Genomic DNA, 57,671 nt, shown 5'->3' with positions numbered 1-57,671 from the left:
GCCTAAAACTTCCTAAAGAAGGAGGTTTTCTCTGGCGAAGTTTGAATATTATTAAAGACCTAGCGAAGGATCAGGTTCAGCTCTTTCATGGCTTAAGTCACGAAATTCCTTTTGCCATTCAGCACACCAAAATCAAATCCATTGTTACCATTCACGACTTAATTTTCCTTCGTTTTCCTCAATACTATCAATTTATCGATCGTAAACTGTACGAATGGAAAAGTAGGTCTGCTTGCAAAAGAGCTGATCAGATTATCGCCATAAGCGAGAAAACAAAGGCTGATATTGTAGAATTTTATAATATAAATCCCGATAAAATTAAAGTCATTTATCAGAGTTGTGATGATGGCTTTAAAACGGCAATGCCCGAATCAACTTTAAACAGGATTAAACTCACTTATAAACTTCCGGAAAAATATATCCTGAACGTTGGAACGATTGAAGCGCGTAAAAATCTTAGATTATTAATACAGGCACTTAAAACTGTAGATCACCAATATAAGCTGGTTGTTATCGGGAAAGAAACTGCTTACTTTAAAGAAATTGAAAGAGAACTTGAACATTTAGCTTTAAGAAATCGGGTAATTTTTTTAAAAAACATTCCTTTTGCAGACCTGCCCGGCATTTATCAAATGGCTGAACTGTTCGTTTACCCTTCCTTTTACGAAGGCTTTGGCATTCCTATAATCGAGGCTTTGTATTCGCAAGTGCCTGTTATCGCCGCCACAGGTTCTTGTCTGGAAGAAGCCGGCGGACCAAACAGTGTTTACGTCTCACCTACAGATGTGAATGGCTTAAGTGATCAAATCAACCGTATATTAGCCAATCTCCAACTCCAAAAAGAGATGAAAGAAAAAGGGCTGGAATTTGTTCAAAAATTCAACAGCCCTCAAGTAACAAAGCAATTAATGGATTGCTATAGCAATTTATTAGATTCAGCTACTACTTAGCAGCCAAGGCATTTGGTGGATATTGCGCCAAAATTTCTTTAACACCAGTATAAAGGCGTTCTTCTCTTTTCTTTAAATTATCCAAATTAAATCCACTACCTCTTCCATGCCAGAATAATTCTTTTTTAGCCGGATCTAAGAAATCAATGATAATGGTACCTTCAATGTATTGGTTAACGTAGTTACCGCCACCCCAGAAAGGAGAACCCCAACCACCACGCCAGCCCCAGCCGCCGCCCCAACCCCATCCACCGTAGTAGGCAGGACCGTAGACATCAGTTTTTTCTCTGGCAACAACCACTAAGTTTACCAACATGTCTGGTCTTTCAGACTTAGTAAAACCCTTGGCATTCATTTCAGCTTCAACAGCAGCCACTAAACGCCTTTTGTCCAGATTATTTAGTTTAACTCTTGCAATTCCTTTATCGTAAAAGTTGTAAGTTTTATAGCGGTTGAAATCCGCATTTTTATCAAAATCAGATGCGGTACGAAGACTCGAACATCCTGCTAATGCGATTACCAAGGCAAACAGCATTAATAAGTTTTTAATTGTTTTCATTGTGTGTAGTTTCATTTAAATAACCGATATTAAATATAATAAAATTTAATTTTAATTTCATAAAACAGGTATAATTTTACAATTAGATTGTTTGGATAGAACGTGTGATAAAACAGAAAGTTTTATGGCAAATGTTAAATAATTAGCCAATGATGAATATTTAACATTTCAACTAAAAAACTACCTTTGTATCATGTTAAGAGAGGAAATCAATAAAGCTTTGGAAGTGCTGAAAAACGGCGGCGTAATGCTATACCCTACCGATACAATCTGGGGTTTGGGCTGCGATGCAACTAATGCTGAAGCTGTAGATAAATTACTCAAAATCAAAAACCGTCCGGCAGATAAAAGCTTAATTGTATTACTAGACGTAGACAGCAAATTACAAAGCTATGTAACCGAAATTCCTGAAGTAGCCTACGATCTGATTGAGTATGCAGAAAATCCTTTAACGATTATCTTTTCTGGGGCAAAAAACCTTGCACCAAATGTAATTAACGCAGATGGCAGTGTAGGCATCCGCATAGTGAAACACGATTTCTGCACACCACTTCTCCAACGTTTTCGTAAGCCGATGGTTTCTACTTCCGCCAATTTAAGTGGACAGCCCTCACCAAAATATTTCGATGATATAGATCCTGAAATTTTGGAAGCAGTAGATTACGTAGTCGATTTCGAGCAGGAGAATAGAACGCATAAAAAGCCATCTACCATTATGAAACTTTCACCTGGAGGACAATTTGAATTTATTCGCAAGTAATTTTATTACTTTTGCATAAACTTTAAATCAATTCGTCACCCTGAATTTATTTCAGGGTCTTTAGCCAAAAAGATGCTGAAGTCAATTCAGCATGACGAAAATATTATTATGCATCAACACCTACAAAATCCGATTTTTAAAACCCTTTCCACAGTAGCTGATCAACAGAATATTGAAGCTTATGTTATTGGAGGTTTTGTCCGCGATATATTTTTAAACCGACCGTCTAAAGATATAGATGTGGTGGTAGTAGGTAGTGGAATTGAATATGCAGAGGCTGTTGCTAAAAAACTAAACACAAAAGTTGCTGTTTTTAAAAATTTTGGCACCGCAAATATTAAATTTAAAGATTTAGAGGTCGAATTTGTAGGCGCGAGAAAAGAATCTTACCGATCAGAATCACGGAAACCGATTGTGGAAGATGGCACTCTAGAGGATGATCAGCTACGACGCGATTTTACCATTAATGCACTTGCCATTAACCTGAATGCGGCTCATTTTGGTGAGTTGCTCGATCCCTTTGATGGTCTTACAGACTTAAGAAGCAAATTCATCCGTACGCCGCTTGATCCGGAAATCACTTTTTCCGATGATCCTTTGAGAATGATGCGGGCAATCCGTTTCGCTTCGCAGCTTAATTTTAAAATTGATCCGGCGGCAATCCACGCAATTCAGACTCAAAAAGAAAGAATTAGCATTGTATCTAAAGAGCGAATCACGGATGAACTGAATAAAATTATTTTGTCCTCCAAACCATCTATTGGATTTAAACACCTTTTTGATACCGGCCTTTTACATCTGATTTTCCCTCAAATGGCACAGCTATATGGCGTAGAAGTTATTAAAGGAAAAGGACATAAAGATAATTTTTACCATACGCTGGAAGTTCTGGATAACATTTGCGCACATACAGATGATTTATGGCTACGCTGGGCAGCTATACTGCATGATATTGCCAAACCAGCAACCAAGCGTTTCGAAGAAGGTCATGGCTGGACTTTTCATGGACACGAGGATAAGGGCGCAAGGATGGTTCCAAAAATCTTTACTCAATTGAAACTGCCATTGAATGACAAAATGAAATTTGTTCAAAAACTTGTTCAGTTACATTTAAGGCCAATCGTTCTTGCACAGGAAATCGTCACTGATTCAGCTGTGAGGAGACTTTTATTTGATGCAGGTGAAGAAATAGATAGCTTGATGCAACTCTGTAATGCAGATGTTACAACGAAGAATGAATACAAAAAAATTAAATACAGAAATAACTTTGAGTTAGTTAAACAAAAGCTTAAAGACGTTGAAGAGCGTGACAAAATCAGAAATTGGCAGCCTCCAATTACCGGAAACGATATCATGGTTACCTTTGGCCTGGATGCGGGTAAAGAAGTTGGCCTAATCAAGAATGCCATTCGGGAAGCGATCCTGGAAGGAGAGATTAAAAATGACTATCAGGAAGCATTTAATTTTATGCTAAATCAGGCCAAACAAATGGGATTAAATCCTGTTCTTAAGTAATTTAATTGACCAAACGTCTTCCAAAGGCAATATCTTGTTAGTGATGATGTTTGTGGTTAATATAAATTAACTTTATTTTTACGGTTCCAAAATACAATAATGGCTATTTATAAATTTAGAATTACTTTCGAAGATTATGATGATGTGATGAGAGAGATCGACATTAAATCAAACCAAACATTTGAAGACCTGCATAAGGCCATTCATAAATCAACTGGTTACAATCCCGAAAAATCTTCATCATTTTATGTGAGTACAGATAATTGGTTAAAAGGTGATGAAATCGCTTATTTACCAAATGAAAGAAAAAAGGATCGTGTGGTTTTGATGGAAAATTCTAAGTTAAGTGGCTTCATTGAAGATCCTCATCAAAAGTTCTATTATATTTATAATTTCGACCGTCCTTTCGATTTTCACGTTGAATTGGTTAAAATCGTTTTAGATCCAGATCCAAATATAGAATATCCATTCTTAGCCAAGAGTTCTGGGGAAGCACCGAAAATTTTTGAAAAGAATGCCGTGAGTGTAGATGATGCTGAAAATTCTGCTGTAGCTGTTGGTGAGTTCGATTTTTTAAATGAATTAAACTTTGTTCCTGAAGATACAGACGAACTCGAAGCCATGGGCGAGATGGGTATTAATGAAAAAGAACGTGATGATGAAGAGGAGTCTGAAGAAGATGAATTTGGAGATGATTTTTCAGATGGCGATAGCTTTGAAGATGATACTATCAAAGATGATTATTAATTAATACCAACATATACCCATTAATAAAAGCTGTCAAACATTAGTATTGGCAGCTTTTATTTTTAGATAACCCCTCATGTCTAACATAAAAACATTAATTTCCATTGTAGGGCCAACCGCAATTGGCAAAACAGCTTTAGCAATTGAACTGGCTAATCATTTACAAACAGAGATTATTTCTGCAGATTCTCGCCAGTTTTATAAAGAAATGGAAATTGGTACTGCCAAGCCTTCTCAAACGGAGTTGGCAGCTGCAAAACATCACTTCATAAATTCCCATTCTGTTGATCAGTTGTTTAGTACAGGAGATTTTGAAGTGCAAGGCTTAAAAGTACTCGAGGAAATTTTTAAAACTCACGATTCGGCCATTATGGTGGGTGGGTCAGGGTTATATGTAAATGCGCTGATTAATGGTCTGGATGAAATGCCTGAAATTGATCTTGCAGTCAGAACCCAACTCAATAATCTTTTTAAAACAGAGGGTATCTCCCCTATTCAAGAGCAACTGTCTAAACTTGATCCGGAATATTTTTCCAAAGTAGATCAACAAAATCCACAAAGAATGATCCGGGGCTTGGAAGTCTTTTTATCCACCGGACAAAAACTTTCTGCTATGCTATCCGCTACCAAGAAAGAACGGCCATTTAATACCATTAAAATAGGCTTAAATATGGAACGGTCAACCTTATACGACCGAATTAATAATAGGGTTGATCAGATGATCAGTAATGGCTTAGTGGATGAAGTAAAATCATTGACTGAATTCAGATCTTATAATGCATTAAATACAGTGGGCTACAGCGAAATATTTGATTACTTAGATCAAAAGTTGTCAATTGAAGAAGCAGTTTCAAACATTAAACAAAATACGCGCAGGTTTGCCAAAAGGCAACTCACTTGGTTTAGACGGGATCAAGAAATTAAATGGTTTGAGCCAAATCAATATCATGACATCACTGAATATATCGAAAGTGTAATGAAATAAAAAAGGGATTTGCCAATGGCAAATCCCTTTTTTATTTCATATTCAGATCATGTTATTTTGAATCTGGATATTTCACACCTCTGTATTTTGTAATATCGATTGTTGGAATGGTTGAACCATATTTAGCGTTAATTGCATCAACAAATACATTGGCTATGGCAGCATTTCCACGTGGGGTTAAGTGTATACCATCTAAAGAAAAGGCGCCACCGGTAATAAATGCAGCATTGATATTAATCCCTTGAACAGAAATACCTGCTTTTACTGTGTTGAAATAAGTATAAGTATCGGCAACGGCTAAGCCCTTGTTATTGGCCAGTGATTTAATTGTACTGTTATAGCTGTTTACATAATCTTTTACCTTTATCACTTCATCTTTATCTAAAACCCAGTTATTGGCTATCGGGTTTAATGGATGCAAACCATAAGGAATGCTTCCTGTACCTAACAAGCCAGCAGTTTGAAATGGCAATCTGATTAAATCTTCACTGGTAGCAACTCTTACCGCTCCAGTACCTGTTTGAATATAAATGGCTGCAGCTGCAGGGTTAATTGCTTTGGCAGCAGCCAATAAAGCCGCAGGCGTTACCGTATTAAAATAAGGAACAGCCGTAACATCAGGAATAGTAGCAACCACGCCTTTTTGTCCACCAGCGGTTAAAATATTTAACATATTGGTATATAAAAAAGAGAAAGTAGTCTTTTCCGTTAGTACAGTTGTTGCATCAGTAGTAACGCCGCCGTTAAGGGCATAACCTAAGGCATCATTATTACCCAGCCATAAAGAAAAGAAAGTGTGATTTCTTCCTTGAATATAGGCTGCATAATTCACTTTGCCAACCTGAGCATCAGTAAGCAAACGCTCAAAAAACATATTTGCAGCACTAAAGGTAAAGGTTGGATCGAAAGCTAAATCCAAACGCATCCCTGGAATGCCTAAATTTTGAATTTCTCCTGAGTATTTAAACAAACGAGTGTTTGTTGGTGTATCCCGCCAACCGTTTCCAAGTACGGGCGTTAAAGTGGGAGTACCATTTACTAAAGCCGAGAGTGAAATATAGCCAGAGCCATTCGCTTGTGCATCTGTAAAAAATGGAGAAGTAAAACTTCCACCACCAACTGTAGCCATTTGAGCAGCCAATAAGTTTGGATAAGCCACTTTCTGGCCTTCCAAATACAAACCACCATCAGCATAGCCTGAAGTTAATGAGTTACCTATGGCAATATATTTGCTAAAATTGGCTGTACCGGCTGTTCTAGCTGCAGGTGTTTCAATTTCAGGTTTACAAGAAGCTGCAAACAAGATGGTAGCAGCAACAAGACTATTGAATATAATTTTTTTCATGTTGATATCTCCTACCATTTATAAGTTAATGAAAGACCAGGTGCATAAACTAAAGTTTTAAATGTGCCGTCTAATCCTGTTTCTATGTTCTTTTGCTGACGTGATTTCACATCTTCAAAAAAGAAAGATGCATTAAGCTCAAAATGACTGGTAGGTGCGTATCCAACACCTGCACTTAAGATATAACGATCAGCATCTGGTGCTTCCGGAGTAACGTAGCCATCCTGAACTGGTGAGAATGCGTAACCAACTCCAGCTCTTAAAGCTAACTTTTCAGAAGCCTGGTGGTTAATTCCCATTTTAAATGATGAACCATCGCGATAATTACGAGCAGATCGGGTATCTGCAAGGGCTGAAGTATTCACAGCATAATCAAAGGCAAGCTCTTTATAAATATGCCATTGTACCCAGCTGGCATCAAATGCTAAAGTTGTACTTTTTGATAAAGGAACACCTATACCTAATGTAGTGGTAGAAGGCAATGGCAACTCTGCATTAAAAGTATTTCCTTCCGGGAAAGATGATCTTAAAGAACTTGGAACATCAAATGTAGCCGTTCCATCATTGAGTTTGGTAACTACTTTTGATTTATGAACAACTGCGAAGGTAATATTACTTAATGTTTTAATGTATAAACCTGCATTCCAGCCGTAACCACTACCTGTGCCTTCCAATGTCGCATGACCAGATCTTCCGTCGGGATAATTAACTGGTAATGCTCGTTGTAGGTTAACATCGCCGTGATTATAAACAAAGCCCGCACCTATGCCAATATGATCTGTAATTTTTACGCTTAGTGTCGGTTGGAAATAAATCGCTTTTAGATTTAAAGAAGTTAAGGCATACCTTCCAGACCACTCATTGCCCCAATCTACCAAACCGCCAAAAGGAGTATAGACGCCTATTCCTAGTTTCCATTTATTTGACTTAGGCCCCCAAACTGCATAAGCTTCAAAGGGCGGAGCTATTTTATTTTTAACATTCTCTGTAATATTCGATCCTGTTTGTTTAAATGCAGATTTAAACAATAATGGATTTACTCCAGCAGAAATAGAGTTTTTTTCCAGAAAAGAAACTGCTCCGGGATTATAAAATACCGAAGCTTCATCCAAAGCCAATGCAGATCCTGCACCAGCCATACCTATTTGCTTTTGCCCTTGTAAGTTAACCTGGAAACCCTGTCCAAACACCCACAGCGGGACAGAAAGTACTGCGCTCAATAAAAGTTTTTTCATTTTTATATATGGTTATACACAAATATATATTATGCAGGCATAGTAAGCAAATATTTGGAGTAAGAATTATTAAGCTTGTGCAGTTGGTCCACCAAAGCCCATCGGAAAAGGAGGTTCTTCCTGTGTTTTGATTCGGCCGTTTATAGCTTCAAATTTTTGAATATTATCATCCAGTGCAGATAATAATCGTTTAGCATGTTCGGGCGTTAAAATAATCCTGGATTTTACTTTAGCTTTAGGAATGCCGGGCATCACACGGATAAAATCCAATACAAATTCCGTATTAGAATGGGTAATGATGGCCAAATTAGAAAAAATACCTTCTGCAATTTCTTCCGATAGCTCTATATTTAATTGATTTTCGTTTTGTTGTTCTTCCATAATAGATCAAAAATAAAAAATTCCGCTACTCAATGGCGGAATTAAATGTAATATTAAAAATAAGTTCTTTAGTTATTTATTTAATCATAAATTTACAATACCTATAACCGAGCCTATAATAGCCAAAAATTGAATTAGACCGACAAAATAGATTGTCTTTTGCATATTTGCAATATCTTCTTTGGTAGCTAAAATTTCACGTTTATTATTAAATTCAGATTTAACTTCAGCCTTCACAAAAGAAACCAACTGCTCAGCTTCATGTTCTCCAAGTTTGGCTTTTAGAATCTGAAAAAGTTGTATTTCTGTAACGCTCATTATTTTATTTTTATATAAAACTACAAAATCTATTCCAAACAAAAAAGTCCTCCACTTTTGGTGGAGGACTTAATTTTAAAATATTTAAAACAATTAAGCTTCTACTTCTTCTTGTTTCGAAGCCAATAATTTATCGTATTCTTCTTGAGAACCAACGATGATTCTTTCGTAACCACGTACGCCAGTACCTGAAGGGATTAAGTGACCAACGATCACGTTTTCTTTCAAGCCTAACATATTATCACGTTTACCTGCAATTGCCGCCTCATTTAATACTTTCGTAGTTTCCTGGAACGAAGCCGCAGAAATGAACGATTTAGTACCTAATGATGCTCTTGTAATACCCTGTAAGATAGAACTTGCCGTTGCTGGTCTTGCATCTCTCACCGTGATTTGTTTTAAATCTTTACGTTTCAATTGAGAATTTTCGTCTCTTAATCTACGTAATGACACAATCTGACCTGGTTTGATTTCGTTTGAATCACCTGCATCTTCAACAACCTTCTTGTCATACATCGCATCGTTCTCGTCAGCGAAATCCCAACGGTCAACAGCATTGTTTTCTAAGAAAATAGTATCACCTGGATCTTCAATGTGAACTTTCTGCATCATCTGGTGAACAATTACCTCGAAGTGCTTATCGTTAATTTTTACACCTTGCAAACGGTAAACTTCTTGAATACCATTTACTAAGTATTCCTGAACCGCTGCCGGACCTTTAATTGATAAGATATCTGCAGGAGAAATTGAACCATCTGATAAAGGCATACCTGCTTTCACAAAGTCATTATCCTGTACAAGGATGTGTTTAGACAATGGAACAAGGTATTTTTTAACTTCACCATCTTTAGATTCGATTGTAATCTCACGATTACCACGTTTCACACCACCTAAAGTTACTACACCATCAATCTCAGTTACTACAGCTGGGTTTGAAGGATTACGCGCCTCAAATAACTCAGTTACACGAGGCAAACCACCTGTAATATCTCGGGTTTTACCAGTTGCACGAGGAATCTTAGCGATAATCTGACCAGTTTGGATGGCTTCACCTTCATCAACTGAAACGTGGGCACCTACTGGAATGTTATAACCTTTAATAAATTCGCCTTTCTTATCAACAATCTGAACAGAAGGGTTTTTAGTTTTATCACGTGTATCGATAATTACTTTTTCACGGTGACCAGTTTGCTCATCTGATTCTTCACGGAAGGTTACACCTTCAATAATCGCATCAAATTGTGCTTTACCGGCAAATTCTGAAAGAATAACCGCGTTGTACGGATCCCATGAACAGATTTTATCACCTTTAGCTAATTTATCACCTTCTTTAACGAATAAGAATGCACCGTAAGGAATGTTGTTGGTTACAATGATACGTCCTGTTCCTGGCTCAACAATTTTGAACTCACCTGAACGACCCAATACCACCTGAACAATACCATCTTCTGTTTTTGTATCAACAGTACGGATATTTTCGAATTCGATTACACCATCAAACTTAGCTACGATGTTTGATTCTGCAGCAATGTTTGATGCAGTACCACCCACGTGGAAAGTACGAAGTGTTAACTGTGTACCCGGCTCACCGATTGATTGTGCTGCAATTACACCAACTGCCTCACCTCTTTGAACACGTTTACCAGATGCTAAGTTACGTCCATAACATAATGAACAAACACCTCTTTTATTTTCGCAGGTTAATACCGAACGAATTTCAATACCTTCTAATGGAGATTCTTCGATTAGTTTTGCAACTTCTTCGTTGATGTCTTCACCAGCACCTACTAATAATGTATTATCTAAAGGATTGTAAACATCGTGCAATGAAGTACGACCTAAAATCCTGTCATATAATGGCTCCACAATATCTTCCTGATCTTTCAATGCAGTAGTGTACATACCTCTTAAAGTACCACAATCTTCTGAATTTACGATCATATCCTGTGCAACATCATGTAAACGACGAGTCAGGTAACCCGCATCAGCCGTTTTTAACGCCGTATCCGCCAAACCTTTACGCGCACCGTGAGTAGAGATAAAGTACTCTAATACCGATAAACCTTCTTTAAAGTTTGATAAGATCGGGTTTTCAATGATATCACCACCTGAACCTGATTTTTGAGGTTTTGCCATCAAACCACGCATTCCGCAAAGCTGACGAATCTGCTCTTTCGAACCACGTGCACCAGAATCAAGCATCATGTAAACCGAGTTGAAACCTTGATTATCCGAAGATAATTGGTTCATCACGAAAGTGGTTAACCTGTTGTTGATACGGGTCCAGATATCGATAATCTGATTGTAACGTTCGTTGTTCGTAATGAAACCCATGTTATAGTTGTTTCTTACTTCTTCAACTTCGTTAGCAGCCTGCTCTAATAAAGTATGTTTTTCAACCGGAATGTTTACGTCTTGTAAGTTGAACGATAAACCTCCCTGGAATGCCATACGGAAACCTAATTCTTTGATATCATCTAAGAATTGAGAAGAACGAGCCATACCAGTCATTTTAACTACCTCACCGATAATATCTCTTAAAGATTTTTTAGTTAATAATTCATTGATATAACCAACTTCCTCAGGAACCATTTGGTTAAATAACACCCTACCTACTGTAGTTTCTGTTAATTTATTAACGATAGAACCGTCATTTTGCTTAACATTAACCCTTACCTTGATGAAAGCATGAAGATCTAATTCTTTCTCATTGTAAGCAATAATTACTTCCTCTGGAGAATAGAAATTAGAATCTTGTCCTTTTACAACTCTCGTTTCATCAGTTCTACGGCCTTTAGTAATATAATAAAGACCCAAAACCATATCCTGAGATGGTACTGTGATTGGTGTACCGTTTGCAGGGTTTAAGATGTTATGTGCGGCCAACATCAATACTTGGGCTTCCAAAATTGCTGCGTTACCTAACGGTAAGTGGACAGCCATCTGGTCACCATCAAAATCGGCGTTGAATGCAGTACAAACTAATGGATGTAACTGGATTGCTTTTCCTTCAATTAGTTTTGGCTGGAAAGCCTGAATACCTAATCTGTGTAAGGTAGGTGCACGGTTTAATAATACCGGGTGACCTTTTAATACATTTTCTAAGATATCCCAAACTAATGGATCTTTTCTATCAACGATTTTCTTAGCAGATTTGACTGTTTTAACTACACCACGCTCAATCATCTTACGAATAATGAACGGTTTGTAAAGCTCAGCAGCCATATCTTTAGGAATACCGCATTCGTGTAATTTAAGGCTTGGCCCTACAACAATTACCGAACGAGCTGAATAATCCACACGTTTACCTAATAAATTCTGACGGAAACGACCTTGCTTACCTTTCAGGATATCTGAAAGTGATTTCAAAGCACGGTTACCTTCAGTTTTTACCGCATTAACTTTACGTGAGTTATCGAATAACGAATCTACAGCTTCCTGCAACATACGTTTCTCATTACGTAAAATTACCTCTGGTGCTTTAATCTCGATCAAACGTTTTAAACGGTTGTTACGGATAATTACACGACGGTATAAATCATTTAAATCTGAAGTAGCGAAACGACCACCTTCTAATGGAACTAAAGGACGTAATTCTGGTGGAATAACCGGAACGATTTTAACAATCATCCATTCCGGACGATTCTCAATACGTGTATTAGCACCACGGAAAGCTTCCACAACCTGAAGACGTTTTAAAGCCTCATTTTTACGTTGTTGAGAAGTTTCGTTAGCAGCCTGGTGACGTAAATCGTAAGATAAAGTATCTAAGTTAATACGTTTCAATAAGTCTTCTAATGCTTCAGCACCCATTTTGGCGATGAATTTATTAGGATCTTTATCGTCTAAGTATTGGTTTTCTTTAGGTAATTTATCTAAGATATCTAAGTATTCTTCTTCCGTTAAGAAGTCCATGTACTTGATACCATCCTCTTCCATTAAACCGGATTGGATCACTACGTAACGTTCGTAATAGATAATTAAATCTAGTTTTTTAGTAGGTAAACCTAATAAATAACCGATTTTGTTTGGTAACGAACGGAAATACCAGATGTGCGCAACAGGAACCACCAAAGCGATGTGTCCCATACGCTCACGACGTACTTTCTTTTCTGTTACCTCAACACCACAACGATCACAAACGATACCCTTATAACGGATACGTTTGTATTTACCGCAATGACATTCGTAATCTTTTACCGGACCAAAAATACGCTCACAAAACAAACCATCACGCTCAGGTTTGTAAGTACGGTAGTTAATGGTTTCTGGTTTCAACACCTCACCGCTTGAACGTTCCAAAATAATTTCTGGAGACGATAAGCTAATCGTGATTGATGTGAAATTGCTTTTTAATTTATTATCCTTTTTGTAAGACATATCTCTTGTATAAGGTTAAAGCGGAAAGCTTAAAGACCAAAGCTGCTTTGAGCTTTAGTCTCTAGTCTTTCGGCTTAATTAATCTAACGTAATATCTAAACCTAAACCGCGTAACTCATGTACCAATACGTTAAACGATTCTGGTACACCTGGTGTTGGTAGGTTTTCACCTTTAACAATGGCTTCGTAAGTTTTCGCTCTTCCGATCACATCATCCGATTTAACGGTTAATATCTCCTGAAGAATATTAGCAGCACCGAATGCCTCCAATGCCCAAACCTCCATCTCACCAAAACGCTGACCACCAAATTGAGCTTTACCACCCAATGGTTGTTGTGTAATTAATGAGTATGGTCCGATTGAACGGGCGTGCATCTTATCATCAACCATGTGACCTAATTTCAACATGTAGATAATACCTACTGTTGTAGTCTGATCGAAACGCTCACCTGTTAAACCATTGTATAAATAGGTTTTTCCTGAAGCTGGAACACCTGCTTTAGCAATCCACTCTTCAACCTCTTGGTGTGTAGCACCATCAAAAATCGGAGTTGCAAATTTAACACCCAATTCCTGACCAGCCCAAGCCAAAATAGTTTCGTAGATCTGTCCCAAGTTCATACGTGAAGGTACACCCAATGGGTTCAACACGATATCAACCGGAGTACCATCAGCTAAGAAAGGCATATCTTCGTCACGTACAATACGTGCAACAATACCTTTATTACCGTGACGACCTGCCATTTTATCACCTACTTTTAATTTACGTTTTTTAGCTACATAAACTTTTGCCATCTGTACGATTCCTGATGGAAGCTCATCACCTACACTAATCGCAAATTTATCGCGTTTGTAAGCACCAAGTTCCTCATTAACACGGATACCGTAATTGTGAAGCAACATTTTAATCATCTCGTTTTTGTCATCATCAGTAGTCCATTTGTTAGGGCTAATATGAGCAAATTCAAGATCTGCTAAAATTTTCTGTGTAAATTTAGCACCCTTAGCAACTAATAATTCTTTGTAAATATTAAATACACCTTGTGATGTTTTTCCATTTACGATAGTGAATAATTTATCAACTAATTCTGCTTTTAATTTTTCCGTGATTTGGGTATATCCTTTGTCTAATTTCTCAATCGCCGATTTCTCTTCAGCTTTTGTAGTTTTCTTAGCACGGCTGAATAATTTAGTATCAATTACCACACCCTGGATAGAAGGAGGAGTTTTTAAAGACGCATCTTTAACATCACCTGCTTTATCACCAAAGATAGCACGTAGTAATTTCTCTTCCGGCGAAGGATCAGATTCTCCTTTTGGAGTGATCTTACCAATTAAAATATCACCTTCTTTTACATCAGCACCAACACGGATAATACCGTTTTCATCAAGGTCTTTAGTAGCCTCTTCAGAAACGTTCGGGATATCTGGTGTTAATTCCTCTTCTCCACGTTTAGTATCACGTACTTCTAATTCAAACTCTTCAATATGCAATGAAGTGAAAATATCATCACGAACAATACGTTCGTTGATTACAATCGCATCCTCAAAGTTGAAACCTTGCCAAGGCATGAAAGCCACTTTCAAGTTTCTACCTAATGCCAATTCACCGTTTTGAGTTGCATAACCTTCGCAAAGTACTTGTCCTTTAGTAACTTTCTGACCTTTCTTAACAATTGGTTTTAAGTTGATACAAGTATTCTGATTGGTTTTTTTGAACTTAATTAAACGGTAAGTTTTGCTATCCCCTTCAAATGAAACTAAACGATCATCTTCGTTACGCTCATATTTGATAGTAATTTCATTAGCATCTACATACTCTACCACACCGTCACCCTCAGCATTGATCAAAGTTCTCGAGTCACGGGCAACGCGACCTTCTAAACCTGTACCAACAATTGGAGCTTCAGGACGTAACAATGGTACAGCCTGACGTTGCATGTTCGATCCCATCAAAGCCCTGTTCGCATCATCATGTTCTAAGAACGGAATCAATGAAGCAGCAATTGAAGTAATCTGGTTAGGCGCAACATCCATCAAGTCTAATTTCTCAGGCTCAATAATTGGAAAGTCACCCTCGTAACGTGCTTTAACGCGTGGTGTAATAAAGTTACCTTTATCATCATATTCTGCATTAGCCTGAGCAATGGTTTTACCATCTTCATCTTCTGCAGATAAATAAATAACGTCTGAGTCTACAACTACCTTACCATCTTCAACACGTTTGTATGGTGTTTCAATGAAACCTAAATTATTGATTTTTGCATGCACACAAAGTGATGAAATCAAACCAATGTTTGGTCCCTCTGGTGTTTCAATTGTACATAAACGACCGTAGTGAGTATAGTGAACGTCACGAACCTCGAAACCAGCTCTTTCACGTGACAAACCACCTGGGCCTAAAGCTGATAAACGACGTTTGTGTGTAATCTCTGCCAATGGATTCGTTTGATCCATAAACTGAGATAACTGATTGGTACCAAAGAAAGAGTTGATTACTGATGATAACGTACGGGCGTTAATCAAATCAGTTGGTGTAAACACCTCATTATCGCGAATGTTCATACGCTCACGGATTGTTCTGGCCATACGGGCTAAACCAACACCGAACTGTGCGTATAATTGCTCACCTACCGTACGTACACGACGGTTAGACAAGTGATCAATATCATCCACTTCTTCTTTAGAGTTGATCAATTTGATCAGGTATTTTACAATCGCAATAATATCTGCTTTTGTTAATACTTTTACATCATCAGGCGTATTCATTTTCAATTTACGGTTGATGCGGTAACGACCAACATCTCCTAAATCGTAACGTTTATCCGAGAAGAATAAACGGTCAATGATACCACGAGCAGTTTCCTCATCAGGTGGTTCTGCGTTACGCAAAGCACGATAGATGTTTTCAACAGCCTCTTTTTCTGAGTTTGATGTATCTTTTTGTAATGTATTATAAATAATGGTATAATCGGCCTGGCTAGCACCATCTTCTTTAGAAAGAATAATGGTTTTAACACCAGCTTCAATCACCATATCGATATGTTCGTCTTCTAAAACGGTTTCTCTTTCAAGAATCACTTCATTACGGTCGATAGAAACTACCTCACCTGTATCTTCATCTACAAAATCTTCGACCCATTTCTTTAAAACTCTTGCAGCAAGTTTACGACCGATATATTTCTTTAAACCTGATTTACTAACTTTTACTTCGTCAGCAAGATCAAAAAGTTCTAAGATATCCTTATCAGAATCATAACCAATAGCACGTAATAAAGTGGTAACCGGGAATTTTTTCTTACGATCGATATAAGCATACATCACGTTATTAACGTCTGTAGCAAATTCGATCCATGAACCTTTGAAAGGAATAACACGAGCAGAATACAATTTGGTTCCGTTAGTGTGACGGCTTTGGCCGAAGAACACACCAGGAGAACGGTGTAACTGCGAAACGATAACACGTTCTGCACCGTTGATAACAAATGTACCTTTTGGTGTCATATACGGGATAGTACCTAAATACACATCCTGAATAATAGTTTCAAAATCCTCATGTTCAACATCGTTACAAGAAAGCTTTAGCTTTGCTTTTAATGGAACATTGTAGGTTAATCCACGCTCAATACACTCGTGTATATCGTAACGTGGCGGATCAACAAAATAATCAAGAAACTCTAATACGAAGATATTTCTTGAATCTGTTATTGGAAAGTTCTCAGCAAACACTTTAAACAAACCTTCGCTAGAGCGATCGTCTGATGTGGTATCTATCTGGAAAAATTCTCTGAATGATTGCAATTGCACATCCAGAAAATCCGGATAGTCTATAATGTGCTTACTAGTTGCAAAATTTACTCTTTGTTCGACTGTCTTTGCCAATGGACTAAAAGATTTTAGTTTAAGAATAAACTATTTGTATGGTTCGGGTTTGAAACATTCTCATTAACCAAACAAAATGAGGTGTTTATAAACAGGTAAAGACACCGACATTTTCAGTCGGTGTCTAATACATTTTTAGCCTAGCTAAATTAAGTGATTACTTAATTTCAACTACTGCTCCAGCTTCTTCTAATTGTTTTTTAAGAGCTTCTGCTTCGTCTTTAGTAACACCAGCTTTTAATTCTTTTGGTGCTCCGTCAACTAAGTCTTTTGCTTCTTTCAAACCAAGACCAGTTAAGTCTTTAACAAGTTTCACAACTGCTAATTTAGCGCCACCAGCTTCTTTAAGAATTACATCAAAAGATGTTTTTTCTGCAGCAGCAGCAGGTGCATCACCACCAGCAGCAGGACCAGCAACTACAGCAGCAGCTGCAGGCTCGATACCATACTCGTCTTTTAAGATTTGAGCTAATTCGTTAACTTCTTTAACGGTTAAGTTTACTAATTGCTCAGCAAACGATTTTAAATCTGCCATTTTATTAAGATTTTAAATTTTTACGTAAAATAATTTTGTTTTATTTGCGAACTTAAGGTGTTCGTTAACCTTCTCTTTCTTGAAGAGTTTTAACAATTCCTGCAATTTTGCCTCCGCTTGATTTAAGCGCAGATACAACATTTTTCGCTGGTGATTGTAATAATCCAATGATATCGCCAATAAGCTCTTCTCTCGATTTTAAGCTTACTAAGTTATTCAATTGATCATCACCAACGTATACTGATGAATCTATAAATGCTGCTTTAAGCAATGGTTTATCAGATGTTCTTCTCAAAGCTTTAATCAACTTAGCCGGAGCGTTTGCTGTTTTTGAGAATAATAATGATGATGAACCTTTAAGGGCTTCGTATATCTCAGAAGCATCGCCATCTAAACCTTCAATCGCTTTGCGGATTAAAGAGTTTTTAGCAACCTTCATAATGATATCATCTTCGAAACATTTGCGGCGGATGTTATTGATCTGCTCAACAGAAAGGCTAGAAGTATCAGCAATATAGAAATTGCCATACTCTTGCATTTGTCCTTGTAGTTCTAAAACTACTTCGTTTTTTTCTTCTCTGTTCATGATTAGATCCCCGCTACTGATTTAGTTTCAATTGCAATCCCAGGACTCATAGTAGAAGACACGTGAATGCTTTTAAAATAAGTTCCTTTTGCAGCAGAAGGTTTTAATTTTGAAATTACTTGAATAATTTCAAGTGCATTCTCATAAATTTTGTCTGCTGGGAATGATACTTTTCCTATCGAGGCGTGTATGATACCCGTTTTGTCTACTTTAAAATCAATCTTACCTGCTTTAACCTCAGTTACAGCTTTACCAACATCGTTAGTTACTGTACCTGATTTTGGATTAGGCATTAAGTTCCTTGGACCTAAAACACGGCCCAATTTACCTACCTTAGCCATACAAGCTGGTGTAGTGATAATAATGTCTACATCGGTCCAACCACCTTCAATTTTAGCTACATACTCGTCTAAACCTACGAAGTCTGCACCAGCTGCTTTTGCTTCTTCTTCCTTATCAGGAGTTACTAAAGCTAAAACACGTACAGTTTTACCTGTTCCGTGTGGTAAAGTAGCAATCCCACGTACCATTTGATTCGCTTTACGCGGATCAACACCTAAAGATACATCAATATCAACTGATGCATCGAATTTAGTGGTAGTGATTTCTTTTACCAAAGCAGCAGCAGCCTGTAAAGTATAAGCTTTACCAGCTTCTATCTTAGCATGTGCCTTTTTTTGATTTTTAGTTAATTTCGCCACTGTTGTAAACTGTTTTTTAATTAATTGTTCCAGGGTGCGTCACCAGAAACGGTGATTCCCATACTGCGTGCTGTTCCAGCAACCATACTCATTGCAGATTCGATTGTAAATGCATTTAAATCAGGCATTTTATCTTCAGCAATAACTTTAATCTGGTCCCAGGTCACCGACCCAACTTTCTTACGGTTAGGCTCAGCAGAACCACTCTGTAATTTAGTAGCATCTTTTAACTGGATAGCTACCGGAGGGGTTTTGATGATGAATTCGAATGACTTATCAGCATAAACAGTAATTACAACTGGCAATACTTTACCTGCTTTATCTTGGGTACGAGCGTTGTACTGTTTGCAAAACTCCATAATGTTCACCCCTTTAGCACCTAACGCAGGTCCTACTGGTGGCGATGGATTTGCCGCTCCGCCTTTGATCTGTAATTTGATCATTGCACTGACTTCTTTTGCCATTTTGTGTTTTTGTTTATTTAAAACTCAATGTTAAATATTGGAAGCATGTAACATTTAATTCCTCATAGCTCCTATAAAGCTTAAAGGACTGCAAAGATATGGATAATCTTGCAGTCCTGCAATAGATTAGGTAAAATAATTTTAATATAAACATTATATAGTGAAATCAAATTTACTTGTAACAAAAAAGCTTTCCTATTTGAGGAAAGCTTTTGATATCTTCAGATAATCGTAAATCTGAAATCTACGATCGTAGATCTGCTTACTCTTTTTCTACTTGCATATAGTTAAGTTCCAATGGAGTTTTACGTCCAAAAATCTTAACCATTACCTTTAATTTTTTCTTCTCTTCGTTCACTTCTTCAATTACACCAGAGAAACCGTTGAAAGGTCCATCCATAACCTTAATACCTTCACCAACATAATAAGGAACATTCATGGTTTCACCTTGTTCACTCATTTCATCAACCACACCTAAGATGCGATTCACCTCTGCCTGACGCATTGGAATTGGATTACCAGCTTTATCACCTAAGAAACCAATAACACTGTTAATACCCTTAATAATGTGCTCTAACTCTCCATCTAAAGTAGCTTCAATTAAAACATAACCCGGATAAAAGTTACGTTCTTTGGCAATCTTTTTACCATCTTTCATTTGGTAATATTTCTCCATCGGGATTAATACCTGAGGAACCAAATGAGAGAAACCTAAACGGCTGATCTCAGCATCAATGTATTGTTTTACCTTCTTTTCTTTACCGCTAACCGCCCTTACAACGTACCACTTTAGATCGCTCATTAGTAAATATTAATTAGAAAGTGATTTATAAAAAGTATCTAACACAAAAGTAGATCCCTTATCCATTGCAAAAATAACCAATGCAATAATTAGAGAAGCCACTAAAACAAGAATCGCAGAACTTTGAAGTTCTCCCCAGGTAGGCCAAGTAACCTTACTGGTCATTTCATCGTATGATTCTTTTATAAACTCAACTACTTTAGCCATATCAAATTATTGAATGAGTGAATGAGTAAATGAGTGAATGATATTTATCTCAAAGCTTCGCTTCAATCAATCATTCACTCATTCTGATACTCAATCATTATGTTTAGCACGGGAACAAGGATTCGAACCCTGATCAAAGGTTTTGGAGACCTCTATTCTACCGTTGAACTATTCCCGTGTATATAAAAAAGAGCTAGCCTTGACCAGCTCTTTTTATATTATTAAAGCTTAAAATTAAGCTAAGATTTCAGTTACCTGACCAGCACCTACTGTTCTACCACCTTCACGGATAGCGAAACGTAGACCTTTTTCCATTGCGATAGGAGAAATCAATTTCACAGAAATTGTAACGTTATCACCTGGCATTACCATTTCAGTTCCTTCAGCTAGTGAAATTTCACCAGTTACATCTGTAGTACGGAAATAGAATTGAGGACGATATTTGTTAAAGAATGGTGTGTGACGACCACCTTCTGCTTTTGATAATACATAGATTTCAGCTTTGAAATCAGCGTGAGGAGTTACTGAACCTGGTTTACAGATTACCATACCACGACGGATATCAGCTTTCTCAATACCACGTAACAATAAACCTACGTTATCACCAGCTTCACCGTAATCTAAAATTTTACGGAACATTTCAACACCAGTTACTGTAGATTTTAAGTTCTCAGCACCCATACCTAAGATCTCAACTGGATCTCCAGAGTTGATTACACCACGCTCAATACGACCAGTAGCAACAGTACCACGACCAGTAATTGAGAATACATCTTCAACAGGCATTAAGAAAGGAAGTTCAGTTAAACGTGGAGGAATTGGAATGTAGCTATCAACAGCATCCATTAATTCCATGATTTTACTAACCCATTTAGCATCACCATTTAACCCACCTAATGCAGAACCTTGGATTACTGGAATATCATCACCAGGGAAATCGTAGAATGATAATAATTCACGAACTTCCATTTCAACTAATTCTAATAATTCAGGATCATCAACCATATCCACTTTATTCATGAATACAACTAATGAAGGAACACCTACCTGACGAGCCAATAAGATGTGCTCGCGAGTTTGTGGCATTGGACCATCAGTAGCAGCAACAACGATAATTGCACCGTCCATTTGAGCAGCACCAGTAACCATGTTTTTCACATAATCCGCGTGACCTGGACAGTCAACGTGTGCATAGTGACGGTTAGCTGTTGAATACTCAACGTGAGCTGTATTGATTGTAATACCTCTTTCTTTTTCCTCTGGAGCAGAGTCAATTGAATCGAATGAACGTGCCTCAGATAAACCTGCATCAGCCAAAACTTTTGTAATAGCTGCTGTTAAAGTTGTTTTACCGTGATCGACGTGACCGATTGTACCGATGTTTAAGTGCGGTTTACTGCGGTCAAATTTTTCTTTTGCCATTTTATTTATAACTAATTAGTAGGTTAACTTTTTATTATTTTTAATTATTGTTTTTCCAACACAAAAAACCTTGCCTCTTCTGTATCTTTAACAGATTTAACAAAGCTTTATTATACCTGAGCCAACTATGGGAATTGAACCCATGACCTCTTCCTTACCAAGGAAGTGCTCTACCGCTGAGCTAAGTCGGCTATTTAGTTTCCAGTTTTCAGCTGCCAGTTATCAGTAACTGCAAACCGCCAATTGCCAACTACTCAACTTATTTAAGAGCGGAAGACGAGGTTCGAACTCGCGACCTATAGCTTGGAAGGCTATCGCTCTACCAACTGAGCTACTTCCGCTTATTAATTTTAGATTTTTAATTTACGAATTACGATTGAATGTTCCAATCTAAAATCGTCAATCTACAATCTAAAATAAATTGGTGGGGGGAGAAGGATTCGAACCTTCGAAATCTTGCGATAACAGAGTTACAGTCTGTCCCATTTGGCCGCTCTGGAATCCCCCCATCTTTATCTTAAAATGTTGACACCTTAAAATAAAAGAGCCTCCTATCGGAATCGAACCAATGACCTACTGATTACAAGTCAGTTGCTCTACCAGCTGAGCTAAGGAGGCTTTTAAATTTGTGCAATGATACGAAAAATCTTCATTTTTCATACAATTAACGTGTTTTTTTTAAAAGTTTATCTTTTTAAAGAACTATCCTTTTCTGATTGGCTTAACACCGTTTCCGAAAGGGAATGCAAATATACACACTTATATTTCAGTTCAAAATAAATTCGAAAAAAAATAGCGAACTTTTTAAGTTCGCTATCTTCAAATTTGTATTTAAACACAATACCTACTTAGTAATCAGATGCTTTGCTTTCACTTAAAATTGCCTTATGTTCACTTAATTTTGCACGCGTTTTATCTTTATGTTTCGTAATTTGCTTCCTCAACGACTCAATTGCCAAATCGGTAGCCTCTTCAAATGATTTACATTGTTCCTTAGCAAAGAGGGTACCCCCCGGCACAATCAGTTTAATCTCACTAATTTTATTGGCCTCGTCCTCTACATTCTCTAGCTTTAAATACACTTCTCCGCTAATAATCTGATCAAAAAACTGATCCAGCTTGTTCGCCTTCTTCTGAATAAACTCTAACAACTTACTATCTGCACTGAAGTGGATTGATTGAACTCCGATTTTCATTTTTCCTCCTTTTTTTATGCCTTTGGATGGGCTTGTTTATAAATTGTTTTTAATCTTTCGATTGAATTGTGTGTGTAAACCTGGGTAGCTGCTAAACTTGCATGCCCCAAAAGTTCTTTGATGGCGTTTAAATCTGCTCCTGCATTTAACAGAGAAGTGGCGTAACTATGCCGCAGAACGTGTGGACTTCTTTTCTCATTGGTTGATATGTAGTTTAGGTATGAGGTAACAATGCGGTATATTAATTTTGGATATGCCGCAGCACCTGTATTGGTAACGATTAAGTTAAGCAAATTGTTATTAAAGTTTTGTAACTTTTTTTGTTCAACATAAATATTCAATTGATTAATAAGCGGTTTATTTACAGGAATAATTCTTTCCTTATTCCTTTTACCCAAAACTTTTATAGTACCGGCATAAACATCTACATCTGCTTCTTTTAATGAAATTAATTCTGCCAAACGAATCCCCGTACCAAAAAGCAATTCAATAACCAGGTGGTCACGCACAGAAGGAAAACCATCATCAAAATAGTTTTCAGAATCAAGGAGTTGATCCATCTTTTGCGCATCAATAAACACAGGAAGCCGCTTAGGAATTTTTGGTGCCTTAAGTAAACCTGTAGGGTTTTGCACAATTTGCCCCTCTTTCATTAAAAACTTATAAAAGCTTCTTAACGTAGATATCTTTCTATTAATGGTGGTTTCAGACCTTTTTTCTTCCATCAAATTAACCATATAGCTCCGGAGATGGCTATGTTTTACATCAGGAATAGTTAAATTGAATGTGGCAGTAATGTATTCTTCAAACTGAATCAAGTCAGCGAGATAGGACGAAACAGTGTGCTTAGAATAGCGTTTCTCGTGGGTTAAATATCTAATAAAACTATCGATTAACATTCAATATCATTTAGCTGCATTGATATGAAGTTACAAATTGTTTCGATATAAAGAAATGATTAATGAATTGTTTAGCCAAGATTACGAATAAGGGCTATAAACAAAAAAGCCTTTCGATGTAACATCGAAAGGCTTTAATAACTATATCTTGAACAACTATGAAGTTGTGTCTTGATTCATATTCTGAATGTAAACAGCATGTTTAATTTCAGTACGACGAGCAACGGATTTTTTCTCGTATGCTTGGCGACTACGTAGTTCTCTCAATACACCAGTTTTTTCAAACTTTTTCTTGAAACGTTTAAGGGCTTTATCTAATGATTCGCCGTCTTTAATGTTAATAATGATCATAACGCTGAAATACCTCCTCTCGTGGTCTTTTAATTTCCCCTACCTATCGGGGTTGCAAATGTAAGTAATTATTTGATAATGAGGAAAATTTTTAATAAGATTTATTTCTTTTTACCCAATGATTTATTCTCTTGTTTAACTACATTTATTCATACATACATTATATAATATGACAACAAGTAAAAAAGTGATCTCTATCGTTGCGGTTCTACTGGTAATTGTAATTGCAGCCATTTGCTACTACCGCTACTTTTTCGTTTTTGGAGAAGGTGTTAAGGCCGGTGAATTAAATTATGTAGTTAAAAAAGGTTATCTGTTTAAAACTTATGAAGGAAAACTCATTCAGAGTGGTATCCGGTCAAAACAGGCGGGCACGCTTCAAAACAATGAATTTGAGTTTTCAATCGCAAACGAAGAAATTGCAAATCAAATGATGACCAATAGTGGAAAGTTTTATGAACTACACTATAAAGAATATAAAAATACACTCCCGTGGCGAGGTTTTAGTGTTTATGTAGTCGATCGCATCGTATCTTCTAAAGAGATGCCGCAATAGTCTTTAGTCTAAAAACATCACTAGGTAAGGCAGATTATACAAACAAATAAAAATCCGGAGGTAATTAAATCCTCCGGATTACTCATAATATATTTGGTTTGTTGTTTCTGATGCAATCAGATCTGCACTTACCTTTCTTTTAGCTTTATTCTTTCAACTTTTACCTATAGTCTTTCAGCTTTTACCTTTAGTCTTTTAGCTTCAGCCTTTACCTTTAAGATAATATTTCTCTGGCGATTACAATCTTCTGAATTTCTGAAGTACCCTCACCTATCGTACATAGTTTACTGTCACGATAAAATTTCTCTACAGGAAAATCCTTAGTATAACCGTAACCACCAAAAATCTGCACAGCCTCTGTTGCCACTCTTACAGAAACTTCCGAAGCAAAATATTTTGCCATTGCCGATTCCTTTGTCATGGGCAAATGCCTGTTTTTCAAATCTGCTGCCTGACGGATTAATAACTCGGCTGCTTCAATTTCTGTAGCCATATCAGCTAGTTTAAAACTAATGGCTTGAAAACTGGAAATAGGCTGGCCAAATTGCTGACGTTGCTTTGAGTAATCTACTGCCGCATCAAAGGCTCCTTTGGCAATCCCGAGCGCTAATGCCGCAATAGAAATTCTTCCTCCATCTAATACTTTCATAGCCTGTTTAAAGCCCTCCCCTACATTACCCAATAAATTAGCTTTAGGAACCCTGCAATTATCAAAAATCATTTCTGTAGTTTCCGATGCCCGCATACCCAACTTATTTTCTTTTTTTCCGGCAGTAAATCCTGGTGTACCTCGCTCTACCACTATCGCCGAAATTCCTTTAGAACTTCCCTGCTCGCCCGTTCTCACCATCACTACAGCTATATCGCCACTTTTTCCATGGGTAATCCAGTTTTTAGCACCGTTTATAATATAGTCATCTCCATCTTCAACAGCAGTAGTCATCATTCTTAGGGCATCCGAGCCTGTATTCGCTTCTGTTAAACCCCAGGCACCAATCCATTCAGCAGTAGCTAACTTTGGTAACCATTTCTGTTTCTGCTCTTCAGTAGCAAAAGCCATGATATGGCCTGTGCAAAGCGAGTTATGCGCTGCCAGAGATAGACCAATAGAACCACAAACCCTGGCTACCTCTACAATAACATCAACATATTCCTGGTAGCCCAAACCTGAACCACCATATTCTTCAGGAACCAATACGCCCATTAATCCCAGATCGCCAAGCTGTTTAAAAAGCTCAACAGGAAAGTGTTGCGCTTCATCCCATTCCATAATATGTGGACGAATATTCTTCTCTGCAAAATCGCGAACCATCGCCTTTACATTTTGCTGAGTTTCTGTCTCTGAAAAATTAAAGCTTACACTCATTGAGTTTATATTTAAGTTAGTTTCCAGCAATGATAAACAAATATCTGATGGATAAATACCATTAAATATTCGTACAGTTACAGAATGAAATGGTATTTAGTCCAATTAGTTTATTGGTGAATTTTAAACCTTGAAATTAAAAGGGAAAAGTTTTTTCAATTATTTTACAACCCCAGAAGAATAATCCGCTTAAACCTGGATTTAGATAGATAAAAGAAAGATATCCTATTGTTTTTATAGGGTTGTAACTTTCAATATTTTACAACTTAAAAAGATAAGTAAGGTGCGATTTGATCAATTACCTTTTGATTCAGGATTGCAATCTTTTTTAAGTCAGAAATATGAGTATAGTTGCCATGTTGCTTTCTATATTGAATGATGGCATTAATCTGCTTATAAGAAAGGTATGGATTTGCTTTCAAATCGGTAAATACAGCAGTGTTGATATTTATCGATTTCAAAGCAACGGTACTCATTGAAATCTGATCTTTGATTTCATTGTATTTAACAGAATCCAATCCGTAGACTTCCATGAGCTGTTCCTTTTTATGAAAGCCGCCTAATCTTTCACGATATTTCAAAATTCGGGTTGCGAATGCTCCACCTATTCCCTTCACCTCATCTAACTGAGCAGAATCGGCCGTATTAATATCAATAATTTGCAAAGGCTTTTTCAAATAAACCTTTTTTTCATAAACCAAATCTTCATGGGGATAAGCAGTAATATTTTTTTTAATCTGGACATATGGCATGAGCCTCATGTAGCGCGCTGGAGAAATGACATACATTTTCTTTAAATCTTCAGGCTTGTAAAACTTACCACCCTTACCCGTATAATTAACAATTGATTTTGCTTGCTTGAAGGATAAACCTAAACTTTGCCAGCCTTCAATATTTAACGTGTTCGGATCAAATTTGAATAAGTTTTCTGCCCGTTTTGAACTCACTAACCCATTAGCCTCTTCCTCCGAATTAAAGTTCCGGTCATCCGTCAATTTAATTTTCTGAATTTGTACAAGCAGATTAGGAGGATCTTTCTCTATAGGTTTAAAGTATATATATAGGTATGGAACTATTTTAAGAAGGAATAAAATGAAAAGTAAAATGATTAATCCGTTAAACTCGCTTTTACTAAAACCAAAGTATTTATTAAGCCAAATTCTCATAGATAAATGTTATGACATTTTTATTTGAATATAAATCTTATTTTTGGGATTGCAAAACAATCTTGGTTTGCAGATCAACAACCTAAGAATTTTATATGAAAATCATAACTACATCAGAGTTTGCCAAGGCAACTAAGATAGATAAGCTTGGTGTGCCCGGTTTAGCAGGCTTAATGATGGAACTCATGAAACTGAATGATATTAATGATGTTTTCGCTCAAAACCAACATTTTAAAGGACTAGAATTTGTAGATAAAATACTCGAAACTATTGGCGTTGCTATTGAGTTTGATGAAGATGACTTAAACTGCATTCCAAAAACAGGACCATTTATCGCCATCGCCAATCACCCCTATGGCGGTGTAGAAGGACTGGCACTGGTGAAGTTGTTATGTACCGTTCGGCCTGATGCAAAGGTTATGGTAAATTTTATTCTGAAAAAGATTCCTAACCTCGATGAATTCTTTGTTGCAGTTAACCCTTTTGAAAATGTGCAGCATTCATCGAGCATTAGCGGGCTAAAAACAACTTTCGATTTATTGAGAAGTGGTACGCCCATTGGCATTTTTCCTGCCGGCGAAGTTTCAACCTTTAAGTTAGATGCCCAGCAAGTTACCGATAGAATGTGGCATCCGGTAGTTGGAAAACTCATTGCTAAAGCGAAGGTTCCGGTTGTTCCTATATATTTTCATGGCAATAATGGTGTTTTGTTTAACATTCTTAGTTTTATACATCCAACATTAAGAACAGCAAAACTTCCATCCGAATTTTTAAATAAACAAGGATTAACCATTCAGGTTAGAATTGGAAAACCAATTGCGCCAGCTGAAGTATCTCATATGAACAGCAGCAATAAGTTAATGGATTTTCTAAGGGCCCGTACTTATGCGCTGGGCATTGGTTTGGATAAAGAGAAGAAACTTTTTAATCCGCTTAATCTTTTTAAAATCAAAAAGAAACCTGCTGAAATTATCGAAGAAACTTCCAGGGTTTTAATTAAAGCCGAAGTGGAAACACTCGAAGATTTTAAAGTATGGACTGAAAAAAATTATGAAGTTTATATCGTGCCTACCCTTAAAATTCCAAATATTTTAAGGGAGATCGGTCGGTTACGGGAAATTACTTTCCGCGAAGTTGGAGAAGGAACCAACAAAAAAATAGACCTTGATAACTACGATATTTATTATAATCACTTATTTATCTGGGATCGGGATTTAGAAAATATTGTCGGTGCCTATCGAATTGGTAAAGGCGATGAGATTTTAGAAAGTATGGGTCGCCGTGGCTTTTATCTTTCTGAGCTTTTTAAAATAAAGGATCAGTTTTATCCAATGCTGAAACAAGGTATTGAATTGGGCAGATCATGGATTAGAAAAGAATATCAGGGCAAACCCCTTCCCCTATTCTTATTATGGAAAGGAATTTTAAAATACCTGCTTGATAATCCTCAATACCGTTATATGTTCGGTCCTGTAAGCATTAGCAACAATTTTTCTAAGTTTAGTAAAGCATTGATCGTAGATTACATTACCAAAAACCATTTTGATTATGAAATGGCGAAGTATGTAAAACCCCGTAATAAATTTAAGGCAGACCTTCTACCCATTTCTACAGATACTTTGGTGGATAGCAGTGAATCTTTTAAAGATTTAGACAGCATCATCGGTGACATCGAAAATTCACACATTAAGATCCCAGTTTTGCTGAGACAATACATGAATTTAAATGCGAAGATTATTTCCTTTAATATAGATCCCAAATTTTCGGATTGTCTGGATGGGTTTTTAGTGGTAGATACACACAACATCCCGCCCGAGATGATTGAGAAACTTGGTAAGAATTTATAGAAAGTAAAAAACCCAGACATCCATCTGGGTTTTTTATTATCAACTAACCTAAACTTTATAAATACTAACCAAATATTTATGTCACAAAAGTATAGTTGGCTTGTTAAGTTCATATTAACTATGGATTATAATTAACATCTATTCATTTCAATGATGTTAAGTTGTTGTTAATAATTACTAATGTTGCTTACATTAAAAAATTGTTGCTTTTACGTTAATTTTAGGTAAATTTAATTAACCAAGTATAGCACGATTTGAAAAAGGCAATCAACATTTATTTCTTTAAGATACTTATACTCTTAAGCATACTGTTGATTCACAACAATGTTAATGCTCAGCAACACTCTTTTGATTTTTATGATGGTACATTTAATTTCACTGCTGATTCTTCACTCTCTATTGCCGTTTCCACAACAGCTTCATTAGGAGAAGTAAAGGCATTTTACAATAAAATATCCACAGGCCATTATGATGAGCTGATCTCCAACCTTAAAGCCTATCAGAATAAACAACACCTGAATGATTGGATTTATTATCAGCTCATCCGTAAGGTGGCCGAACAAATTAGTCCTAAATCTGAAAACTATTTTAGGTATACCTTATACAAGTGGTTTCTCCTGAACAAATGTGGTTATGATGCCCGCCTCGCCGTAGGCAATGATCAGGTGATATTTTATGTCAAGAATGACGAAGACATCAGTGATATTCCATTTTTTATGATCGATCATAAAAAATATATGTGTTTAAACTACCACGATTATGGGAAATTATTTAAAGAGGCTGATGCCTATAAGCCAATTAATATTGTAATTCCCGAAGCCAAAAATCAGTTTTCCTATAAAGTAACCCGAATGCCTGATTTCAAACCAGAAGGTTATGAGGATAAAAATATTGAATTTAGTTACAAGCAAAAAAATTATCACTTCAAATTAAAAATTAACAACGAAGTACAAAGCATTTTCAAAAATTATCCTGTTGTAGATTTTGAAAGCTACTTTAATATTCCATTAAGTAGAGAAACCTATAGTTCTTTAATCCCTACCTTAAAGGCAAACCTTAAAAAAATGGATCAAAAGAAGGGCATTGATTACCTCATGCGATTTACCCGTTATGCATTCTTATATGAAGATGATGGAGAAAATTTTGGAAAGGAAAAACGCAATGCACCAGAACAAACCCTGCTGAGTCAATACAGTGATTGTGATGACCGGGCTGCTCTTTTCTTTTATTTGGTTAAAGAGATTTATAACTTACCCATGGTGGCCGTACTTTATCCAGAACATTTAACCATTGCCGTTAACCTGGATAAACCAGTAGGTAATCCCCTAACTTATAATGGCAGGCAGTATTCATTTTGTGAACCAACACCTCAGTTTGAGAATTTAAAAATCGGACAGATTTCCTCCAGCTTAAAGCATAGCAAATATGAAATCGTATATGCTTACGAACCAAAAAAGGCAATTCGTTGACGGGATCAATATAAAGTTAAAGTTAATAATATGTTATCTCAAAGTTATCTTATTGCTAGCAAGACTGAACTGTTGTCCTTTTAGTCTAATTTAGCCCTCACTGAAATAAATTCTAAATTAATTGAAATGTCGGCTATTATATATACCATATTAAAAGAGTTTTTTGTACTCATCCATGAACATCCGGTTAAGGCAAGAATTATGTCACCAGTGAATAATGAAAATAGCTTTACTTTCCAGGTCAGCTTACATTTCAAAAACAATAGTAGTGCAGATGCAAATATTCCAAATTCTACATTTACCTCATACGCTACTGCAGAAAGACATTTATTAGGGTATTTAGAAGCTTTTCAAAATACGATGGATTTAGGTGGCGGTATAGCTGAAGGAACTAAATTTTAATCGTTTTCTTTTTCGCTTTTTTCTGCTGGCAGTTCCGAATCAATAACCTCTTCCTCAAACTGTTTTTTATCTTTTAGATTTCTCATAATTAAGAAAATGATTAATATAAGAACTAAAACAGATACAGTACCGATCACCAGATAATTCATATTGGCCTATTTAATTATTTATTCTCTTCTCTATCAAGTAATCTACAGTAAATATTCTACATGTTAACTTCACTTTGATTTGTTAACATAATCATAATGTTAATTTAACTTAGCGATATTTTATCTTTGCATAAATCCTAATTAAGTTAAATGAAAAAGCACAAATCTAAGTCGAAGAATATTTCGGCAAATAAGAAACTACGTAAAGAAATAGAAAATAAATTAACAACTGCATTTAACGAGGTTCTGGCGCAATTTGGAAAGGCAAAGAAAACGGAGCAGGTAATAGAGAAATTCGCCAAACGTCTTTCTAAAAAAATCAGTCTGAAACCATTAAACGATTCGATTGATCCATTCATAAAAGAAGAAGTAGCTGTATTGGCTAAAGAAAAAACAGCTAAGCCTGTTTCTACCAAAAAAATAAAGAGTCCGGTAACTGAAGAATTGGAATCAAAATAAAAAAAATGCCCTGCTAATCAAATTAGCAGGGCATTTTTTTTATGAAGTCTGACTAGAAACTATATCTTAAACCCAATTGCATTTGGTAACGTGATGCAAAAAAGTCTTTTGAATAAGAAGTAACATCATTTTGTGAAAACGTATAAACCGGATAAGATGTTGGTGTTCCGGCAGTTGCCACTTTAACACCTACACTTGCCATTGAGTTATAGGTATTCGGTGAAAAGTACTGAATGCCCCAGTTCTTATTAACCAAATTAGTCAGGTTTACAATATCATAAGTTAAGGTTAAAACATGTGGGTGTTTTCCCTGTGCTACCTGAATATCCTGAGAGAATCGGAAATCAGCCTGAACATTCCAAGGCGTACGTGCACCATTACGTTCTGTAAAGTTTCCACGGCGTGTACTTAAATATTTATCACCATTGATGTAATTATCAAATGCTGCTGCCTGAGCAATTCCATCAGTTGTATTGGCAAAGAATTTTGTGGTTTCTCCTGCTGTAGGGATATACAATAAACTTACTGTTTGTCCGGTTCCATTAATTCTGGTGTTAACCAAACCTAAAGAATACGGAGAGCCAGATTGTCCACTAAAGAACAGTGAAAAGTTCGAAACATATTTACCATTTTTCGCCCAATCCAGTCTGTAATTAATGGTTGATATAATTCTATTTCTAATATCGAAGTTTGAATAGGCTAAACCTGGGTTATTAGGACTCAATGCCTGATTTAACTGCCAGTTAGATTCCATGGAGTTACGGATACCGTTTGCAATATCTTTTGATCTTCCATAAGTGTAAGCCACCATCATATCTAAACCAATTGGCAATGATTTGCTGATTTGTGCTGTTAAGCTGTATTTATAACCTTTATCTGTGTTAGATAGTAAATAAGCATTAGTATACAACGGATTAATTTTGGTACCTGAATAGATTGGCTGCTGGTGATCCGTATCATAAACCATGTATTTTGGATTATCTACATAGTTGATTTGCTGGAACTGCACATCCTTAATTACCTGACTAAAAATTCCCTCAACAGTGAATTTCCATTGATTATCTGTTTTATAATCGAAGGCTAAGTTACTTCTCCATGCTTTTGGCATTTTAAAATTATTATCTACTAAATCTACTTGTGTTGCGCCCGATGCATCCTTAACATTAACACCTTGCTTAGTTACATAACCTGCTTCTCCATTACCTGTTAAGGCATCTTTAATTGGATCTGAACCAGCAGCAGGAGTTACTATTTTGGTAGGATCTGCATTTTTATAAACATACGACTTATCAAAAGAACCGTAGTTTACACCATTATTATAATAGGCATAACCAATCCAGGCAAAAGGAATACGACTGGTAAACAACCCCGTTCCTCCACGCACAATTAAACTTTGATCACCTAATGCATCAAAATTAAAACCTAAGCGAGGAGAGACTTGAATTTTATTCAGAAATTTTCCAGTAATTGATGATGGTTGGGTATAAGTGTATGTGGTACCATAATTCGCATCAACCGGAGAGTTAGTTGTTTTACTGCTCAATGAAGGCATATCCGGCAAGTTTGCCATATCGAAACGCAAACCTGGTGTTAATTTTAACCGATCGCCAATTCTGATTTCATCCTGACCATACACACTATACATATTCACGTTAAACTGTGCAGTAGGGTTAGCAATAATATTATCTCTACTGTTATCATCATAGTTGTAACTTGTACGCACCCTATTTGGCATATTGTTCAAGAAATCACTCACACTGCTATAAGCTACCCGACCATTCCATGAATTTACAAAACCATAATTAATGTTGTAAAACTCGTTGTGGGTACCAAAAGTGAAAGTATGGTTACCTTTACTGTAAGAAAAGTTATCGGTAAACTCAAAAGTATTTTGTTTCATATTGAAAATACTAGCCTCTCTATCCGTACCTAAAAACAGCGTACCCCCGTTGGATGCAATTTCAATCTGAGGTAAAGCAGGGTTAGAAAGCGGATCACGGAAATCATGAACAGTAGAATATCCTACAATTAAGTTATTGGTTGAAGCATTGCCGAAACGGGTTTTTAAATCAGCCACTGTTGAACTTTGATTATTGTTCTGCTTAAAATCAATTCCACCAAACCTGAAGTTAGATTGATCTCTTTCCAAATTGGTTGCCTTAGAAATAATAGTGTTGTTTCTGATGGTTAACTGGTTATTCTCATTGATGTTCCAATCTAAACGGTTAAAGAATTTATTAGATTGAGAATAGATATTGTAGTTACCAAATTCGCCCGCATCTACTCCGTAAACATTTTTCATGCGATCAGAAATTTGTTGCGCTTCTGTTAACGTAAGCAACTTCATATCAGAAGAACCTGCGCCCAAAATAACCGGATCCTGACGGCGGGTAATTTCCTCATTGGTAAAGAAGAATAATTTATCTTTTATAATAGGGAAACCAACACGGAAACCAGTTTGATAATCATGAAATGAAGATGGCTCTTTAGCGTTATCTCCAATTTTATTTCTACCAATCAGCGAGGCATTACGGCCATAGCCATAAACTGATCCGGTAACATCGTTTGTACCACCACGTGTTACCGCATTAATACTTCCACCTAGAAAGTTACCTACTTTAACATCATAAGGTGATAAAAGAACAGTCACATCCTGAATGGCATCTAACGATACCGGATTGGTACGTGTACTGCTGCCCGGCATGCCTGAACTACCACTTTGCCCGCCCAGAGATGGGCTAAAACCGATGGCATCATTGTTAATTGCACCATCAATAGTTACGTTATTGTACCGGAAGTTAGTTCCGCCAAATGTATTGTCTTTACTGCCTTGTGGCGTTACACGGGTAACATCCTGCAAACTCCGGTTCATGGTTGGCAGGGTTTTAATCTGCCCTTCGCCAATACTCGTACCAGCACCAGATTTCGTAGGGCCTTTTTGTCCCTTTACACTTACCTCGGCCAGCTGACTGCCTTGTTCCTGAATATCAATATCAAGTTTTTGATCAGCTCCCAGCGCTAAATAAATATTGTCTTTTACTACCGGACTGTAACCTACATAGGTTACAGTGATTTTATAGGGACCACCAGGATTTAAATTCCCAATGCGGTAGAGCCCTGTTTCATTTGATGAAGCTTTAGAAACCGTTCCGGTAGGCACATAAACTACAACAATTGTAGCTCCTGGAATAATTCCTTTTTCATCCTTAATTTTTCCATTTAAACTGGCTGTTGTTACCTGTGCGTGAGTAGCGGTAACAAACAACATTACAATACTAAATAAAAATAGTAAACGTGATTTCATTTTTCTGTTGTTTTTGTTTGGTACAAAGCAACAATGAATATGTTAAATTAATATTAACAAAAAATTAATTATAACCCAAAAATTAACATTAAATAAATGATTAAAACATAGTATATTAATACCCGATTGGGTGGCCTGAAAAGGGGTTATATGGAGTCGTAAAACTACTTTTGAAAGATGAAGATTTCATGAAGATTGAATTTCTCTAAAAGTATCAAAGCCATATCTCCGTTTTGATAGCTTTTTGCGTTGCACTTAAACAAAAAAAGCCGAAACATGGTAGTTTCGGCTTTAAATGTAGGTCACTTGCTCACTATTAAATCGCATTAGTCATTTTTATTTCTAATCCTAATTCAGTGAGATTTTATAATTCTAAAAATATGATTTTTATTTAATTTGATAAATGATTGAAAATAGATATTTGTCTTAAAATTTGATAATCTAAAGTCAGACGTTGACTCTCTTACTTATATAAACCCTAAGTTCTTAGACCACAATATTAACCTATAGTAGCAGCAATATCAATACTAAAACTATATTTAATTTCTTATTCCTTCACAAATTATAAGACTAATTTTATAAGTTATAAATCAATAAGGCATACATCAATCATAACGAAATATTACTTGTCTAAAGTTCAAAATTATTTTTTTAATACTATTAAACTAAATTTATGGTAGGCTTAACTGTTTTTATTATGGTTACTGGTTGGGAACCATTGCTCGGTGTTACTAAAATGGTATAGCGGATTCGGATTCCATCAAGATCGCTAGCATTGTAGTAGGTTGTTCCCATAGTATAATCCTGACGATGCTGAACCTTAAACTGGATCGAAGTTTTGGTTCCGGTGCTCGTATTGCTGCCATATGCATAAATTTCATCTCCGATGATTTCTTTTCCATAATTTTCTGGCAAGCCATACGCTGGATCAGTTCTATCCAAAAATCGCTCTATCGTCGTTTTTTCGGAAGGAGGACCATTGCTTTCATATCTTTGTTTGTATGGAACAAGCACATCGATTCTGGTAACTTTGACTGTTGTCCCATCACTTGTAACCTCTGGATTTGTTGGTTGCTGATACCCGCTGAGTAATCCATGATGTAACGCTATACTATAATCATAGATATACTTTGGATTTGTACTAGAAGATCCAGATTCATTAGTTACTATCCTTTGATTTGATACAAATAATTCTGGGGCTAATGAAATATCCACTACACCTAAGACTTTGTTGTAATTAGGAACAAATCCAGTTGAATTATTATTTGCAGCTCCAGGCATTACTAAAGTGACACCTACTATACCCGTACTGCTTTTTATTGAGCCTGTTAAATTTGTCTCTACTTTCAATTTTAGATCTACGACTTGTGGACTAGTAGCACTGCCGCCTAATATTGCACTGAAAAACCCTTTTACCGCACCTGATAACCCTCCTTTCACGCCATCTTCTATAGCTTTTGTTAAATCCGTTCCAAATAATTTTGATTTAGGTAATTTTAGCTTACCTATAGCTTTAAAACCAGCAACATGTATAGCCGTGTTTCCTAAATTTCCCAATAGGCTACCCAAATTGAAACCTCCGGGAGTTGCTGTACCTACAGTACCATTCAGGGTTCCGTTAGAAACTCCATTTAGGACAATTTCAGATAAATTTGTTGAAGATACATTCCAAACGAAATTCAAATTCTCTTGATTCGAATTCACAATAGTTGGATCGTATGCTACTTCATATTGACACGCATACCAAGCACCAGTTGATAGGATTTGATAATTTTGGATCTTAGTTACTGATTTTTGAACATTTTCTGGATCAATAATTTCTTTAGAAAAATTCATTATTGAAGATGGAAATTCTCCAGATATCCCTAATCCATCACTGAAATAAGAAGATGCGTAAGGGCTTCCTGGAGGTAGATAAAGATAAAAACGTATTATTCCTCTGTACTTATTATAAAGTGCAAAAAAATTAGGCGAGGTCAATTGTGTCGGACTAAAAGTATTGTACACCAGATTCCAACCATCGGCTTTTTTAAAATCGAAAGCGATCTCGTCAGGAAATAACTGATTACTTCCAGATGCCCATGGTACCAGAATAGGGCTTGAGCCAGAAGGAGTCGGCATGTAATCGGCTGTTTCCCAATCGAAGACATGAGTTGGGACAACTGCCATTTTATTTTGTATTTTCAGGTCGGCAGATGCTAAGATGGGGCTAACTTCTTTTTTACAACTTAAAATAAAGGTTGCAACTCCTAAAACAACAACCATTGCAATTTTGAGCGTTTTGATTTTTAAATTTTTCATATCTCAATAATAACGTTGGCATATTAAATCACTGTAAACACATAATTATTAATAATACATTAATTAAGGTTTAAACTTACTTTTAAATAAGCATATAAAACAAAAAAGCCAGATATCGCTATCTGGCTTTTCTGAAATTGAGTTATTAATTTTTAGTATACATTAGTTTGAGGTGTGAAATTAGTCCAACCTGATGTCCAGTCTGTAGTTCCAATGCACCATGGTGACTTACCGCATCAAAACCAGTTAAACCTGTAAAACTTGCACCAGCTAATATAGATCCAGTCTTCAATGTGAATTTAGTTGTAGCACCTAGATCACAGATGCTACTATCAATACCTAAATTTTCCATTTAGTAAAAGTCTCGTTTTTGCGAAGAACCTTACGTGCAAAATAAGTTTGTTAGGAATAATTAGAAACAACTAGTCTCCAGAAAAAATTAAATGCTTTAGTCATATCGCTTATAGAAAGATACTCTATGAATAAAAAGCTAAACAATTATTAATCTATTAATAGTAGATATTATTTTTAATTAAAAATATCTGCATAAAAAAGGCCTGAAATAATTTCAGGCCTTTCCATAATAAACTTAACTTTGATATTAATTTACAGTTCCAGGGGTTGTATAAGCTAACGCCTGAGGATTAAAGTTTGCCCAACCAGCTGCCCAGTTCTCAGAACCAAATGCACCTTTAAAAGCAACACTTGTGAAACCACTTGCTAATTTTGCATTGGTAAATGCAGCACCAGATGCAGCTGGAGAATTTGCAACAACAGTGAAGTTAGGAACACCAATTCTATCTCCTGATACTAAGTCAGCAGCATATCTGTATGGGTCAGTTATCAATGCTTTAGCTAAACCAGTTGCATCGAAAACGTTAGCAGCAGTTAATATCGGTGTAATTACTCCTAAAGCTGTAGTATTTGATGCTTTAATTTGATTTGATTTACTATTGCTGTTATAAATCAAGTTGTTTGCGAAAACAGATTTACCAGCGGTTAAATTAGCTGAAGCCGGAGTTCCAGTTCCATCATCATAATAAATACCTTCTGTGTAACCAACAAAAACTGAATTGAAAATGCTAATCGCAGAATTACGACGAATTTGTGCAGCATGCTGATAATTTGCATTTATAGAACTTGAGCCTGAACCTACAGGACCTAAAATAGTAACATTCGAAAATACAGCAGACGTTTGTGGAGTTGCAGTTGATCCTGCTGAGTTGTTATCTGATTCGAAACCATTAGAACCTGAAACATCTGCGGTATTAGCTAAACGTTGTGCTAAAGCATATTGTATTTTACCTGAATAACCGTTGTCTGTATCGAAATCATCATCCCAGCTATCAATTGCCAATAAATGTGAACAGTTAACTGTACCACCAAACCATTCAAATGCATCATCACCTGAACGATAAACCTCTACATAATCAACTACAGTACCTGATCCAACTGAACCGAATGTTAAACCATTGATTTCGTTATCCGGACTTAAAGCAATACCTGCATATTCGATACGCACGTATTTAAGTACACCTGAATTATCTGCATTGTCAGTCCCACCATATTTTCCTTTTTCTGTATTATCAGAAATACCTTCAATGGAAACTGAAGTTCCGGCATTATTTTCAGCTTTACCTAAGATAATAATACCACCCCAATCTCCTTCTTTACGAGCACCAGCAGCTATACTTGAAGTAAATACAATTGGTTTATCTGCAGTACCAGTTGCATTGATTTTTGATCCTCTTGTAATAACCAAAGCACCTTTTGTCGATTTATCACCTTTAATAATCGTTCCTGGCTCAATAGTTAAGGTAGCATTATTGGTTACATATACATTTCCTTTCAAAACGTAAATTTTACTTGCAGACCACGTAACACTTGTGGTTAAATCTCCTGAAACTTCTACAGTGTTTGCGTCTGCTGGTGGATTTATATCATCATCAACAGGGCTTTTAGAGCAACTTGCAAACAATCCTAAAATACCAATTGTACAGAATAATAGTTGTTTTTTCATTTTCATTATTTTAACTTTTTTTATAAATTTAATATTAAGATATATCTTAGGGGTTAACCTACTTTTAAGCTATTGTTAACACATGATGATTTAATTTATTTATTCTACTTAAAATGTGTATGAGAAAGATAATGAGTAATTTCCACCAGGTTTGTAACTACTAATGGTTTCGTCCGTACTACCAAAATTATATTTATCATTTAAGTCTCTATCGTAATACTGCGTTAAGCGTTGATTTAAAATATCGCCAGCATTAAACTTTAGTTCACCTTTATTTTTAAGCACTTTCAATGCTAATTGTAAATCGATAACATCTCTTGGAACATCCCAAATTTCTGGGAAGAATACACCACCTGCTACAATTAATCTACGGCCAACTTTATTATACAATGCGTTGAAGTTTAATTTATCATTTAAGAAACTATGCTGTAAACCAGCATTAATGATATATGGAGCCTGACCAACCATTGGTCTATCGGTTCGCAATAAGTTAATGCCACTATTATTGATTTCAACTTTTGATCTCATAATAGATAGATTGGTGTAAAAAGTTGTTTTCTTTAAGAAATCAGTCTTAGCAATAAAATCTAAGCTTTTACGGAATTCAAATTCTATACCGTAAACATTAACGTTATCACTATTAATGTAGGTTACAATTCTGCTTGAACCCGAATCTTGGTTATATGATTCGATGGCATTATGAAACTTTTTATAGAAAGCCGAAACGGAAATTATTTGACCAGCTTGAGGATAAAGTTCAAAACGAATATCAGCATTATCGATTTTTGCCTCTTTTAAGCTTGGATTTCCTTGCTGAAGTGATAAAAGTTCATAGTCATAAATCGCGGAAGAAGCTAGTTCCCTAAATTCAGGCCGAGCTAAAGTGCGATAATATGAGGCTCTTAAATTAATTTTGGGTGTCAAGCTATAAGTATAATTCGCAGATGGTAACACATCCACATAATTATCATCAACTGATGTTTGCGGCGAAGGAACTGTTGCATCAAGCTTCACGTTAAATTGTTCCACTCTAACACCCCAAACCAATCTCGACTTTTCTCCAAACTTGTTATCTAACATTACATAGCCTGCATTTGTCATTGAATTTGCAGTATATGAATCGGCATCACCAGAAATATCATCCAAGAAATATGCTCCACTGTTAATTGCATCAGCTGCATATAAGGTACTCAAAGGTCTTCTTGCAATTTGATCAGCATTTGCAGCAGCAGTATTAGCCCTCAACCCAACAAATCTTGCATTAAATGTTCTTTCGCGATAGATAGATGTCAAACCAGTTTTGAATGTTGCCAGCTGCCCAAACATTTTTAACGGAAGCGTATAATTTACCCCACCACTATAATTGTCCTCATTTAACTTTGAAAATAAAGTTGAATTTTCTTTACTTAATGTACCTGTACTTGCAACGTAAGCATAATTATCCGTCCCAATATCCGCGGGATTTCTTTGGTAGGAAACTTTCTTTTGATCGGGTTGATCATTTAGAATATTCGCATAACTAACAGACCAGTTGAATTTAGAGTTATTTTCTCCTAAAGCGTGATTACCTTCAATGGTAGATTTAAACAAAGACTTTTGTAATAAATCAAAAGCGAAATACCTTGTGTCACGATTACGGTCAAAATTGAAACCTGTTCTGGTTAAATAAGAATCATCGTAGTTTCTATTATAGATATTTTTGAAGGTAATTTTACTTTTTCCGTATGTGTAAGCAAAATTTGCCAATGCACCAAGGCTTGTAGAAAATCTATAAATATTATCGTGGTAATCAACATTTACATAATCACGAATGACGTCGTTATTGATTGTTTGTGAATTTCTATAGGTAAGAGAGAGTAAAGTACCGAACCTATTTGTGTTTTTAAAATCCTTAACTCTACCTAAAGTGAACTGATAATTCTGGGTTGGTAGTGCAGTATTGTTATAAGTATTCCAATTTCTTGGAAGCGCACGCATCCCTGCAGTTTGCTCTGTAGCAGTTAATCCACTATTAAATTTATTACGAGAAGGAAAGTTGGCAGGCAAAGCTCTGTCTCCATTATCAAAGCCGAAGTAATCGCTCACATTTCTTGTTCCCGAAATAAAGTCTTTACCGGTAGACTCTGTATTGTAACCAGTACCTATTCCGAAACTTATAAAATTATTATCTGGAATATCTTTTGTTGCAATTTGGATTGAACCACCTGTAAAATCTGCTGGAAGATCTGGTGTAGCTGTCTTACTAATCACTAAATTATCAACTAAATTTGAGGGAACAATATCGAATGAAAACGCTTTACGGTTTGGTTCCGTACTCGGCAACGAAGCTCCATCAAGTGTAGCATTATTATACCGATCACTTAGACCCCTGATTACCACAAATTTATTATCCTGAACGGTTGCGCCACTCACTCTTTTTAAAACATCAGAAGTATTTCTATCAGGAGATTTTCTAATCTGATCACTGGAAACACCATCCGAAATTACCGAGCTATTCTTTTGTTTAGCATACAGTGAATTCACAGATTCTTGTCTGAAACTAGCTTTAACAACAACTTCACCAAGATTTTGTCCATTCGCTTCGTTTAAGATTACATTTAATGAAGTCGTTGCAGGAGATTTAACTTCTATATCTGAAACTTCTTTTGTTTGGTAACCCACGTAAGAAAATTCAAGTGTATATTTGCCTGTGGCTATAGCCTGCAAAATATATTTACCATCAACATCTGTTGAAACACCCTTTGTTGTTCCTTTAATCCGAACCGTTACCCCAATTAAGGTTTCACCGGTCTTTTTATCGGTTACCGCTCCAGAGATTTTTCCTGTCTGCGCATACGAGAGTATGCTGATCATTAAAGCGAACACAGTAAGTGCCGCTCTTTTAAAAAAGTTTAGTAAGTCCAATTTGCCTTTATTTGATAAGGGCAAAGCTATTACCACAGTGTTAACTATAGGTTAGGTGTTAATTAACATTCCTTTACCTTAAGGTTAAGATAAAGTTAACAATTTTTATAATTATCAATAACGAACCCCCGTTTTCTTACATACAAAGTGCAATAACCAGATCGGACCTATTAACAAAAACTTAACATCATCTAAAAAAGATGGTTTCTTGCCTTCAATTTTATGCCCAATAAACTGACCAACCCATGCTGCAATAAAAATGGTAGCGTAAATAGCATATGAAGTTCCACTTCCTAAACCTACTGCCTGTTCTATCTTTACAATAATATAGCTCATTAAACCAATTACCCAGATCATCATAAAGAACAACACCGGTGAAAGCGTAAAGTAATAATATAAACTGAAGGCCAACAGAAATGAAGCCCAATTGAAAAATCCATTATAACTACCTAGAAACCCAATATGAGGAAAAGGAATTTGCCAAACCAAACCAAGCAAACTAAACACAATTAAAGGAACACAAATCCAGTGCAACAGTTTATTGGTTGGATTTTGATGGCTCTCTGCATACTGATCAAAAAGGACATCAACAGGACGTTTAGATTCTATGTTTATGGTTGGCTTGCTCATCAGGTAAAATTAAAAAAAATATCCAAGTGGTGGGCTCATCTTCGGAGTTTAATAGCCGATCTAATCATAGCAAAAATTCCATCTATCAGTTCGGTGTCTCAACTTAATAGTTCAGAAGATTAATAGTAGTCTATATTATACAGCTATGAGGGGAACTCCCCTCCTAATTTAGGAGGGGCTGGGGGTGGTTAACCATTCAGTAGCAGTTTTCGATTGACAAATCATAATCTTCCGAATAAATACGGTGTCTAACCAACTGAAAAATTCAAGCTTATATATCGAATCGTATTAATAGGTTGACGAGATAAAACTTAAGCTTTTTAGTGAGACACCCTGAGTGTTCGGAAGATTAATAGTAGTTTACATCATATAGCTATGAGGGGAACTCCCCTCCTAATTTAGGAGGGGCAGGGGGTGGTTAACCATCCAGTATCAGTTTTCAATTGATAATTATAATCTTCCGAACAACTGAGGTAAGATACCAACCAGTAGGCTAAAATTAGATGCCAGCAGGATCTATTGCAAAATATTGTTTAATCCGAATGGTATCTCTATATGAAGATGCTGCTATTGTACTTAGATAAACTTCCCCATCCAACAACCAATTGGAAGTTTTAGAACCCGAAGTTTTTATTCCTTTAAAATCACCTCCAACTATTTTTAAACCTATTACATCACAACTTGCGCATGGATTTGCAAATTTTACTTCACCCGCTACAACCTGTTCATTATTTAATTCAAACTTTGTCACGTTGGATGGTACCCTGATATAAACATGTTTTGCATAATAACCATTACCCAATAAGGCACTGTACTTAAAAATTTTATAACTTCCCTTTTGAAGATTTAAAAAGAAAGGGTTGCCAAAATCCGCCTCATCCTCATATAAGTAAGTACAGGTTGTGTTGTTCGGACAAGTGGTTAAATGATCCGCATTAATTTCGATCTCCTTATCTTTATCTTTCTTACAACCCAGGTTGATTAGCAACATCACGAAAATGGAGAGGCTAAATATTTTTTTCATATCAATGTTTTTTATAGCCAACGCAATTTATCAACATAACGCTACAATTATAAAGAAACAAAAAAAGCGATGGAATAAACCATCGCTTTACATCATTTATATTATTATAGACCATATAGGTTTAAAAAACCTATATGGTCTGTTAATATTAAACTAACTATTTCGCAAACGCCACCGAACGTGTTTCACGAATTACGGTAACTTTAATCTGACCTGGATAAGTCATTTCCGTTTGAATACGGGTCGAAATATCTGCAGCCAATAATTCAGCTTGTGCATCAGTAATTCTTTCACTCTCTACAATTACACGCAGTTCTCTACCAGCCTGAATAGCAAAAGTTTTCTCTACACCCGGATAAGATAACGCCAGTTCTTCTAAATCTTTTAAACGTTTAATGTAGCTTTCCACTACCTCTCTACGCGCACCAGGACGGGCACCAGAAATGGCATCACAAGCCTGAATAATTGGTGAAATCATGGAAGTCATTTCGATTTCATCGTGGTGGGCACCAATGGCATTACAAATTTCAGGATGCTCCTTATATTTTTCAGCCAGTTGCATTCCTAAAATAGCGTGAGGCAATTCAGGATTATCATCAGGTACCTTACCGATATCATGTAACAAACCAGCACGTTTAGCCATCTTTGCATTTAAACCTAATTCTGCCGCCATCGTAGCACAGAAATTAGCCACCTCACGTGAGTGATGTAACAGGTTCTGACCATAAGAAGAACGGTAACGCATACGTCCAACCATACGGATCAATTCAGGGTGTAAACCATGAATACCCAAATCAATTACAGTACGCTCACCAATCTCTACAATCTCATCTTCAATCTGCTTTTTGGTTTTAGCCACAATCTCTTCAATACGGGCAGGGTGAATACGACCATCTGTAACCAAACGGTGTAAAGCCAAACGAGCAATTTCTCTTCTTACCGGGTCAAAACCAGATAAAATAATCGCTTCCGGTGTATCATCAACAATGATCTCGATACCAGTAGCTGCCTCTAAAGCACGGATATTTCTACCCTCTCTACCAATTACACGACCTTTAATTTCATCACTTTCTATATGGAAAATTGAAACTGAATTTTCAATCGCCGCTTCAGTAGCCGTACGTTGAATGGTTTGAATCACTACCTTTTTAGCCTCTTTACTGGCTGTTAATTTCGCTTCATCAACAATATCCTTAATCTGGATCATGGCTTGTGTACGTGCCACTTCCTTTAAATTATCTACTAATTGATTTTTTGCTTCTTCGGCAGATAGACCCGCAATGGTTTCCAACTGCGTTAAATGTTGATTTTTTAAAACTTCAACTTCCTCTTGTTTTTTAACTGCTAATTCAGTCTGTTTTTCAAGATTTGCTTTCTGCTTATCTAATTCCTGCTCTTTTTTATTGAAGTTTTCCATACGCTGATTAACAGATTGTTCTTTCTGCTTCATCGTGTTTTCGCGTTGGTTTATAGTATTATTTTTAGCGTTTACTTCTTGCTCATGCTCCGCTTTTAACTGCAAAAATTTCTCTTTTGCTTCTAAAAGTTTATTCTTTTTTAAGATTTCTGCATTATTCTCTGCATCTTTTAAAATCTTTTTAACCTTGTTTTGAGCAGCAACTTCCTGCCCTCTAAGCAAGTTGCGTAGTAGGAACCGTCCTACCGCTATACCGATACCTAAGCCTGCTATTAAGGCAAATATGTATCCTAGAATTTCCGTTATCTCCATTTTGTTTTTTAAGTAAAAAAAAACCGCAACTAATTTTTAAAGTCTCATTATTTTAAACCTCAACTAAGCATAATTGGGATTTAAGCCATTTTCAGGTGCTTAAAGCAGATGAAATACGCCCTCTTAACCCCATAGATATTGAAGTGTTAAGTTTTATAAATTTTGAAACTCAAAAACTAGCCGCGGCTATGTCTTTATGCTAATTATAGAGACTCATCATCCTGATCCGATAGCTATCGGATTTATTTCAGGATCTTATTAAAAAGGCACTGAAACGAGTTCAGAGCGACAAATCGCCAAAGAACGATCCCTTATTTTTTGAAAAAATCACTGAGTAAAACATCCAATTCTTCAACTTTATCAGCAACAGCAGTATCCTGGCTTTGTACTTTATTTTCCGTTCTTAGTACAGCCGTTGCATAATGCAGCACAGCCATAGAAAGAAGATCCTGCTTATCCCTAACCGCATAATTATCTTGATAATCCTTTATGCGCTCATTGATCATTTTAGCTGCCCGTCTCACAATTTCTTCCTCTTCTGTATTTACCTTTAGTGGGTAGATACGGTCGGAAATGGTTATTTTAATCGAGATTTCTCCCATTTGTTAGCTTAGTTTCTGATTTCTACGCATCATTTATTTTTTAAGCAATGCGATACTTTTATCAATCTCCCGCACAAAATCGTTAATTTTTTGTTTAATGTCAAGTGATTTCTCACTTGTACCTTCTATACTTTTAGCCAGTTTAGTTACCCTTAATTTTTCTTCAAGATCTGTACGCTGTGCTTTCGAAGTATCAACGGCAACTTTTAACGATTGATTTTCAAGCTTTAATAAATCATTTTCCTCCTGCAAAGCATGACATAACTCAATTAAACGAGCCGTTTTTTGTAATACCTTATCTAATTGATCTGCAACAGAAGCCATGAATTTATTTCTAAAAATACGAATTTATATTTTATTTCCTAATTTCTGCACCCGCTTGCTGCGTTAAATTCGCAATGAGCTTATGCATAGTACTTTCTATTTGCTTATCCGTTAAGGTTTGCTCTTCATCCTGTAAGGTAAAATTTAAAGCATATGACTTCTTACCTTCCGGCAATCTATCGCCAACATACACATCAAAAACACCCACTTCCTTAATCAGCTTTTTATCTGTTTTAAAAGCAATTCCTTTTAACGTATCAAATGTTACTGACTGATCAATCAACAATGATAAATCTCTGCGCACCTGCGGATATTTCGAAAGCTCTTTATTCACAATTTTATTTTTCCTTACAATATCTAAAATTGCAGACCAGTCAAAATCAGCATAAAAAACTTCTGCATGAACATCTGCCACCTTACGATCTGCTTTATTTACCGCACCAAAACTCACAATCACTTTATCTCCACGGAAATATTTAATTCCATAGGCAAAGTGCTCATCATTTAAAGTATCGGTTTGATAGCTCGAAATCCCTAAACGTGATATAATCGCATCTACAGCGGCTTTCAAATTGTAAAACGAAACCGATTTAGCATTTTGATTCCATTGCTCACCTTGTTTTGCACCAGAAATTAACACAAATAACCTCGGGCGCTCCACGTACTTCTCATTAATTAAATGATACGTTTTACCAAATTCATAAAACTTAACATCGCCACTTTTCCTGTTCTGATTGTAGGCTACACTTTCCAAAGCCGGCATCAACATATGCTGACGCATCACGTTTAAATCGCTGCTTAAAGGATTCAAAATAAATACGGCTTCATCCAGGTTTTTAGAATAGGCTGATTTAGTCAATGAATTACACATAATTTCCGCATAACCGTTAGCGGTTAACAAATCTGCAATTACATTTTGCGTATTTTCTTTTTCAGGCTTAACACTGTATGAGAGTGATGCATTTACCTTTGATGGAATTTCAATATTGTTATACCCATAAATACGCAATACCTCTTCGGTAATGTCACATTCGCGGGTAACGTCCACCTTAAATGAAGGAACTCTCAAAGCCAAAGTATCATCAGAAGTACTTGTAGCTGTAATGCCTAAAGCCGTAATAATATGCTTAATCTCTGCTGAAGGAATATTTGCGCCAATTAATTTATTGATATTGGTATAGCTTACTTCAAATTCAAACGGACGAATGTGATTTGGATAAATATCAGAAACTGATGAAGATATTTCGCCCCCCGCTAGTTCTTTAATTAAAATGGCCGCATATTTCAAAGCAGTAACCGTAATTTCAGGATCAGTTCCACGCTCAAAACGGAAAGAAGCATCGGTTTTTAAACCATGTCGCTTTGCTGTTTTACGTACAGAAACCGAGTTGAAATAGGCACTTTCTAAGAAGATATTTTTAGTGTTGGCATCAACGCCAGAAGTTTTCCCACCAAACACACCGGCAATACACATAGGCGCTTCAGCGTTGCAAATCATCAAATCATCTGCACTTAACTTCCTGGCTACATCATCAAGTGTTATAAATTCGGTTCCCTCGGTTACTTTCTTTACGATCACCTTACCACCAGCAATTTTATCTGCATCGAAAGCATGTAAAGGCTGACCTAAACCATGTAAAACATAATTGGTAATATCAACCACGTTATTAATCGGACGAAGGCCAATTACTTTCAGTTTATCTTTTAACCAATCAGGAGAATCTGTAACGGTAACACCAGATATGGTTACACTACTATAACGCGGACAAGCATCCAAATCTTCTACTTCTACCGGAATAACTAAATTTTCGTTATCGGTTTTGAAGGTAGAAAGATCAGGCATTTCATATTCACTTCTAAAATAAGCAGCCAAATCTCTGGCTACACCTAAATGAGAAGCTGCATCAGCACGGTTCGGTGTTAAACCAATCTCGAAAACAAAATCATCATCCATCTTGAAGTGATCTTTCGCACGAATTCCGATCTCAGTATCTTCCGCCAGAATCATAATACCATCGTGTGATTTGCCTAAACCAATCTCATCTTCAGCACAGATCATTCCCTGCGAAACTTCACCCCGGATTTTTGATTCTTTAATCTTAAAAGGTTCGCCCTCCAAAGGATACACGGTTGTGCCAACAGTCGCCACAACTACTTTTTGTCCAGCGCTCACATTTGGTGCTCCACAAACTATCTGAAGATTTTCTTTTCCACCAACACTTACTGTGGTTACACGTAAACGATCGGCATTAGGATGTTGTACACAAGTTAAAACCTCACCAATAACCAAACCCTCTAAGCCACCCACAACAGGCTGAACTTTATCTACACTTTCTACCTCCAGGCCAATATCGGTCAGGATTAAAGAAAGCTCTTGTGGTGTCTGATCTATTTGAACGAATTGTTTTAACCAGTTATATGATATTTTCATTTTTAGAGTATCAAGAAGTAAGTATCAGGAATCAAGACAACTCTTGATACGTTAATTTCATAAAACGCAAAGATATTATTAAAAGCTTAAAGCAGAAAACTAAACAAGAAATCTTCGAGCAATAATACTAAGCTGGTCAATTATGATTTTTTATGTTGATGCAAAGAAAATCTGAAGTAATTATCCAAATCTGCGGGAGAAAAAATAAGACTAAAACCATTAACGTTAAATACCATTCCCTTCAGTTTCCCCCGCAGATTAAAAAAGATTTACGCTGAAACCATGTGATCATATCATAAAGCAAGCGTTGTTTTATCCTAATGCAAAGAAAATCTGCGGTAATTATCTAAATCTGCGGGAGAAAAAACAAGACTAAAACTATCAACGTTAAATACCATTCCCTTCAGTTTTTCCCGCAGATTAAAAAAGATTTACGCTGAAACCATGTGATCATATCATAAAGCAAGCGTTGTTTTATCCTAATGCAAAGAAAATCTGAAGTAATTATCCAAATCTGCGGGAGAAAAAATAAGACTAAAACCATCAACGTTAAATACCATTCCCTTCAGTTTCCCCCGCAGATTAAAAAAGATTTACGCTGAAACTATATGATCATATCATAAAGCAAATGTTGTTTTTTATGTTGATGCAAAGAAAATCTGCGGTAATCATCTAAATCTGCAGGAGAAAAAACAAGACTAAAACTATCAACGTTAAATACCATTCCCTTCAGTTTTTCCCGCAGATTAAAAAAGATTTACGCTGAAACCATGTGATCATATCATAAAGCAAATGTTGTTTTCTCTTAATGCAAAGAAAATCTGCGGAAATCATCTAAATCTGCGGGAGAAAAAACAAGACTAAAAACCGTTAATATTTATTAGATTTCACTACCCTAGTTCCTAATATTTAAATTAGATAAAATAACCGCGCAGGCGCCAGCTCCAATAACCAGCATAATCACGGAGACCAAAATCAACATTAAGCCAGGTTTTAGTGGTTCATTCTTTACTGACTTAACGATCACCAGAATAACACCAACTACAAACAGCACGGCAACACCAAACCAATAAATTAGAATAATTCCCATTTTAAGAGTTAGCTAATATTACCGCACAGGCGCCCCCACCAATTACAACTAAGACAACTGAAGCAATAAGCATTTGAACACCAAGTTTTACCGGCTGATTATTTGATGATTTCACAATAATGGTGATGATCCCAGCAATGAACAAACCTACGATGGCCAGTCCATAAAGAAAAAACAAAACGACAATCATATTAATTCATATTTAATTTTTCCCTGATGGCATCAATCTTATGGTCACGATAAAAAATATTCATCGTTTCAAAAGGCACTATTTTATATTTATCACTCACAATATGAACACAGGATTTCTTCACCGCCCGAACATCAAAATCAAGAGGATCCATAAAGTTCATAATAATGATGCGAAACAGATTATCATAACTCAAATTATCTGATTTCACCCGAGGTAAACAACACATCAGTTCACCAAAAGTATCTTCAGCACAATCTACAGAAACACCCGTGCTAAATAAATTAAGCATATGTTCTTTCAATTTCTCATCATGCTCAAAAACAATGGTATTTTTAGAATTGTTCAATAAATCTTCCGGATTGATCAAATGCGTCATCGGAACCACCTCATCACCTATTTTTAAAGCATAAGCCATACAAAGCGCATCGGGATTACAAGGCACCGGAATTAAATCCTGCGGAGTAAACGTTGGGTATTGCTCATAAATTTTGCGCCTCACCTCAGTTAAGGTAATTCTTCCCTGTTGATCATTGTAATCGTCATTCCGGCCGGCAACCTGTGTAGGCTGAAAAGTTACGCCACGAACACAACGTTGCTTCAAAGCATAATCCAGGATATCACCAATTTCATGATCGTTTAAACCATTTTGTAAAGTCACAACTAATGTAGTCGACACATTGAATTGATTCAAATGGTCAATTGCTCTCTTTCTGACTTCAGTTAAATCCTCGCCCCTCATTTTAGTTAATACCTCCGGACTAAAACTATCGAACTGAAGATAAATCTCGAAATCAGGCATATAAGAAGCCAGCTTCTCTACAAAGTTAATGTCTTTTGCAATCCTGATGCCGTTGGTATTCACCATCAAATGCTTGATCGGTTTGGTTTTAGCCAGATCCAGAATTTTAAAAAACTCCGGATGGACGGTAGGCTCACCGCCAGAAAGTTGAACCACATCAGGTTCACCCTCATTAGCCACCACCACATCCATCATACGTTCAATTTCAGTTAACGTTCTATGCCTTCCATAATTGGGAGATGACATCGCATAACAGGTAGGGCATGCTAAATTACAGCGATCTGTCACTTCAATAACGGTCAGGCAAGAATGCTGTTCATGATCGGTACAAAGGCCACAATCATACGGGCAACCATAATGTACTTTAGTATTAAACTTCAGCGGCATTTCTGATTGCTTATTGTAATTGCGGATTTGCTTATAATACTCCACATCATCAGCAATCATCACTTTACTATCGCCATGCGTTCTGCAATTTTTCAACATAAAAACCTTCGCATCCTGAAAAACGATTTTTGCATCGCAAAGCTGAAGGCATTCCGGACAAAGACTCTTTGTATAATCGTAATAAATGTAATCTCGCGTATTCGCCATATCCCTTTAAGTGAAAATAGTTTTTGTAATCCTGATGATGAATTTATAATAATACGCAAAAATTAATATTGCCGACCAATGAATGCTGCTTAAATTTAAGAATAATGATTGATAAGGCTTTATAAACTCAATTAAAAATCGAAACAGAAAATAAAGCACCATAAACAATTTAAAGCGATCACCGTTAATCAGGTTTTTATTTTTAAGAGCCCTGAAAAGGCATAAGAGCGCTATCAGATAAAGCATTTCATAAAGCATAATCGGATGCCTCATGATGCCATCACCCAAATCCATTCCTGTAAATAAAGCAGTTGGAACCCCATAAGTGGGCTCATCAATACCCATAGAGAAACAACCAATGCGACCAATAAATAAAGCAACTAAAATTGGAACGACATATATATCGCCTGAAGCAATGTTTACGCCAATAATCTTCTTAATGATCTCTACGCCGAATAAGCCACCCAATAAGCCACCCACAATGGTTTTACTTTGATAAATAAACAAAAAACTCAGATGATTCAAAACCGCCGGAGTTTCCAAAACCGCAACCACACGAGAGCCGATAAGTGCACCAAACATAGCCCCAAGCATAATCCACAAGCGATTCTCATCAGAAATAGGATCTGCAATACCTTTCTTTAAAAAGTAATAAACCCGAACACCTATAACAAAAGCCAGGGTTTCAAAAATGTAATGGTAATGATATTGGTTACCAAACAGCTCAAACTGAAAGGGGAACGGGCTGTCCGATTTCGATATCATAAACACTAAAACCAAAGCCGGGCAAAAACAGGTAAATGATCAGAAAAATACCGTTTATCTTTACTATCACTTAAAACCGCAAACTTCTGTACTTTAAACCCTTTATTCACAAAAATATAGTCGATTTTATTTTTAAGGTCACTGTTAAAATCAAAATCATTAAAAGTCCCGTTGGGTCCATAAGCAGGTTCCTGACTGATTTCTTTCGCATCACTCAGGAATGATTTAATGGTACTGATGGCTTCAGTCTCTGGCGTAACATTTAAGTCGCCAGTAAAAACCACAGGTAAAGTTGGTGCAATTTGCTGTATTTTTTGCTTGATCAGTTTAGCCGATTCAATTCTCGCTTGAACACCTATATGATCGTAATGAGCATTAAAAACTAAAAATTCCTTTTTATTTAATTGATCATATAACCTTACCCAACTACACACCCTATTAAGAGCAGCATCCCAACCTTTTGAAGGAACATCAGGTGTTTCTGAAAGCCAGAAAGTTCCGCCATCCTTTTTCACAAACCGATCTTTATCGAAATATACAGCAGAGAATTCACCTTTACGCTTACCATCTTCACGCCCTACCCCCACTACATCAAAATTGGAATTTTTTAATAAGGCATCAAACTGTTCAGGCAGCGCCTCTTGCACACAAAGCACATCAGCATCATGAAATTTCACTAAAGCTTTCACATTTTGTTCACGGTTTGGCCACGCATTTACCCCATCATCCGGATTATTATATCTGATATTGTAAGATATAATATTGATAGGCGCTCCCTTTTGCTGTGCAAAGGCCATTGTGGAGAGCAATAATAAAGAGAATAAGATTTTAAAAGTTTTCATGGATTATTTTCAATTTGCCAATATTACTCATTTAGTGTTAAATGAATTTTAAGTATTAAAGTTGTTATATTCTTATATCAAAACCTTTATACATCAGCATCTAAAAACCTAGATAAGATCTTCATCCTTATAACTGTAATAATTGCTCCTGGCAAATATGAGATGATCGACAACGTAAAGTCCCAGCATCATCCCTGAAGCCACTAAATCTCTGGTCAGTTTGTTATCACTTTCACTTGGCTTTAAATTTCCAGAAGGGTGATTATGCGCCAAAACAATATTGGCTGCATTACGTTCAAGCGCTACTTTAAAAATAATTTTTGGATCAGCAACTGTTCCAGCCTGCCCCCCTTTACTAATAAGATGCCTTCCAATAATATGGTTAGAACGATTAAGCAACAGTATCCAGAATTCTTCATGATTGAGGTCCGCAAAAGTGTTGTACAAATAACGGTGCACATCGCTTGAAGCGGTAACCTGCACAATTTGCTCTTCCTGGATTTCCTTTCTGCGGAGGCCAAGTTCTAAGGCAGCGATAATGGTGATCGCTTTAGCTTCGCCAATTCCTTTAAACCTGGAAAGATCCTGAATAGATGCTTGCCCTATTTTGGCTAAGTTATTCTCATAGAAAGATAAAATCCTTTTACTTAAATCAACAGCCGTTTCATTTCTGCTTCCTGAACCAATCAGAATCGCAATTAATTCAGCATCAGTTAAATGCCTGCGCCCATGATGCAATAGTTTTTCCCTTGGGCGATCTTCCTCTGCCCAAAGCTTAATACCTAGTTTCTGATCGTAATTTTCCATTTTTTTCGACAAAAAAAAGGCATCCCAACGTTTGGTTGGGATGCCTGATGCTAATATCGTAAAAAAAGTGGATTATGCTAAACCGTTAACGAATTTCGTTAATTTTGATTTATTGTTAGCCGCTTTGTTTTTGTGAATAATGTTCTTTTTTGCTAAACGATCTAACATAGAGATTACTTTAGGCAATAAATCTGATGCAGATTTTTTATCCTCTGCAGCACGTAACCTTTTAATAAAAGTACGTGTAGTTTTTGCCTGATATCTGTTACGTAAACGTTTTGTTGCGTTTGCTCTAATTCTCTTTAATGAAGATTTATGATTTGCCATTTCTATTTAGCCTTTATTTTTCTTAATCGTTTCCTTTAATTCGGGTTGCAAATATAGAGTTTATCTTTTTAAAACGCAAAAGAATTTTAAATTTTTATTCGCTAAAATCTGATCTCAATTCCGAACTGCGAAAATACGATAAATTTATTCATTAGCAACACTTTAACCATAGAGAATAAAATTTAACTACAATAGAGAAAACATACACAAAAAGACTATTTTTGAGGAAAACACATTCTGAGTGAAAAAACGAATAGCCATCTTTGCATCCGGTTCTGGCTCTAATGCCCAAAAGCTAATGGAGCATTTTAAACGCAGTAACGACATTGAAATTTCATTGGTGCTCACCAACAATGCTGACGCTTATGTATTGCAAAGAGCAGATAATTTTGAAATCCCCAGCCATATCTTTGATAAAAATGAGTTTTATAAAACAGACGAAGTAATTGACCTGCTGAAAAACCTTGATATCGATTTTATTGTACTCGCTGGTTTCCTTTGGCTAATTCCTAAAAACTTAATTGCCGCTTACCCAGGAAGAATAGTAAACATTCACCCGGCTATTTTACCAAAATTTGGTGGCAAAGGCATGTACGGAGATTATGTACACAATGCAGTTATTGCTGCCGGAGAAACTGAAGGAGGCATTACCATCCACTATGTTGATGAACATTATGATGAAGGGGAGTACATTTACCAGGCAAAGTATAAAATTGATCGGGGTGATAGCTTAGAAATGGTAAAATTTAAAGGCCAGCAACTAGAACACCAGCATTATCCTAGAATTGTAGAGGGATTGGTTAAGAAGATAAAAAAATAGATCTCCAGTGATGATAATGCACATACACAGATAGCAGTATTTCCGTATTTATTGATGAAAGGAACGATGCTCACATCCTTAATATTGTTTCAGAATAAGATAAAGGTATGCTTCCGGAAGGCAAATTCTACCCATTTAATTTACCAATACACCGCTTCTCTTCGAACATAAAAATAATATCATCAGTTTTTAGGCTCAAATTACCGCACCCTGCAATATGCCTCATGCGATCTGCTCCCTGCTATCCGGCCTGGCAGATGGCTTTACCATTGCAAACACCTTTTACAAGCAACCCACCATCAGGCAAAATGATTAAATCAGACCTTACTTGATCATCACCTTTTTACCAGTTTTTGCAGCAATTTTAGCCGCTTCTAAAATTTTAACCACAATTAAATTGTTCGTTAAAGAAGATAAATCATTTTCAGGTATAATTTCTTTTCTCAATACCGCAGCCAGGTAGCCCAAACTAGAGGCGTAAGCCGGTGCAAGTGCTTTTGCTTTATACACCTTATAATCGGCATTGCCGTTTTCTTTTAAACGCAGCTGCTGTTCATTAACCGCCTGTAGATAACCGGTTTTCCCAAATACTTCCATATCCTTAATACTAAAAGGCCAGTTCCACGAAGCTTCAATGATTCCGGTCGCATCCGCGTACTCCAGCAAAATGGTGGCATCGTCATCCACTTTCGGGTAAATAGCAGGTTTAATATGATGTGTAATGGCCGACACGGAAATTGGTGCCCTGCCATCCATCAGCCAGGTCATTAAATTAGCACCATAACAGCCAAAATCGGTCAGTGCACCAGCCCCATTTTTATCCGGGTCAGTTAGCCAGCTCAAAAATTCTTTGCTCACCCCAATTTCCTTTGGTCCCTGGTGCCCGTCATGGACGATCATCTTCCGCACCTCACCTATCAAATTTTGTTCTTTTATATTCAGGTAAGCTTCCTGATTACTCGGATACCAGGTGGTTTCATAATTGGTAAGCAAATGGATGTTGTGCTTTTTCGCCAGCTGAACCATTTTCTCCGCATCCTTAACCGTTGTGGCCAGGGGCTTTTCAACCATTACAGAAATACCTAGGGGCGCAGCCGCCGCCACCACCGCCAAATGATCGCTGATGGCATTATAAGCCAGCACGGCATCGGGTTTACGTTTTTGCAATAAAGCAGGCAGGTCATGGTAAAATAAGCTATCCGCCAGTTGATAACGCTGCTTAAAACGCTGTATTAAATCTGGATTACTTTCTGCAATGCCGATGATGTTCACCTCTCCCTTCTGGTAGCTATTCATAATCAGGTAAATGTGATCATGATTCAGTCCTGCCACGGCGACATTCAATTTTACCTGCTGCGCCATGGTTTCAAAACATATCGTAAATGAGGCAAATAGAGCAAATGCAAATTTCCAAATTGGTTTATGGCTCATGGTTAAACGTTTTAGATGGTTTGATTAAGGTATACCAAGGTAAAAATTAATTCAAAAGAACCCACAAGCACATAAAAATATTACAAATTGAACTACACGGAGCCGAAGAATCGGGGCAAATCGGGAAGATGTTCTTACGATATCAACGGCTACTATGCTTTTTGCTCCCTGCTATCCGGCCTAGTGGATTTTCGCAGGAAAAAGTACGATAATCTTTGTACCTCCCCCATCATAACCCCGCAACCCAAGGCAGGATCAAGCGGGAGCGATGGAAATAAGCAAGGGTAAAAGCTTCTATGCTGCCGCAATAAAGATTTCAGTAGGTTTTTACATGAAAGGATGCAAGCCTTGATTTTTGTTACTTTTGGATCAAGCAAAAAGTAAGAGCCCTCGGCGGCGGTGAGCCGAGACAAGACTGTGCGAAGGGCAAAACCTGCAAACGCAATGCATTACGAACGCATTAAGATTGCGTCTTACCGCGCAATGATGACCGTATTAGTGATACCGTAAACAAACATCATCCCATTAGCCCATCTTAACCACATAACAACGCCCAATCCCGTCAACATACCTCTCAAAAAAATCATTATAATACTTTCGGTACCTGTACCCTAAAATTTACCTTACTAAAAAACCAAACCAACCTATAATCCATTTCCACCCCAAGCAAATACCAATTAGCTGATAATAAGTTAAGAACTCCTTACTTAATTTAAAGAAAAGTTGAAGGTTCGATCCCGGCCTTTGTTAGGCACCTACTTTTAGCAGTTTATCTTCAATATTAGGAACTGAAAAAATAAAGGAGAAATAAACATACTTAGTGATACCCATAGGTGCTATTGGTATCTGATACTTTAGTTCTTCAATTAACTCATCTAAAAAATCTGCAAAAGGCTTTGTATTACGTTTGAATTTTCTAATTAACTCTCTAAACCATTCTGCTTCTAATCGTTTGATGTTTTCGGAAAATCTACGTTTTATACCATAAACTTCATCCCAAGACGCATCTCGAATATCTATTACTCCATCCCTTAATATTTCAAATTTCCAATCAATACTTTTCAATAGAGTTTCTAAACTTTGGTTATTATATGCTTCAT

General features: G+C 36.5%; 51 protein-coding genes and 5 tRNA genes (2 of these 56 running past the window's edge). 11 read left to right on the top strand and 45 right to left on the bottom strand.

The annotated features are described in order from the left end of the window. Nucleotides 1-950, top strand: the 3' portion of a protein-coding gene (locus tag EV200_RS02090; RefSeq protein ID WP_132529151.1) for a glycosyltransferase family 4 protein. Its footprint begins 268 nt before the window's first position; only the last 950 of its 1,218 coding nucleotides appear in the window; its start codon lies beyond the left edge, outside the window; the stop codon is at nucleotides 948-950. Here EV200_RS02090 and EV200_RS02085 read toward each other — a convergent pair. Then, complete coding sequence (locus tag EV200_RS02085; protein WP_132529150.1) at nucleotides 943-1,509, bottom strand: DUF4136 domain-containing protein; 567 nt, start codon at nucleotides 1,507-1,509, stop codon at nucleotides 943-945. The genes EV200_RS02090 and EV200_RS02085 overlap by 8 nt on opposite strands. Nucleotides 1,510-1,702: 193 nt before the next feature. Between EV200_RS02085 and EV200_RS02080 the strand changes: the two genes are divergently transcribed. From EV200_RS02080 to miaA, 4 genes are all read left to right on the top strand, one after another. Beyond that, nucleotides 1,703-2,269 (top strand): L-threonylcarbamoyladenylate synthase, encoded by a 567-nt coding sequence (locus tag EV200_RS02080; protein ID WP_132529149.1) that lies wholly within the window; start codon nucleotides 1,703-1,705, stop codon nucleotides 2,267-2,269. 108 nt (nucleotides 2,270-2,377) lie between these two features. Continuing rightward, a complete protein-coding gene (locus tag EV200_RS02075) occupies nucleotides 2,378-3,784 on the top strand; it encodes a CCA tRNA nucleotidyltransferase (RefSeq protein WP_132529504.1) in 1,407 nt (468 codons plus the stop codon). 99 nt (nucleotides 3,785-3,883) lie between these two features. Beyond that, nucleotides 3,884-4,531 carry an IS1096 element passenger TnpR family protein gene (locus EV200_RS02070; RefSeq protein ID WP_132529148.1) on the top strand — a complete coding sequence of 216 codons (648 nt, stop codon included), beginning with the start codon at nucleotides 3,884-3,886 and terminating at the stop codon, nucleotides 4,529-4,531. Between the two features lie 76 nt (nucleotides 4,532-4,607). Next, the gene (gene miaA / locus EV200_RS02065; RefSeq protein ID WP_132529147.1) at nucleotides 4,608-5,516 is read left to right on the top strand and encodes a tRNA (adenosine(37)-N6)-dimethylallyltransferase MiaA; all 909 of its coding nucleotides are present in this window, start codon (nucleotides 4,608-4,610) and stop codon (nucleotides 5,514-5,516) included. 52 nt (nucleotides 5,517-5,568) lie between these two features. On the opposite strand, the gene EV200_RS02060 is transcribed toward miaA, so the two are convergent. The 21 genes from EV200_RS02060 to rpsU form a co-directional block, all read right to left on the bottom strand. Beyond that, nucleotides 5,569-6,861, bottom strand: coding sequence for an SGNH/GDSL hydrolase family protein (locus EV200_RS02060; RefSeq protein ID WP_229676701.1), 1,293 nt, complete (start codon nucleotides 6,859-6,861; stop codon nucleotides 5,569-5,571). An 11-nt stretch (nucleotides 6,862-6,872) separates the two neighbouring features. Beyond that, on the bottom strand, nucleotides 6,873-8,096 hold the full coding sequence (locus EV200_RS02055; protein ID WP_132529145.1) for an OmpP1/FadL family transporter: 1,224 nt from the start codon (nucleotides 8,094-8,096) through the stop codon (nucleotides 6,873-6,875). Nucleotides 8,097-8,165: 69 nt separating this feature from the next. Beyond that, nucleotides 8,166-8,477: a DUF3467 domain-containing protein gene (locus EV200_RS02050; RefSeq protein ID WP_029283255.1), complete on the bottom strand. Its 312-nt coding sequence runs from the start codon at nucleotides 8,475-8,477 to the stop codon at nucleotides 8,166-8,168. 84 nt (nucleotides 8,478-8,561) lie between these two features. Continuing rightward, complete coding sequence (locus tag EV200_RS02045; protein WP_132529144.1) at nucleotides 8,562-8,795, bottom strand: hypothetical protein; 234 nt, start codon at nucleotides 8,793-8,795, stop codon at nucleotides 8,562-8,564. Nucleotides 8,796-8,888: 93 nt separating this feature from the next. Next, complete coding sequence (gene rpoC, locus EV200_RS02040) at nucleotides 8,889-13,175, bottom strand: DNA-directed RNA polymerase subunit beta' (protein ID WP_132529143.1); 4,287 nt, start codon at nucleotides 13,173-13,175, stop codon at nucleotides 8,889-8,891. Nucleotides 13,176-13,253: 78 nt separating this feature from the next. Further along, nucleotides 13,254-17,057, bottom strand: coding sequence for a DNA-directed RNA polymerase subunit beta (rpoB, locus tag EV200_RS02035; RefSeq protein ID WP_132529142.1), 3,804 nt, complete (start codon nucleotides 17,055-17,057; stop codon nucleotides 13,254-13,256). A 157-nt stretch (nucleotides 17,058-17,214) separates the two neighbouring features. Further along, entirely contained in the window at nucleotides 17,215-17,592 is a 378-nt protein-coding gene (gene rplL, locus EV200_RS02030; protein WP_029279312.1) for a 50S ribosomal protein L7/L12, read from the bottom strand. 64 nt (nucleotides 17,593-17,656) lie between these two features. Further along, complete coding sequence (rplJ, locus tag EV200_RS02025; RefSeq protein WP_088302929.1) at nucleotides 17,657-18,178, bottom strand: 50S ribosomal protein L10; 522 nt, start codon at nucleotides 18,176-18,178, stop codon at nucleotides 17,657-17,659. 2 nt (nucleotides 18,179-18,180) lie between these two features. Then, nucleotides 18,181-18,879 carry a 50S ribosomal protein L1 gene (gene rplA / locus EV200_RS02020; protein ID WP_029283242.1) on the bottom strand — a complete coding sequence of 233 codons (699 nt, stop codon included), beginning with the start codon at nucleotides 18,877-18,879 and terminating at the stop codon, nucleotides 18,181-18,183. A 20-nt stretch (nucleotides 18,880-18,899) separates the two neighbouring features. Beyond that, on the bottom strand, nucleotides 18,900-19,343 hold the full coding sequence (rplK, locus tag EV200_RS02015; RefSeq protein ID WP_132529141.1) for a 50S ribosomal protein L11: 444 nt from the start codon (nucleotides 19,341-19,343) through the stop codon (nucleotides 18,900-18,902). A 262-nt stretch (nucleotides 19,344-19,605) separates the two neighbouring features. Beyond that, entirely contained in the window at nucleotides 19,606-20,145 is a 540-nt protein-coding gene (gene nusG / locus EV200_RS02010) for a transcription termination/antitermination protein NusG (protein WP_029283241.1), read from the bottom strand. Between the two features lie 9 nt (nucleotides 20,146-20,154). Next, complete coding sequence (secE, locus tag EV200_RS02005) at nucleotides 20,155-20,352, bottom strand: preprotein translocase subunit SecE (protein ID WP_010601092.1); 198 nt, start codon at nucleotides 20,350-20,352, stop codon at nucleotides 20,155-20,157. Between the two features lie 107 nt (nucleotides 20,353-20,459). Further along, nucleotides 20,460-20,530, bottom strand: a tRNA-Trp gene (locus EV200_RS02000). A 56-nt stretch (nucleotides 20,531-20,586) separates the two neighbouring features. Next, the gene (gene tuf / locus EV200_RS01995) at nucleotides 20,587-21,774 is read right to left on the bottom strand and encodes an elongation factor Tu (RefSeq protein ID WP_132529140.1); all 1,188 of its coding nucleotides are present in this window, start codon (nucleotides 21,772-21,774) and stop codon (nucleotides 20,587-20,589) included. A gap of 119 nt (nucleotides 21,775-21,893) precedes the next feature. Beyond that, a tRNA-Thr gene (locus EV200_RS01990) sits at nucleotides 21,894-21,965 on the bottom strand. 77 nt (nucleotides 21,966-22,042) lie between these two features. Then, nucleotides 22,043-22,115: transfer RNA gene (locus tag EV200_RS01985), tRNA-Gly, on the bottom strand. Nucleotides 22,116-22,196: 81 nt separating this feature from the next. Beyond that, nucleotides 22,197-22,282: transfer RNA gene (locus EV200_RS01980), tRNA-Tyr, on the bottom strand. Between the two features lie 37 nt (nucleotides 22,283-22,319). Beyond that, nucleotides 22,320-22,392 (bottom strand) — tRNA-Thr (locus EV200_RS01975). A gap of 230 nt (nucleotides 22,393-22,622) precedes the next feature. Beyond that, entirely contained in the window at nucleotides 22,623-22,970 is a 348-nt protein-coding gene (gene hpf, locus EV200_RS01970) for a ribosome hibernation-promoting factor, HPF/YfiA family (protein ID WP_132529139.1), read from the bottom strand. Between the two features lie 14 nt (nucleotides 22,971-22,984). Next, the gene (locus tag EV200_RS01965; protein WP_132529138.1) at nucleotides 22,985-23,869 is read right to left on the bottom strand and encodes a tyrosine-type recombinase/integrase; all 885 of its coding nucleotides are present in this window, start codon (nucleotides 23,867-23,869) and stop codon (nucleotides 22,985-22,987) included. Nucleotides 23,870-24,025: 156 nt separating this feature from the next. Beyond that, the gene (rpsU, locus tag EV200_RS01960) at nucleotides 24,026-24,220 is read right to left on the bottom strand and encodes a 30S ribosomal protein S21 (protein WP_010601088.1); all 195 of its coding nucleotides are present in this window, start codon (nucleotides 24,218-24,220) and stop codon (nucleotides 24,026-24,028) included. Nucleotides 24,221-24,389: 169 nt separating this feature from the next. Between rpsU and EV200_RS01955 the strand changes: the two genes are divergently transcribed. After that, nucleotides 24,390-24,776, top strand: a complete 387-nt coding sequence (locus tag EV200_RS01955) for a hypothetical protein (RefSeq protein ID WP_132529137.1) — start codon at nucleotides 24,390-24,392, stop codon at nucleotides 24,774-24,776. A gap of 214 nt (nucleotides 24,777-24,990) precedes the next feature. Here EV200_RS01955 and EV200_RS01950 read toward each other — a convergent pair whose 3' ends face one another. Continuing rightward, complete coding sequence (locus EV200_RS01950; protein ID WP_132529136.1) at nucleotides 24,991-26,142, bottom strand: acyl-CoA dehydrogenase; 1,152 nt, start codon at nucleotides 26,140-26,142, stop codon at nucleotides 24,991-24,993. A gap of 266 nt (nucleotides 26,143-26,408) precedes the next feature. After that, the gene (locus EV200_RS01945; RefSeq protein ID WP_132529135.1) at nucleotides 26,409-27,308 is read right to left on the bottom strand and encodes a ComEA family DNA-binding protein; all 900 of its coding nucleotides are present in this window, start codon (nucleotides 27,306-27,308) and stop codon (nucleotides 26,409-26,411) included. A gap of 95 nt (nucleotides 27,309-27,403) precedes the next feature. On the opposite strand from EV200_RS01945, the gene EV200_RS01940 reads away from it, so the two are divergent. The 3 genes from EV200_RS01940 to EV200_RS01930 all read left to right on the top strand — a co-directional run bounded on the left by EV200_RS01940 (nucleotide 27,404) and on the right by EV200_RS01930 (nucleotide 31,026). Then, nucleotides 27,404-29,155 carry a lysophospholipid acyltransferase family protein gene (locus tag EV200_RS01940; RefSeq protein ID WP_132529134.1) on the top strand — a complete coding sequence of 584 codons (1,752 nt, stop codon included), beginning with the start codon at nucleotides 27,404-27,406 and terminating at the stop codon, nucleotides 29,153-29,155. Nucleotides 29,156-29,466: 311 nt separating this feature from the next. Beyond that, the gene (locus EV200_RS01935; protein WP_244312935.1) at nucleotides 29,467-30,624 is read left to right on the top strand and encodes a hypothetical protein; all 1,158 of its coding nucleotides are present in this window, start codon (nucleotides 29,467-29,469) and stop codon (nucleotides 30,622-30,624) included. Nucleotides 30,625-30,750: 126 nt separating this feature from the next. Beyond that, nucleotides 30,751-31,026, top strand: a complete 276-nt coding sequence (locus tag EV200_RS01930; RefSeq protein ID WP_132529133.1) for a hypothetical protein — start codon at nucleotides 30,751-30,753, stop codon at nucleotides 31,024-31,026. Here EV200_RS01930 and EV200_RS21690 read toward each other — a convergent pair. After that, nucleotides 31,023-31,175: a hypothetical protein gene (locus EV200_RS21690; protein WP_165877838.1), complete on the bottom strand. Its 153-nt coding sequence runs from the start codon at nucleotides 31,173-31,175 to the stop codon at nucleotides 31,023-31,025. The two genes, EV200_RS01930 and EV200_RS21690, sit on opposite strands and share 4 nt — an antisense overlap. Nucleotides 31,176-31,325: 150 nt before the next feature. Here EV200_RS21690 and EV200_RS01925 point away from each other — a divergent pair, with 150 nt between their 5' ends. Continuing rightward, a complete protein-coding gene (locus EV200_RS01925; RefSeq protein ID WP_132529132.1) occupies nucleotides 31,326-31,634 on the top strand; it encodes a hypothetical protein in 309 nt (102 codons plus the stop codon). Between the two features lie 52 nt (nucleotides 31,635-31,686). Here EV200_RS01925 and EV200_RS01920 read toward each other — a convergent pair whose 3' ends face one another. The 18 genes from EV200_RS01920 to rpsT form a co-directional block, all read right to left on the bottom strand. Then, entirely contained in the window at nucleotides 31,687-34,938 is a 3,252-nt protein-coding gene (locus EV200_RS01920; protein ID WP_132529131.1) for a TonB-dependent receptor, read from the bottom strand. Nucleotides 34,939-35,598: 660 nt separating this feature from the next. After that, nucleotides 35,599-37,239: a hypothetical protein gene (locus EV200_RS01915; RefSeq protein WP_132529130.1), complete on the bottom strand. Its 1,641-nt coding sequence runs from the start codon at nucleotides 37,237-37,239 to the stop codon at nucleotides 35,599-35,601. Nucleotides 37,240-37,384: 145 nt separating this feature from the next. Further along, complete coding sequence (locus tag EV200_RS21685; protein WP_165877837.1) at nucleotides 37,385-37,591, bottom strand: hypothetical protein; 207 nt, start codon at nucleotides 37,589-37,591, stop codon at nucleotides 37,385-37,387. A 249-nt stretch (nucleotides 37,592-37,840) separates the two neighbouring features. Continuing rightward, nucleotides 37,841-39,259, bottom strand: a complete 1,419-nt coding sequence (locus EV200_RS01910; RefSeq protein ID WP_132529129.1) for a hypothetical protein — start codon at nucleotides 39,257-39,259, stop codon at nucleotides 37,841-37,843. Nucleotides 39,260-39,367: 108 nt separating this feature from the next. After that, the gene (locus EV200_RS01905) at nucleotides 39,368-42,163 is read right to left on the bottom strand and encodes a TonB-dependent receptor (protein WP_229676703.1); all 2,796 of its coding nucleotides are present in this window, start codon (nucleotides 42,161-42,163) and stop codon (nucleotides 39,368-39,370) included. A gap of 114 nt (nucleotides 42,164-42,277) precedes the next feature. Continuing rightward, nucleotides 42,278-42,793, bottom strand: coding sequence for an Mpo1 family 2-hydroxy fatty acid dioxygenase (locus EV200_RS01900; protein ID WP_132529128.1), 516 nt, complete (start codon nucleotides 42,791-42,793; stop codon nucleotides 42,278-42,280). 499 nt (nucleotides 42,794-43,292) lie between these two features. Next, a complete protein-coding gene (locus EV200_RS01895) occupies nucleotides 43,293-43,817 on the bottom strand; it encodes a hypothetical protein (protein WP_132529127.1) in 525 nt (174 codons plus the stop codon). Between the two features lie 157 nt (nucleotides 43,818-43,974). Continuing rightward, nucleotides 43,975-45,546: a ribonuclease Y gene (rny, locus tag EV200_RS01890; RefSeq protein ID WP_132529126.1), complete on the bottom strand. Its 1,572-nt coding sequence runs from the start codon at nucleotides 45,544-45,546 to the stop codon at nucleotides 43,975-43,977. Between the two features lie 311 nt (nucleotides 45,547-45,857). Further along, entirely contained in the window at nucleotides 45,858-46,148 is a 291-nt protein-coding gene (locus tag EV200_RS01885; protein ID WP_132529125.1) for a cell division protein ZapA, read from the bottom strand. 33 nt (nucleotides 46,149-46,181) lie between these two features. Further along, complete coding sequence (locus EV200_RS01880) at nucleotides 46,182-46,472, bottom strand: hypothetical protein (protein WP_029283205.1); 291 nt, start codon at nucleotides 46,470-46,472, stop codon at nucleotides 46,182-46,184. A 31-nt stretch (nucleotides 46,473-46,503) separates the two neighbouring features. Next, on the bottom strand, nucleotides 46,504-48,903 hold the full coding sequence (pheT, locus tag EV200_RS01875; RefSeq protein WP_132529124.1) for a phenylalanine--tRNA ligase subunit beta: 2,400 nt from the start codon (nucleotides 48,901-48,903) through the stop codon (nucleotides 46,504-46,506). 895 nt (nucleotides 48,904-49,798) lie between these two features. Beyond that, nucleotides 49,799-49,993, bottom strand: a complete 195-nt coding sequence (locus EV200_RS01870) for a hypothetical protein (protein WP_132529123.1) — start codon at nucleotides 49,991-49,993, stop codon at nucleotides 49,799-49,801. A gap of 1 nt (nucleotide 49,994) precedes the next feature. Next, on the bottom strand, nucleotides 49,995-50,183 hold the full coding sequence (locus tag EV200_RS01865) for a hypothetical protein (protein ID WP_132529122.1): 189 nt from the start codon (nucleotides 50,181-50,183) through the stop codon (nucleotides 49,995-49,997). Nucleotide 50,184: 1 nt separating this feature from the next. Next, nucleotides 50,185-51,579, bottom strand: coding sequence for a radical SAM protein (locus tag EV200_RS01860; RefSeq protein WP_132529121.1), 1,395 nt, complete (start codon nucleotides 51,577-51,579; stop codon nucleotides 50,185-50,187). 6 nt (nucleotides 51,580-51,585) lie between these two features. Further along, a complete protein-coding gene (locus EV200_RS01855; protein ID WP_132529120.1) occupies nucleotides 51,586-52,344 on the bottom strand; it encodes a prolipoprotein diacylglyceryl transferase in 759 nt (252 codons plus the stop codon). A gap of 5 nt (nucleotides 52,345-52,349) precedes the next feature. Continuing rightward, nucleotides 52,350-53,186 carry an endonuclease/exonuclease/phosphatase family protein gene (locus EV200_RS01850; RefSeq protein ID WP_132529119.1) on the bottom strand — a complete coding sequence of 279 codons (837 nt, stop codon included), beginning with the start codon at nucleotides 53,184-53,186 and terminating at the stop codon, nucleotides 52,350-52,352. A 108-nt stretch (nucleotides 53,187-53,294) separates the two neighbouring features. Continuing rightward, complete coding sequence (radC, locus tag EV200_RS01845) at nucleotides 53,295-53,993, bottom strand: RadC family protein (protein ID WP_132529118.1); 699 nt, start codon at nucleotides 53,991-53,993, stop codon at nucleotides 53,295-53,297. Between the two features lie 72 nt (nucleotides 53,994-54,065). Continuing rightward, nucleotides 54,066-54,320, bottom strand: coding sequence for a 30S ribosomal protein S20 (gene rpsT, locus EV200_RS01840; RefSeq protein WP_010603296.1), 255 nt, complete (start codon nucleotides 54,318-54,320; stop codon nucleotides 54,066-54,068). A 241-nt stretch (nucleotides 54,321-54,561) separates the two neighbouring features. Between rpsT and purN the strand changes: the two genes are divergently transcribed. Beyond that, nucleotides 54,562-55,140: a phosphoribosylglycinamide formyltransferase gene (gene purN, locus EV200_RS01835; RefSeq protein ID WP_132529117.1), complete on the top strand. Its 579-nt coding sequence runs from the start codon at nucleotides 54,562-54,564 to the stop codon at nucleotides 55,138-55,140. Nucleotides 55,141-55,464: 324 nt separating this feature from the next. Here the strand turns inward: purN and EV200_RS01830 are convergent, their stop codons facing one another. Then, nucleotides 55,465-56,571, bottom strand: a complete 1,107-nt coding sequence (locus EV200_RS01830; RefSeq protein WP_132529116.1) for a Gfo/Idh/MocA family protein — start codon at nucleotides 56,569-56,571, stop codon at nucleotides 55,465-55,467. Between the two features lie 747 nt (nucleotides 56,572-57,318). Continuing rightward, nucleotides 57,319-57,671, bottom strand: the 3' end of a protein-coding gene (locus tag EV200_RS01825) for a hypothetical protein (RefSeq protein WP_165877836.1). Its footprint extends 715 nt past the window's final position; only the last 353 of its 1,068 coding nucleotides appear in the window; the start codon falls outside the window, past its right edge; it ends in the stop codon at nucleotides 57,319-57,321.

The sequence above is a fragment of the Pedobacter psychrotolerans genome, from assembly GCF_004340665.1.
Lineage (GTDB): Bacteria > Bacteroidota > Bacteroidia > Sphingobacteriales > Sphingobacteriaceae > Pedobacter > Pedobacter psychrotolerans.
Note: the sequence above shows the minus strand (reverse complement) of the source record. Positions and strands in the feature narration are given on the sequence as shown.

Bases quoted from the DNA above. Each gene is read 5' to 3' on its own strand.
- miaA (WP_132529147.1), top strand. From the start codon at position 4,608: ATGTCTAACATAAAAACATTAATTTCCATTGTAGGGCCAACCGCAATT.
- secE (WP_010601092.1), bottom strand. From the start codon at position 20,352: ATGGCTAAAGTAGTTGAGTTTATAAAAGAATCATACGATGAAATGACC.
- tuf (WP_132529140.1), bottom strand. From the start codon at position 21,774: ATGGCAAAAGAAAAATTTGACCGCAGTAAACCGCACTTAAACATCGGT.
- EV200_RS01955 (WP_132529137.1), top strand. From the start codon at position 24,390: ATGACAACAAGTAAAAAAGTGATCTCTATCGTTGCGGTTCTACTGGTA.
- EV200_RS01910 (WP_132529129.1), bottom strand. From the start codon at position 39,259: ATGAAAAAACAACTATTATTCTGTACAATTGGTATTTTAGGATTGTTT.
- EV200_RS01900 (WP_132529128.1), bottom strand. From the start codon at position 42,793: ATGAGCAAGCCAACCATAAACATAGAATCTAAACGTCCTGTTGATGTC.
- EV200_RS02055 (WP_132529145.1), bottom strand. From the start codon at position 8,096: ATGAAAAAACTTTTATTGAGCGCAGTACTTTCTGTCCCGCTGTGGGTG.
- rpsU (WP_010601088.1), bottom strand. From the start codon at position 24,220: ATGATCATTATTAACATTAAAGACGGCGAATCATTAGATAAAGCCCTT.
- EV200_RS21690 (WP_165877838.1), bottom strand. From the start codon at position 31,175: ATGAATTATCTGGTGATCGGTACTGTATCTGTTTTAGTTCTTATATTA.
- rny (WP_132529126.1), bottom strand. From the start codon at position 45,546: ATGGAGATAACGGAAATTCTAGGATACATATTTGCCTTAATAGCAGGC.
- EV200_RS02085 (WP_132529150.1), bottom strand. From the start codon at position 1,509: ATGAAAACAATTAAAAACTTATTAATGCTGTTTGCCTTGGTAATCGCA.
- EV200_RS01870 (WP_132529123.1), bottom strand. From the start codon at position 49,993: ATGGGAATTATTCTAATTTATTGGTTTGGTGTTGCCGTGCTGTTTGTA.
- EV200_RS02045 (WP_132529144.1), bottom strand. From the start codon at position 8,795: ATGAGCGTTACAGAAATACAACTTTTTCAGATTCTAAAAGCCAAACTT.
- radC (WP_132529118.1), bottom strand. From the start codon at position 53,993: ATGGAAAATTACGATCAGAAACTAGGTATTAAGCTTTGGGCAGAGGAA.
- EV200_RS01880 (WP_029283205.1), bottom strand. From the start codon at position 46,472: ATGGCTTCTGTTGCAGATCAATTAGATAAGGTATTACAAAAAACGGCT.
- EV200_RS02075 (WP_132529504.1), top strand. From the start codon at position 2,378: ATGCATCAACACCTACAAAATCCGATTTTTAAAACCCTTTCCACAGTA.
- EV200_RS01945 (WP_132529135.1), bottom strand. From the start codon at position 27,308: ATGAGAATTTGGCTTAATAAATACTTTGGTTTTAGTAAAAGCGAGTTT.
- nusG (WP_029283241.1), bottom strand. From the start codon at position 20,145: ATGAGCGATCTAAAGTGGTACGTTGTAAGGGCGGTTAGCGGTAAAGAA.
- EV200_RS01940 (WP_132529134.1), top strand. From the start codon at position 27,404: ATGAAAATCATAACTACATCAGAGTTTGCCAAGGCAACTAAGATAGAT.
- EV200_RS01895 (WP_132529127.1), bottom strand. From the start codon at position 43,817: ATGAAAAAAATATTTAGCCTCTCCATTTTCGTGATGTTGCTAATCAAC.
- EV200_RS02070 (WP_132529148.1), top strand. From the start codon at position 3,884: ATGGCTATTTATAAATTTAGAATTACTTTCGAAGATTATGATGATGTG.
- EV200_RS01965 (WP_132529138.1), bottom strand. From the start codon at position 23,869: ATGTTAATCGATAGTTTTATTAGATATTTAACCCACGAGAAACGCTAT.
- rplK (WP_132529141.1), bottom strand. From the start codon at position 19,343: ATGGCAAAAGAAGTCAGTGCAATGATCAAATTACAGATCAAAGGCGGA.
- EV200_RS01860 (WP_132529121.1), bottom strand. From the start codon at position 51,579: ATGGCGAATACGCGAGATTACATTTATTACGATTATACAAAGAGTCTT.
- EV200_RS01850 (WP_132529119.1), bottom strand. From the start codon at position 53,186: ATGAAAACTTTTAAAATCTTATTCTCTTTATTATTGCTCTCCACAATG.
- rpoC (WP_132529143.1), bottom strand. From the start codon at position 13,175: ATGTCTTACAAAAAGGATAATAAATTAAAAAGCAATTTCACATCAATC.
- rpsT (WP_010603296.1), bottom strand. From the start codon at position 54,320: ATGGCAAATCATAAATCTTCATTAAAGAGAATTAGAGCAAACGCAACA.
- EV200_RS02060 (WP_229676701.1), bottom strand. From the start codon at position 6,861: ATGAAAAAAATTATATTCAATAGTCTTGTTGCTGCTACCATCTTGTTT.
- EV200_RS01855 (WP_132529120.1), bottom strand. From the start codon at position 52,344: ATGATATCGAAATCGGACAGCCCGTTCCCCTTTCAGTTTGAGCTGTTT.
- hpf (WP_132529139.1), bottom strand. From the start codon at position 22,970: ATGAAAATCGGAGTTCAATCAATCCACTTCAGTGCAGATAGTAAGTTG.
- EV200_RS01830 (WP_132529116.1), bottom strand. From the start codon at position 56,571: ATGAGCCATAAACCAATTTGGAAATTTGCATTTGCTCTATTTGCCTCA.
- EV200_RS21685 (WP_165877837.1), bottom strand. From the start codon at position 37,591: ATGGAAAATTTAGGTATTGATAGTAGCATCTGTGATCTAGGTGCTACA.
- rplJ (WP_088302929.1), bottom strand. From the start codon at position 18,178: ATGAACAGAGAAGAAAAAAACGAAGTAGTTTTAGAACTACAAGGACAA.
- EV200_RS01925 (WP_132529132.1), top strand. From the start codon at position 31,326: ATGAAAAAGCACAAATCTAAGTCGAAGAATATTTCGGCAAATAAGAAA.
- rplL (WP_029279312.1), bottom strand. From the start codon at position 17,592: ATGGCAGATTTAAAATCGTTTGCTGAGCAATTAGTAAACTTAACCGTT.
- EV200_RS01920 (WP_132529131.1), bottom strand. From the start codon at position 34,938: ATGAAATCACGTTTACTATTTTTATTTAGTATTGTAATGTTGTTTGTT.
- EV200_RS02050 (WP_029283255.1), bottom strand. From the start codon at position 8,477: ATGGAAGAACAACAAAACGAAAATCAATTAAATATAGAGCTATCGGAA.
- EV200_RS01915 (WP_132529130.1), bottom strand. From the start codon at position 37,239: ATGAAAAATTTAAAAATCAAAACGCTCAAAATTGCAATGGTTGTTGTT.
- EV200_RS01885 (WP_132529125.1), bottom strand. From the start codon at position 46,148: ATGGGAGAAATCTCGATTAAAATAACCATTTCCGACCGTATCTACCCA.
- EV200_RS02080 (WP_132529149.1), top strand. From the start codon at position 1,703: ATGTTAAGAGAGGAAATCAATAAAGCTTTGGAAGTGCTGAAAAACGGC.
- EV200_RS01950 (WP_132529136.1), bottom strand. From the start codon at position 26,142: ATGAGTGTAAGCTTTAATTTTTCAGAGACAGAAACTCAGCAAAATGTA.
- EV200_RS01930 (WP_132529133.1), top strand. From the start codon at position 30,751: ATGTCGGCTATTATATATACCATATTAAAAGAGTTTTTTGTACTCATC.
- EV200_RS01865 (WP_132529122.1), bottom strand. From the start codon at position 50,183: ATGATTGTCGTTTTGTTTTTTCTTTATGGACTGGCCATCGTAGGTTTG.
- pheT (WP_132529124.1), bottom strand. From the start codon at position 48,903: ATGAAAATATCATATAACTGGTTAAAACAATTCGTTCAAATAGATCAG.